Here is a 55,552-nt window from a genome sequence, read left to right on the forward strand (position 1 = left end):
CCCCACGCCCCCGCCCCGCCCCTGACCGTCGTGTCCCGGGCGCTCTACGTCTGCGACTTGTCCTTCTCGCCCTGTTCCCCGGCCGCCCGCGCGAGCGCGGCCTTCCCCGCTTCCTTCTCCGCCTTCGCGGCGTCCGCGATCTGCCGCTTGGCCGCGGTGGCGTAGATGTCCACGTACTCCTGGCCGGACAGCCGCATGATCTCGTACATGACCTCGTCGGTCACGGCGCGCAGCACGAAACGGTCGTGCTCCATGCCGTGGTAGCGGCTGAAGTCCAGCGGCTTGCCGATCCGGATGCCGGGCCGCACCATCTGCGGCATGACCTGCCCCGGCGGCTGGACCTTCTCCGTGTCGATCATGGCGACCGGGATCACGGGCGCTCCGGTGGCGAGCGCCACGCGCGCGAGGCCGCCGGGCTTGCCGCGGTAGAGGCGGCCGTCGGGCGAACGTGTGCCCTCCGGGTAGATGCCGAACAGCTCACCGTTCCTCAGCACCTCTATGCCGCTCTTGATGGCGGCCTCGCCCGCGCCGCGCGCGCCGGAGCGGTCCACCGGGAGCTGGCCGACGCCCTTGAAGAAGGCGGCCGTCAGCCGTCCCTTCACCCCTGGCGTGGTGAAGTACTCGGCCTTCGCGATGAAGGTGACCTTGCGGTCGAGGACCGCGGGCAGGAAGAACGAGTCCGAGAAGGACAGGTGATTGCTCGCCAGGATCGCCGGGCCCTCGGCCGGTACGTTCTCCAGGCCTTCCACCCAGGGCCTGAAGATCATCTTCAGTGGCCCGCCGATGGAAAGCTTCATCGCGCCGTACAACAACCGAGTGCCTCCTGTATGTGTCGCACAGACCTTAACCCGGAGTGCCGCCAATGGGCCCGACGGCCCTGGTCGGTGTCAGTGCGGTCGCGTACGGTGAACCACACTCGGAAATGTTCTCGCCCCTGCTATGAACAGGAGACCGAAGGTGCCGGTCCTTCCTGGAGCCGAGCCGTACCGCCATGAGGGCGGGGAGGTAGGTGTCCTCCTCTGCCATGGTTTCACCGGTTCCCCGCAGTCGCTGCGGCCCTGGGCCCAGTTCCTCGCCCGGCGGTCGCTGACCGTGTCGCTGCCGCTGCTGCCGGGGCACGGCACCCGCTGGGAGGACCTCGCGCTCACCGGCTGGCAGGACTGGTACGCGCAGGTCGACCGGGAGCTGTGCGCCCTGCGCGACCGCTGTGCCCGGGTGTTCGTGGCCGGTCTGTCGATGGGCGGCACGCTGGCCCTGCGGCTCGCCGCCCGGCACGGGGACGGCGTCGCCGGTGTCGTCGTCGTCAACCCGGCGAACAAGGTCCACGGGCTGTCCGCGTACGCCCTCCCGGTCGCCCGCCACCTCGTGCGTACGACCCGGGGCATCGCGAGCGACATCGCGAAGGAGGGCGCGGTGGAGCTCGGCTACGACCGGGTGCCGCTGGCCGCGGCGCACTCCCTGCGCACCTTCTTCCGGCTCGTCGACGGCGAACTGCCGCAGGTCACCCAGCCGCTGCTGCTCCTGCGCAGCCCGCGGGACCATGTCGTTCCGCCGTCCGACTCCGCCCGTGTCCTGAGTCGTGTGTCGTCGACGGACGTAACGGAGGTCATGCTGGAACAGAGCTACCACGTGGCGACGTTGGACCACGATGCGAACCGTGTCTTCGAGGAGAGCTACGCCTTCATCGGCCGGCTCGCACCCAGTGTCGGCAAGGAAGGGACATCCGCAGGTGGCTGAGCACGACTCGGAGCGCGAGGACCGCGAGGAGCGGGAGGACCGCGGGGCGCCCGACGCCCGCGGCCGGCGCGACGACCACGGGGAACGTGACGGTCACGGGGAGCGCGACGGTCACCGGGAGCACGAGCCGCAGGATGCCGGGGTGGCCTTCGACGAGGACGCCGCGTGGGCGGCGATCGTCGCGGGCTACGGCGAGGAGCCGCCGGACCCGCCGGGCGCGAAGCCGTTCAAGACGGTCGAGGACCTGGCGCTGCTGGAGGCCGAGCCGAACGACGACAAGCCGGAGGAGAAGCAGCCGGTCAGACCGCTGGGCAGCTCGGTCTCCTTCGCGCCCGGCCTCGGGCCGCGCGACTACAAAGCGCCGGAGGCGTCCGAGGACGACTTCGACGAGGACGACGAGGGCCACTTCGTGCCGCCCGACCCGCCGCCGCTGCCCGACGCGGACACCACCGCCCGGTTCGCGTGGCTGGGGGTGGTCGGCGGCCCGATACTGCTCCTGGTCGCGGTCGTGGCCGGCTGGGACATGACCTGGTGGCTGACGACGCTCGGCGTCGGCGGCTTCCTGGGCGGCTTCGCCACGCTGGTGGTGCGGATGAGGACGGACGACGAGGACGACGGCGATCCTGGCCGGGGCGCGGTGGTCTGAACCCGGACCACGGGACTACGACGCGGGAACCCTGAGGGCGGCCAGCACCGGAAGGTGGTCCGTGGCCGCCCTCAGGTCGCTCTCGGTCACTCCGGGCTGCCCGAGCGGCACCCCGCAGCCCAGCACCTCCACTCCCGCCGTGGCGAAGAGCGCGTCGATGCGCTGGTGGGGGTCGCTGGAGGTGGAGGTGTACTCGCCGCCCCAGGGCGCGGTGGCCCGGCAGTCCTGGAGTCCTTCGGCGAGCCGCCGGAAGGTGCGGCCGGTGGGGTGTTCGTTGAGGTCGCCGCCCGCGACCGCGTGTTCCACGCCCAGCGCGGCGAGCCGGTCGAGGAGCATCCCGCCCTGCGCCTGGCGCTCCTCGCGCTGAAGGCTGAGGTGACAGCTCAGCACGCCGAGCCGGGCCGAGCCGAACCGGACGACGGCCGTCGCGAAGCCGCGTCGGTGCAGTCCGGGGGTCAGCGGGAGCAGCACGTCCTCGGTGCGTTCCACGGTGGCGCGCAGTGAGGCGAGGAGCGCGGGCCCCGCGGCGGTGGCGCCGCCGGAGAGGATCACCTGTCCGGACGCGGCGGCCAGCCGGGCCAGTTTCTTGCGCCAGCGGAAGAACCGGGGCGCCTCCTGGATCAGGACCAGGTCCGGGGCGCAGGCGCCGATGACCCGGGCGAGCGCGGTGGTGTCGTCGCGCATCGAGCGGATGTTGTAGGAGAGGACGCGGATGACGGCCGAGCCGTCGGGCTCGGTACGGGAGGCCGGAAGCAGCGGGAGCGACGTCGCCATGCACGCAAGATACGCCGTGACCGTCCCCGGCGAACGCGGGTTGCGCACGGATTCCGGCCACCCGCACCGCACCGACCGCAACCGGCCCGCACCGGCTGTCACCGCGCCGGGCACCGACCGCCGCGGGGCCCGCACCGGCTCCCTCCGGCCACCGCTCACGCCGCGCGCCCCGCGCCCCGGTCGGGGCACGGGGCGCGCGGCGTCAGCGTGTCGCGGGCGGGGCCGTCACATGATCGGGTCGGGCTCCCGGGCCAGGTCGGCCGCGCCGACCAGGCCGGCCTTGTTGCCGAGCTGGGCCGCGATCACATCGGCGACCGGACGCCAGTTGCCGCCGACCAGCCAGCGCTTGTACGACTTGCGGATCGGGTCGAGGACCAGCTCGCCCTCGTCCGAGAGGCCGCCGCCGACGATGAACGCCGAGGGGTCGAAGAGCGAGGCGAGGTCGGCGAGGCCGGCTCCGGCCCAGCGGGCCAGCTCGCGGTAGGAGTCGACGGCGACCGGGTCGCCCTGCCGGGCGGCCATGGAGATGTGCTTGCCCTCGATGCCGTCGGGAGTGCCGTCACCCAGGGCGAGCAGCACCTCGGCGTGCTCGGGGGTGGCGTTGGCGCGCTGCTTGGCGTACCTGACGAGGGCGCGGCCGGAGGCGTACTGCTCCCAGCAGCCCTGCGAGCCGCAGCCGCACAGCAGACCGTCCGGCACCATCCGGATGTGGCCGAACTCCGCGGCCACGCCGAAGTGGCCGCGGCGCAGCTTGTTGCCGATGATGATGCCGCCGCCGAGGCCGGTGCCGAGCGTGATGCAGATGACGTTGCGGTGGCCCTTGCCGGCGCCGAACTTGTACTCGCCCCAGGCCGCCGCGTTGGCGTCGTTCTCGACCACCACGGGGAGACCCACGCGGGCCTCGACCTCGTCCTTCAGCGGTTCCTGACGCCAGTCGATGTTGGGCGCGAAGTACACGGTGGAACGCTGCCGGTTGACGTAACCGGCCGCCCCGATACCCACGCCGACGATGTCGTGCCCGGCGCGCGCGCCCTCCACCGCCGAGGCGATGGCGTCCACGATGGCCTCGGACGTGGTGGGGGTCGGCACCTTGAAGGTCGAGAGGATGTTGCCTTCCTCGTCGACCACGCCGGCCGCGATCTTCGTGCCGCCGATGTCGACGCCGATGGTGAGTCCCATGAATCCCTCAGTTTCGGTCGAGCCCCGCTACGGCCAACCGTACCCGAGGGGACCGTCAGTCCAAGTCGATGCGCTCACCCGGACCGCCGTCGTCACCCCGGTCGCGGCGCCCGTCGTCGTCCTTCGGCCCGCCGCGGAGGTCGTCGGCGCGGGCCGTCCAGCGGCTTTCCTGGCCCTGGACGGCGGAGCGGTAGGCGGCGAGCAGTTCGTCCCCGGCCGCGGCGAGATGATCGAAGACGTCCGGATTGCGCTCCAGGACGGGTTCCACGGCGGCCTTCGCCTGCTGCACGACCTGGCGCACCACCTGCTGCGCCGCGGGTCCGGCGACCGCCCCGAACAGCGGCGACCGCACGGCGGACAGCTTGTCGGCGACGGCGTCGACGAGCTTGCGCAGCTCCTCGGCGGCGGAGCCGGGAGGCCGGCCGTAGTCGGTGCGGCGGCGGGCCCGCTCGGCTTCGAGGTCCTCGGCACAGGCCTTGGCCCAGGCGTCGTCGTCGGTCGCCCGGGGCCCCGGGTTCTCGGCTTCGCTCATGACGGACTCCTGACTACGGTTCGCCTCTACGACGTTACCCGAACGGCGGTACGTGGCTCACCTGGCCCGCGGCCACAGATCGGGGTCGGGGGCGAACCGGACGCGCAGCTCGCCGTCGCGCAGGGCGGCGCCGTCGACGGTGCAGCGGCGCAGTGCCGAGGGAAGGGCGACGATCCGGCGGAACTGCCCGGCGGTGACGACGAGTTCGTCGCCGCGCCGGACGAGGTCGAGGGACTCGCGTATCGCGCCGGGCAGCGGGATGTGCCAGACCAGCACCCCGTCCTCGGCGAGCCGGTCGGCGACCGGCCACTCGACCGGGGCGGGTGCCGTATTGACGTCGGGCGTGGTGAGGCCGCCGAGGTCGTCGGCGCCCTGGGGGTCCCGGCCCAGATGGGTGACGGGGTGGACGGTGTACGACTCGCGCCAGTCGGCGAGCGTTTTGCGCTGCTGGGCGGCCAGACCGGCCAGCCAGGGGTCCTCGACGGTGTCGGGCAGGACCCGGTTGGCGACGAGGCACTCGACGGGCAGGCCGCGCAGGGCGAGGCCGAGTCCGGCGGTGCGCACGGCGTCCGCGCCGGCCGGTCCCGGCTCGGCGACCAGGCGTACGGCGGTGCCCCGGTCGGCGAGGACCGCCTCCACCGCGGCGAGTTCCAGGTCCCACCGGGCGGTGGTCTCGTAGAGCGCGTCCGTGGGCATCGGGACGCCGGCGAGCCGGCCCAGGACCGGGCGCAGGGCGCGGGCGGCCTGTCGCTCCGGCGGGAGCAGCCGGCGCAGATAGCGGCGCAGCTCCTCGGGCAGGGCGAGCAGCGCGAGGGCCTGCGGAACGGGGGGCAGGTCGACCACGAGCAGGTCGTGCGCGTCCGAGAGCGCGGCGTCCCGCAGCGCGCGCAGCAGGCCGAGCTCCTCGGCGCCGGGCAGCGGGGTGAGTTCCTCGGGCTCCAGCCGGGAGGCGCCGAGGAGGTCCAGGACGGAGGCGGCGCGGTCCTGGAAGGAGACGAGGTCCTCGTGGAAGCGGGTGACCGCGTCGGGGCGCCAGGCGGTCAGGCCGGGGGCGACCCGCGTCGGGGCCGTGCCGGTCGCCGTGCCCAGGGCGGCACCGAGGGTGTCGGTGCGGTCGGCACCCAGCAGCAGGGTCCGGATGCCGGCGCGCGCCGCACGCAGGGCGGTGGCGGCGGCGACGGTCGTACGACCGCTGCCGCCCGGACCCGTGATCAGGATGGTGCGCATGGGGGTGAACGCTACCGCCGCGCGCCGCCCGTCCGTCTCCCGCTACTTCTCGCCCGACTCGACGCGCTTCTTCAGCCCCGCCAGCGCCCGGTCGATGATGACCTTCTCCGCCTTGCGCTTGATCATGCCGAGCATCGGGATCTTGACGTCGACGGTGAGCAGGTAGGTCACCTCGGTCGCGCCGCCGGCGGCCGGCTTCAGGACGTAGGAGCCGTCCAGGGAGCGCAGCATCTGCGACTTGACCAGGGTCCAGGAGACCTCGTGGGCTCCGGTCCAGGTGTACGCCAGGGTCTGGTCGTCCTTGATCGCTCCGGCGTCCATGACGAGTCGGACCTGCTCGGCGCGGCCCTGGTCGTCGGTCTTGAGGACCTCCGCCTCCTTCACCTCGCCGGTCCAGTCCGGGTAGCGGGCGAAGTCGGCGATCACCCCCATCACGTCGGCCGGTGCCGCCTCGATCGTGATGCTCGAACTGGTGTGTTCCGCCATCGCCGTGGCTCCTCCAGATGCGGGCCGGTAAGGGCGTCGTGCCGCGCCCTGCTGCGCAAGTGTGTGCAGCGTGAAGGCTACCGCGCACGGGTCGGGCCGCCGTCACCCCACCTGCGGCCGCTCACCATTCCAGCGCCCAGGGCCGTCCGGACCCGGCGAAGTGCCCGACGTTCACGCACTCCGTCGCCCCGATCCGCATCCGTCGCACCAGCGGCTGGTGGACGTGTCCGAACAGCGCGTAGCGGGGGCGCGTGCGCCGGATCGCGGCCAGCAGGGCGCGGCTGCCGCGCTCGAAGCGGCGCGCGACCGTGTCGTAGACCAGCTCGGGCACCTCCGGCGGGATGTGGGTGCACAGCACGTCGACCTCGCCCACGGCCTCGATCTTCGCGGCGTACTCCTCCTCGCTGATCTCGTAGGGGGTCCGCATCGGGGTGCGCAGTCCGCCGCCCACGAAGCCGAAGACCCGGCCGCCGATCTCCACCCGCTCGCCGTCGAGGACCGTGGTGCCCGGTCCGGCGTACTCCCGCCACAGGGGTGGCATGTCGACATTGCCGTAGGTCGCGTACGTCGGGGTGGGGAACGCGGCGAACAGCTCGGCGTACTGCTTGCGCACCGCCGCCTCGATCACGGACGCCCGGTCGGCGCCGACGCCCGCCCACAGCTGCGCGCCGAGCTCGCGCGCCTCCGTGAAGCGCCGGGCGGTGCGCAGCGCGACGATCCGGTCGGCGTTCTCGACGCCGAACAGGTCGGGGAAGATCCCGCGCGAGTGGTCCGCGTAGTCCAGGAACAGCACCAGGTCGCCGAGGCAGATCAGCGCGTCGGCGCCGTCGCCGGCCCTGGCCAGGTCGCGGGCGTTGCCGTGCACGTCGCTGACCACATGGACGCGTGTCCTGCGGCGGCCGACTGGTGTGGGTGCCATGTCGATCAAGAGTAGGCGTGCGGGGCATACGTGAACAGTGGCGGTCGGACCTGCCCTTACTGGCTCGTCAGTTCAGGCGTGGACTACTGTGCGTCAAGGAACACCAATCTGTGTGACGCAGCGAACATCTCGCCGGACCCCCCTGTCGAAGACGGCATACCGGCGGGTAACGTCCGGGCAGTCCAGTCGTACTCAGAATTTCAACCAGCGGGTCGCGAGCCCGTGGGTGAACCTCCTGGGTACTGCCCGAGCCGTGGACCGCACCGTCGCATCGCACAACGTCGTGGCGCCGGCGCCCTATGAGGAGCAGCAGTCTTGCGCGAGTTCAGCCTTCCGGCTTTGTACGAGGTCCCTGCGGACGGCAATCTCACCGACATCGTCCGGAGAAACGCCGCGCAGCACCCCGACGTCGCCGTCATCGCCCGCAAGGTGGGCGGCGTCTGGCAGGACGTGACGGCCACCGCCTTCCAGGCCGAGGTGCGCGCCGCGGCCAAGGGCCTGATCGCCTCCGGCGTCCGGCCGGGCGACCGGGTAGCCCTGATGTCCCGCACCCGCTACGAGTGGACGCTGCTGGACTTCGCAATCTGGAGCGCCGGCGCGGTCACCGTGCCGGTGTACGAGACCAGCTCGCCGGAGCAGGTGCAGTGGATCCTCTCCGACTCGGGCGCCACCGCCTGTGTGGTGGAGCTCCCCGCCCACGCGGAGGCCGTCGAGTCGGTGCGGGCGACGCTGCCCGCGCTGAAGCACGTCTGGCAGATCGAGGACGGCGGCATCGCCGAGCTGGAGCGGGCCGGGCAGGACGTCCCGGACTCGGCCGTCGAGGAGCGCAGCTCGATCGCCGGCGCCGACGACCCGGCGACCATCGTCTACACCTCCGGCACCACGGGCCGCCCCAAGGGCTGTGTGCTGACCCACCGCAGCTTCTTCGCCGAGTGCGGGAACATCGTGGAGCGGCTGCGCCCGCTGTTCCGCACCGGCGAGTGCTCGGTGCTGCTGTTCCTGCCGCTGGCGCACGTCTTCGGCCGGCTCGTGCAGATCGCGCCGATGATGGCGCCGATCAAGCTGGGCTGCGTCCCGGACATCAAGAACCTCACCGACGAGCTGGCCGCCTTCCGCCCGACGCTGATCCTCGGCGTCCCGCGGGTCTTCGAGAAGGTCTACAACTCGGCGCGCGCCAAGGCCCAGGCGGACGGCAAGGGCAAGATCTTCGACAAGGCCACGGACACCGCCATCGCCTTCAGCAAGGCGCAGGACACCCCCTCGGGCCCGTCGCTCGGCCTGCGGATCAAGCACACGGTGTTCGACAAGCTCGTCTACAGCAAGCTGCGCGCGGTCCTCGGCGGCCGCGGCGAGTACGCGATCTCCGGTGGCGCCCCGCTGGGCGAGCGCCTCGGCCACTTCTTCCGCGGCATCGGCTTCACGGTCCTGGAGGGCTACGGCCTGACCGAGTCCTGTGCCGCCACCGCGTTCAACCCCTGGGACCGGCAGAAGATCGGCACGGTCGGCCAGCCGCTGCCCGGCTCGGTGGTGCGCATCGCCGACGACGGCGAGGTGCTGCTGCACGGCGAGCACCTGTTCAAGGGCTACTGGAACAACGAGGCGGCGACCGCGGAGGCGCTGGCCGACGGCTGGTTCCACACCGGTGACGTCGGCACCCTCGACGAGGACGGCTACCTCAGGATCACCGGCCGCAAGAAGGAGATCATCGTCACCGCCGGCGGCAAGAACGTCGCCCCGGCCGTGATAGAGGACCGCATCCGCGCGCACGCGCTGGTCGCGGAGTGCATGGTGGTGGGCGACGGGCGGCCGTTCGTCGGCGCGCTGGTCACCCTCGACAACGAGTTCCTGGACCGCTGGGCGGCCGACCACGGCAAGCCGGCGGGTTCCACCGCGACGTCGCTGCGCGACGACCCGGATCTGCTCGCGGCGATCCAGGCGGCGGTCGACGACGGCAACGCCGCGGTGTCGAAGGCGGAATCGGTGCGGAAGTTCCGCATTCTGTCCTCCCAGTTCTCGGAGGAGTCGGGCCACCTGACGCCGTCGCTGAAGCTCAAGCGCAACGTGGTGGCGAAGGACTACGCGGACGAGATCGAGGCCATCTACGCGAAGTAGTACGGCCGTCGGCTCACATGTCCTCGGCGAGGACCCGTTCCATCGTGCGCTCGGCGAGCGCGGTGATGGTCACGAACGGGTTCACGCCGATGTTCCCCGGCACCAGTGAGCCGTCCGTGACGTACAGCTTCGAATACCCCTTCACCCGGCCGTAGTCGTCGGTCGCCCTGCCCAGCACGCAGCCGCCGAGCGGGTGGTAGCAGAAGTCGTCCGCGAACACCTTGCCGCTCGACCCGAACAGGTCGTACCGGTAGATCGTCGCGTTGGCCGCGTTGATCCGGTCGAACAGCTTCTTCGCCATGGCGACCGAGACCGCGCTCTGGGCCGCGGTCCAGCCGAGCTTCACCGCGTCGCTCGCCGAGTCGTAGGTGAAGGACGCCCGTTGCGGGTTCTTGGTGATCGCCAGGTACAGGCTCACCCAGGTCTCGAACCCGATGGGCAGCGGGGCGATCTCCGCGAAGACCGGGTTGGCGGTGTTGGCCCAGTCGTCGATGCCCATCACCGGCATGGTCGACTGGTTGGCGCCGGTGGTGTCCCAGATGTGGTTGGCGCGCCCGAGCATGGTGTTGCCGTTAGTGCTCCAGCCCGCGCCCACACTGGAGTTGAGGGCGGGCAGCGCGCCGGTGTCCCTGGCCCGGACGAGCAACTCCGTGGTCCCGAGGCTGCCACCGCCCAGGAACAGCGAGGTGCAGCTGTACTGCTTGCTCTCGACCACGGCCCCGGTCGTGTCGATCCGGTCCACGCTCAGCACGTACGAGCCGTCGCTCGCCCGCGTGATCGCCTTGACCTTCTCCATGGTGTGGATGGTGAGGTTGCCGGTGCCGAGCGCTGCGGCCAGATAGGTCTTGTCGAGGCTCTTCTTGCCGTAGTTGTTGCCGTAGATGACCTCCTGGGCGAGCGCGGACTTCGTGGCGGTCCCCGCGGCCTCCCGCTGCATGTACCCGAAGTCGTAGACGTTCGGCACGAAGGTGGTCCTGAGCCCGGTGTTGGCGGCGGCCTTCCTGGAGGTCCGGGTGAACTGGTACCACTCGGTCGACTCGAACCAGGTGGGGTCGACGGTGTTGACGCCGAGCATGGCGCGGGCCCGCGGGTAGTAGGTGTCGTACATCGCGCTCGTGTCCACGGTCGGGAACTGCTCGGCGAAGTACGACTGGAGGGGCGTGACCGCCATCCCCCCGTTGACCAGCGAACCGCCGCCCACGCCGCGCCCGACGTACACGGACATGTTGTCGTAGTGCACCCGGTCCAGGACGCCGGGATAGGCGGTGATGTCCTTGTTGACGACGTCCAGCCAGAGGAAGGTGGCGAGCGGCGCCTCGGTCCGGGTCTTGAACCACATGGACCGCTTGTCCGGGGCTGCGGTGGAACAGAAGACCTTGCCGTCGGAGCCGGCCGTGTTCCACAGCTGCCCCATCTCGATCATGAGGGTCCGCACCCCGGCCTGCCCGAGCCGGAGCGCGGCCACGGCCCCGCCGTACCCGGAACCGACCACGATGGCGGGTGCGTTGTCGACGGCGGCGGCCTCCTCGGCGGCCTGCGCCGACCGGAGTCCGATCCGGGTGAGACCGGCCGCGGCGGCGGTCTGGAGGGCGATCATGCCCAGGATGTGACGTCTCGTCAGTTGACGCTGCATCAGTTTTGCTGTCATGGACGCAGCATCGGCGGATTATTTCCCTCCGCCTAGTGCTCCCACCCGAGGAGGCACCGCAGGTTCTCCGCCCGCGCCGCGGCGCAGGGCCTTCGCCGCGGTGCGCGCAGGCACTCCGTCGCGGCGCGCTGCTGCTCCGCCGCGGCGGCGCGCGCCGTCCCTCGACTACAGCAGCGCGCGCAGCTTCTCCGCCAGCAGGTCCCAGCGCCACTTCTCCTCGACCCACTGCCGGCCCCGCTCGCCCATCCGGCGGCGCAGCTCCGCGTCGCCCAGGAGCGTCACGATCCGTTCGGCGGCCTCCTCGGCGACGCCGCCGCGCACCACCCAGCCGGTCTCGCCGTCGAGCACGGCGTCGGGCGCCCCGCCGGAGTCGCCGGCCACGACGGGCAGCCCGGTCGCGGACGCCTCCAGGTAGACGATCCCCAGTCCCTCGACGTCGAGCCCGCCCCGGCGGGTCCGGCACGGCATCGCGAAGACGTCCCCGGCGCCGAAGTGGGCGGGCAGTTCGCCCCAGGGCACGGCCCCCGTGAAACGCACCGAGCCGGCCACCCCGGTCTCGTGGGCGAGCCTGCGCAGGTCCTTCTCGTAAGGGCCGCCGCCGACGACCAGCAGCACCGCGTCCGGCTCGGCCGCCAGGATCCGGGGCATGGCCAGGATCAGCGTGTCCTGTCCCTTGCGCGGCACCAGCCGGGACACGCACACCACGACCGGGCGGTCGGTGAGCCCGAGCCGGGCCCGTACCGCGTCGCCGCCCGATCCTGGGTGGAAGGTCTTCTCGTCGACGCCCGGCGGCAACTGGACCATCCGCCCGGCCGCGCCCGGGGTGAGCGCGGGCGCTATCCGGGAGCGGGTGTACTCGCCGAGGTAGGTGACGGTGTCCGTGGACTCCCCGATCCGGCGCAGCAGCTGCCGTGCGGCGGGCAGCTGGGCCCAGCCGGCCTCGTGACCGTGGGTGGTGGCCACCAGCCGCTCGGCGCCGGCCCTGCGCAGTGCCGGAGCCATCAGCCCGAGCGGCGCCGCCGCGCCGAACCACACCGAGGTGCAGCCGTGCTCGCGCAGCAGCCCGACCGCCCGCCGGGTCGCCCCCGGCGTCGGCAGCAGCATCGTCGTACGGTCGCGTACGACCGTGAAGGGCTGCTCGGCGTCGAAGGCGGCCGTCGCCTCGGCACCCTCCCGGCCGTGCTTCCAGGTGGAGGCGTAGACGACCAGCCGTTCGGGGTCGAGCCGCAGCGCCATGTTGTGCAGGAACGCCTGGATGCCACCGGGGCGGGGCGGGAAGTCGTTCGTCACGATGAGGGTCTTGTCCATCGCCGCCGACCTTACCCAACGTGTCCGAACGGCCGACCGCGGCCGTGCTTCATGGCCCTCGCACAGCCCGGCAGGTCATCATGTGCTCGTCGGCAGGGCAGGCGGACGGGACAGGGGCACAGGTGGACACTGGCGCGGGGCGGTCCCCGGTCTGGCTGCTGGGCGTCTGGGCGGCGACCAGGCTGCCGCTGCTGCTGTTCGTGCTCAAGGTGTTCGTCTTCCCGGGGCCGGACGTCACCAGCGACGTGTCCGTGATCTACCAGGGCTGGTACGAGGTGCTGCGGCACGGCACCTTCCCGCTCTCCGACGTCACCTGGCAGTACCCGCCCGCCGCCGCGCTGGCCGTCCTCTCCCCCGGGCTGCTGCCGTTCCTGTCCTACCCGAACGCCTTCTTCGCCCTCGCCGTCCTGGCCGACCTGCTGGTCCTGCTGCTGTTGCGCTACGCCGGCCCGCGCGCCCGCCGCTCGCCGCTCGGCGCCTGGGCGTGGGTGGCGGGCGCGGCGCTGCTCGGGCCGACGCTCTACGCCCGCTACGACGTGATGGTGACCGCCGTGGCGGTGGCCTCGCTGCTCGCGGGCACCCGGCACCCCCGGCTGATGGGCGCGCTGGCGGGCTTCGGGGCGCTGGTGAAGGTGTGGCCGGCGCTGCTGCTGGTGGGTGCCGTACGGCGCCGGGCGTGGGTGGCGGCGGCGGTGACGGCGGCCGGGGTGTCCCTGGTGGCCGCCCTGGCCATGCCCGGCGCGTTCGCGTTCCTGGCCTTCCAGCGCAACCGCGGGACCGAGGTGGAGTCGCTGGGCTCGCTGGTCTTCCATGTGGCCCGGCACTTCGGCTGGAGCGGCCAGGTGCTGCTCAACTACGGCTCGGTGGAGTTCCTCGGCCCGTACGTGGACCTCGTCAGCACGGCGGCGCTGGCCCTGACCGGGGCGGCCTTCGGCTGGCTGCTGCTGTGGCGTCTGATGGCCACCCGCTTCCGGCCGCACACGCTCCCGGACGCGGCGCTGGTGGCGGTGCTGCTGTTCGTCGTCACCAGCCGGGTGATCAGCCCGCAGTACCTGGTGTGGCTGGTCGGGGTCGCGGCGGTCTGCCTGTGCCACCGCGACACCCGGATGCGGCCGCCGGCCGCCCTGGTCCTGGCGGCGACGCCCGTGACGGTGCTGGAGTTCCCCCTCGGCTTCGACCATGTCGTGTCGAGCGACGCGACGGGCCTCACCCTGCTGTTCGTGCGCAACGGGCTGCTGGTGGCCGCGACGGTCGTCGCGGCCGTACGGCTGTGGCGCTCGACGGTGCCCCGCAGGGGCGGGGCGTCCTTCCCGGCTCAGGCGGCCCGCACCAACGGGACCCCGGTCTCCTCCTGACGGCGGGCCGCGCGGGCGGCCGTCAGGGCCAGCGCCGCGCACTGCACGGTCATGGACAGCGCCAGCGCCAGGCAGACGCCGGGCAGTCCGAGGCCGGACAGGGCGAGGGCGAGCGGCAGTTGGACCGCGGTGCCGAGCACGGTCACCCGCAGCAGGGTCGGTGCTCCCCCGCTGCCCTCGAAGACCCCGCCGAGCGCGATGAAGCAGCCCGTCAGCAGCAGGTAGGGCCCGACGCAGCGCAGGAACAGCACCCCGGCACGGGCGACCTCGGGCCCGGCGCCGAAGGCGGCCATGACCCAGGGGGCGGCCAGGCCCAGCAGGACGGCCGCGGCCAGGGCCGCCGTCCCGGAGACCAGCACGGCCTGCCGGCCGATGGCCCGCCGGGCGTCCCGGCCCGCGCCGCGGGTGTGCGCGGTGTGGATCGAGGCGGCCTGGCGTACCGCGTAGAAGGCCATGGTCGCGACGTACATGACCTTGTAGGCGATCGCGTACGCGGCCACGGCGGTCACGCCGAGCCGGGCCACGATCGCGACCAGCACCAGCGCGCCGCCCTGGCGCACGGTGAAGTCCGCCGACATCGGCAGCCCGGTGGTCAGGGTCCGGCGCAGCGCGGCGACGGTCGGCTCGGCGGGACGCACCCGTGCCGCGCCGCGCAGCAGCGCGTTGCGGCGCAGCGCCCGCAGTCCCGCCGCGAGGGCCACGCCTCGGCACAGCACGGTGGAGACGGCGGCGCCCCGGACGCCGTAGAGGTGGATGAGCGGCGGGTCGCAGAGCAGGATCAGGCCGTTGGCGAGCAGGGCGAGCCGCATCGGGGTCCTGGTGTCGCCGGTGCCCTTGAGGATGCCGTCGACGAGGTTCTGGGCGAAGAAGACGGCCATGCCCGGCAGCGAGACGGCGAAGTAGGCGACGGCGAGGGGGACCGCGGCGCTGTCGGCGCCGCCCAGGACCAGCCGGGCCAGCGGTGCGCGCAGCAGGAAGCAGCAGGTCAGGACGGTGGGCGTGACCAGTGCGCACACGGCCCAGCCACCGCGTACCGCGGCCCGCAGCGCGGCCGGGTCGCGGGCTCCCCTGGCGTGGGCGACCAGCACGGTCGTACCGGAGCCGAAGACCAGGGCCACGCCGAGGAGCACGTTCTCGGTGTTGGTGGCCACGGCGACGGCGGCCACGGCCGGGCCGCCGAGCCGGGAGACCCAGACGGTGTTGATGATCCCGGCGGCGACGGAGGCCAGCAGCGAGAGGTAGACGGGACGGGCGAGCCGGACGAGCTGTGCGCGGTGTTCGTTCACGATGCGATTCCCCCTGGTACCTCTTATCGAGTTACCTCGAAACGAGGTAACTCGATAAGAGGTACCATGACGATCCGAGGCCCACAAGACGGAAAGCGCGCGGGACGAGACCGGAGAAGGGACCGCACCTGATGCTGGAGCTGTCGATCCTCGGGTTCCTGGCCGAGGAGCCCCTGCACGGCTATGAACTCAAGGAGCGCATCACCGCCCTCAGCGGCCATGTCCGCCCGGTCAGCGACGGCGCGCTCTACCCCGCGATCACCCGCCTGGTGACCGCGGGCAAGCTCGACCAGCACACGGCCGAGGGCGCGGGCGCGGCCCCGCGCCGGATGCTGTCCCTCACCGAGCGCGGCCGCGAGGACCTGCTGGAACGGCTGCGGCACCCCCGGCAGGCGGAGATCACCGACCAGGTGCGCTTCAACACGGTCCTGGCGTTCCTGCGGCACCTGCCCGACCCCGCGGAGCAGGCCGCGGTGCTGCGCCGCCGACTGGAGTTCCTGAACACGCCCGCGAGCTTCTTCTACCGCGACGGGCAGCCGGTGCGGGCGGAGCAGACGGACGACCTGTTCCGGCAGGGCATGCTGCGGGTGGCCCGGGCCACGGGCGAGGCGGAGCGCGGGTGGCTCGCCGAGGCCGTCGCCCACCTCGACACGCTCAGCCCAGGCGCGTGCGCAGAGCCTCCCGCCACAGCGCGGTGAACTGCTGCGGGGTCGTCCCGAGCACCTTCGCCAGCGCGTCCTCGACCGCCCCCGCCCGCTGCCGGTGCGCGCCCACGGCCCGGTAGAACGCGCCGAGCCGGGCCTCGCCCCAGTGGTCGGCGATCAGCCGGCAGGCCAGCCAGCCGCCCTCGTACGCCCGCGCGAGCCCGTCCGGGTCCCCGGTGAAGCCGAAGTCCTTGTCCGTGGGCAGCGCCGCCGGGATCCGCCCGTCGGCCACCGCGCGGGCCAGCTCCGGCGCGATCTGGGCCGCGGTGCGCCCGGTGCCGCGGTAGCCGACCCAGTCGGCGTACCCCTCGGACAGCCACAGCGGGGTGGCGGCGCCCGTGTGGGCGCGGGTGGCGACATGGGTGGTCTCGTGGGTGAGCACGACCTGCCTGCCGAGCGAGCCGAGCATCCCGTACGCCTCGGGGTTGACGATGATCCGGTCCGCGGGCGCCCGGCCCGACCCGCCGGTCTCTCCCGTGGTGACCGCCGCGATCCCGCGGTAGGCGGAGGCGGGCGAGGCGAGCAGCCCCGCCATGCCCGCCAGCGACTTCGGTACGAGCACCACGACGTGCCCGCTCCAGTCGGCGCCCCACGCCCGTGACGCGGCCGGCACCGCGCGGTCGGCGAGCGCGGCGAAGGAGCGCAGCGTGCCCTCGGACTGCCCGGCGCCCAGCACCAGGCTGTGCGCACCGCGCACCACGCTCACCGCGCCCTGGTCCCACAGCTGCTGCGCGGTCCGCTGCGCGGGCCGGTCCGAGGTCACCCGCCACCGCCCCCGGGCGTCGCGCGTCAGCCCGAGCACGCGGGAGGTGGTGACCGGCACCGTGTCGTACCCGCGGACGCGATAGCCGAGCGCGGCGTCCACCACGGCCGTGTTCCCGTCGCGGTGCACGGCGGTGACCCGGTAGGACCAGGCCGCGAGCGGCACCGCCCGCACCGCGGCGAATCCGGCCCGGGTCCCGGTGGCGCGGTAGGCGGGCTCGTCGTGGCGCAGGACCGCGGCCGCCCGTGCGTCCAGCAGCCGCTGCGCGTCGGCGCGCACCCCGTCGGCCGCGGGCCGCCCGCCGCACCCCACCAGGGAGACGAGCAGCAGACACAGCCCCGCGGCCGCGGATCCCATCGCCCGCCTTCGACCAGCCATTCCCCCGATCGTACGGGGCCCGCCCGGCGTCAGACCCGGGTGACCGACGAGATCGGCATCATGCCCACCGGGTCGTAGCGCACCGGGGCCCCGGGGTAGGGGGCGTGGATCACCTGGCCGTGGCCCACGTACATCCCGACATGACTGGCGTCGGACCGGTAGACGACCAGGTCCCCGGGCCGGGCCTGGGAGAGCGGGATCTGCTGCCCGGCGAACCGCTGGGCCTGCGAGGTGCGCGGCAGCTGCACCCCCGCCCGCGCGTACGCCCACTGCATCAGGCCCGAGCAGTCGAAGCCGCCGGGTCCGTTGGCGCCCCAGACATAGGGGCGGCCCAGCGCGGAGCGGGCGGCGGCGACGGCGAACGCCGCACGGCCGGTGGCCGCCTCGGCCGAGCCGAACCCGGCCAGGTCCGTCAGGCCGGAGCGGGAGGCCTGACCGAAGGCCAGACGCTCCTGGAGCGGCAGGGAGTTGAGCAGCCGCCGGGCCCGGGCGAGCTTCTTCTCGACGGTCCGCTTGTGCGTCGCCACCGCCCGGCGGCTGCGCTCCAGCTCGGCCAGCTGCGAGGTCGCGTCCGCGCGCTCCTGGGAGAGCTCGCGCAGGGCCGAGCGCAGTTCGGTCAGCTCGTCGGCCTGACGGGTGGAGATGCGGTCCAGTACGGAGGCCCGGTCGAGGTAGTCCGACGGGTCGTCGGAGAGCAGCAGGGCCAGGGACGGATCGAGCCCGCCGGAACGGTACTGCGCCCCGGCCAGCGAACCGAGCGTCTGGCGCAGGGAGTTGACCCGGTCCTGCTGCCGCGCGATCCGGTCCCGGGCGTGACCCACCTCGGTACGCAGGAGACCGGCGCGCTCGTCGGCCCTGTCGAAGGCCTCGGTCGCCCGCTCGGCCTCCTCGTAGAGGCGGTCCACCTCGGCCCGGGTGCCTTCGCGCGGTGCGGCCGTCGCCGGTACGGCGCCGATGGCCGCCGTGGCGGCCGTGGCGGCAGACAGGACACTGAGGGCTGCGCAGGCACCCCGGTCGAACCCGGACGGTGCAAGGCGGCGATGGGACCCCACGGGAAACCGCACTCCTTCCGCTGGCGGACGAGGACCGCTTCCCCGACCCGGGGGCGGACGTGCCACGGCGGTGTGGGGAAACGCGCCAGACAGTAGCCCCGTCGCGGGGCGGCGGCCAAAGGCGTCGACGGGCGCACAACGCGACGCCCCGCCGCTGACGCAGGTCATCGGCGGGGCGTGGGTTCACTTGGCGGTGTCGCAATTCGCTCGTTCGGGCGGTCCCGATCAGCGCTGCGCCGCCCGTTCCCGACGGGGCTCGGGGCTCGGGGTCAGATGCGGACGCCGAACTGGAACGGCATGTTGCCGATCGCCTCGTAGCGCACGACGGTGCCGGTGCGGGGGGCGTGCAGCACCTGGCCGTTGCCCGCGTACAGGCCGACGTGGTGCTGGTCGCCGTAGAAGATGACGAGGTCGCCGACCTGGAGGTCGCTCTGCGAGTAGATGCGCGTACCGGCGTTGGCCTGGGCCTGCGAGGTGCGCGGGATGGAGACGCCGGCCTGGGCGTAGGCCCAGGAGGTCAGACCCGAGCAGTCGAAGGAGGACGGGCCGGTGGCGCCGTAGACGTAGGGCGAGCCGATCCTGCTCTGCGCGGCGGAGAACGCGGCGGCGGCCCGGCCGGAGGCGCTGGTCTCGTTGCCCAGGTCGACCCGGGCGCTGGCGGAGCGGCTGGCGCGCGCGTCGGCCGCGGCGAGGGCGGCCTTCTCCTTGGCCGTCAGCGTGTTGAGGAGCTTCTGCGCCTCGGCCAGCTTGGCCTGGACTTCCTGCTTCTTCTTGCCCAGCTCCGTACGGGTGGAGGCCAGGTCCTTGAGCTTGTCGGAGGCCTCGGCGCGCTCCTGGGCGAGCTCGCGCTGCTTCTCCTGGATCTTCTTCAGCGCCTCGACCTGCTGGCCGCTCAACTGGTCGAGCGTGGAGGCCTTGTCGAGGTAGTCGTCCGGGTCGGCCGACAGGAAGAGCTGGAGCGAGGAGTCTATGGACCCGGTGCGGTACTGGGCCGCGGCCGCCAGGCCCATGCTGTCGCGCAGCTCGTTCAGGTCGCCCTGACCGCGCGCGACGTTGTCCTGGATGGTGGAGATCTCCTTCTGGAGCTTCTCCTGCTTCTCCTTGGCCCCGTTGTACTTCTCGGTGGCCTGCTCCGCCTCTTCGTAGAGCTTGTCGACCTTGGACTTGACCTCGTCCTTGGTGGGCTTCTCGCTCGGCGCGGCGTTGGCGCCCTGGGCGCTCAGCACCACGGCGGCTGCGGCTGCGGTGGTCAGCACGGTCACGCGTGCACGACTCGGCTGCTTCGGTCGACGGTGGGACGCCACGGAGACGAGCTCCTTCTTCTGAGTGAGAAGACGTACGGAGATTCGAAACCTGACCTTAGTGATGTTCCTGTGATCAGTTCAAATCCTCCGGCGAAAAATCCCGGTTACGCACCGCATCCTTTACCGGCAACTCACGTGCAGTGATTTCCGCTTGACGCTACGTTGCGTGACGACTCCGTCAATTCGGGCATTGGTTCCGGAACTTGACGTTCAGGACAGGCGCTTGAGAAGGACCGCCGAAGCCACCGGCCGCGCCCCCGCCCGGGCCACCCCGTCGGCGACCTCGCGGTCGGTCGAGGCGACGATGACCGGCCGGCCCGGAGGCTCGGCCCGCACCAGCTGACGGATCAGCTCGTCGGCGGTGACACCCGGCTTGGAGAACAGCACCCGCACCCCGCGCGGCGGCGCGAGCAGCACCGGCGCGACCAGTTCGGCGCCGTCGAAGACACAGGTGACCTCGGCGCCGGTCTGCGCGGCGAGCTGCGAGAGCTGCCCGAGCAGCCGCAGCCGCTGCTTCTCCAGCGGCATCTGGGGATAGCCGGTCTTGGTGACGTTGTAGCCGTCGACGACCAGATGCGCCTGGGGCAGCGCGAGCAACTGGTCGAGGATCGCCGGATCGTGCTCGGACAGCGCGCGATTGGCGATGTCCTTCGGGGTCATCCGGCCGGGCTCGACCGCGTCCACGGTCTCCGCGGGCCGCACCGACACCGGCGGCAGCGCCAGCTCCCGGCGCAGCCCCTGGGCCGCGTCGAGCACGGTGTCCAGCAGCAGCCGCACCCGCATGTCCTCGACGCTGCGCCCCTCGCGGGCCGCCTTGCGGGTGGCCTCCAGGGCCGCCTCCGCCTCGCCCAGGCGCGCCTTCAACCGCCGGGACTCGCTCTCGACGGCGGACACCTGCGCCTGCGCCTCGGCCCGCGCGGCCTCGGTCTCGCCGTGCACCTTGCGCAGCGCCGCCTCGCCGCGCTTGACGTCACTGAGGGCCGAACGCAGCTTGCGGTGCAGCGACTCGGCCTCGCGCCTGGAGGCGTCCAGTTCGGTCCGCAGCCGCTCGGTCTCGGTCCGGCCGTGCTCACGGGCCCGGTCGAGCTCCTCGCGCAGCCGTTCCAGCTCGGCCCGGCTCTCCTCGTCGGCCCGCTCGGCGTCGGCGCGCAGCGCCTCCTCGCCGGCCGCGGCCACCAGCTTCACCCAGCCGACCGGCCGCAGCACATAGGCCGCGGCCGCCACGTCCAAGGGGTCCGCGGCCGGGGGCGGCGAACCGGAGTCGAGGGCGCCGGCCAGTTCGGGCTGCGCCTCTCGGAACTTCTCGGCGATGCGCTGCCGGAAGACCGCGTCCGTCTCCAGCGCCGCGGCCATCGCGTTGCCCGCGAACTTGGCCCGGCGATTCGGGGCGAACCGGGCGTACTGCCGCAACTGGGCGGGCAGTTCGGTCAGGATCAGCCCGCCGAATCCGTCCGAGACGATCTGCACGACCCGGCGCCGCACCCCGTCGGGCAGCGGACGGTCGAGCACCTCGGCGGCGCCGTCGCCCGGCCCCCCGCCTGCGGTCTCCACCATCCGTCACACCTCAATATCTGCGGCCGCTCCCGTCAGGAGCCGGCGCCCGGCCTGTCCACGAGTTCCACCTGGTCGACGGCGTTGCACCAGCGGCAGCGCACCGACTCGATGGTCTCACTGACCACCTCGCGCTCCTCGACGTTCGGCTGACCGGCGAGATCGAGATGGACGTACTCCACCACCTTCGACGAGCGGGTCACGTCGAAACGCGTCAGATTGCCGCAGAGGGTGCAGCGCCACCGTGTCGAGGCGGTCGGCAGGGGAACCGTCATCAGGGCTGTTCGCCTTCCTTCTGTCCATTGTCCGTGATGCACCGGGCTCTCCCCGGAACATGTGGCTCGTAACCCTACGGCCTGGCGGGTCCTCGCCGCCCACCCATCCACGGCGGCGAGGCGGTCTGTCCCGATGCGTCCCCGTACGTCATGCTCTGTGTTCATGATCAGCGACTGGAACGGAACCACGGGCAGCGCGATCCGGAAGCCGTCGGCGCCCGTGACGCACGGGCTGATCGCCCTGTGCTGCCTGGTCTTCCTGATCGGCCCGGCCTCCGGCTTCAATCCCGGGTACGGCACCGGCGCCGCGCTGGCGGCCGCCCAGCGGGCCTACTTCCGCCACTGGGGCGTGGTCCCGGCCGAGTTGTTCCAGGACGCCCCCGGGCAGGCCCTGACGCCCGCCAGCGCCCTGTTCGTCCACGGCAGCTGGGTCCACCTCCTCGGCAACATGCTGTTCCTCTACGTCTTCGGGGCGATGACCGAGGAACGGATGGGCCGCGTGGAGTTCTCCCTCTTCTACGTCGGCTGCGGCTACCTGGCGCTGCTCGGCTACGCGGCCGCCAACGCCGGCTCCGAACAGTCGCTGGTCGGCGCCTCCGGGGCGATCTCGGCGGTCCTCGGGGCGTTCCTGTACCTGTTCCCCAGGGCGCGGGTGACCAGCCTGCTGCCGTTCCTGTTCTTCCTGCCGGTGCGCTTCCCCGCGTGGATCGTGCTGCCCTTCTGGGCGACCTTGCAGTGGGTGGCGGCGGGCCGGGCCACCCAGGGCCCGGGGGTGGCCTATCTGGCCCACCTGGTGGGCTTCGGCGCGGGCTTCGGGTACGCGTGGTTGCGGTTCGGCCGCAGCCGCGGCCCGGCCCGGCGGGTCAGGCCCGCGCCGAGCGACGGCGGCTGACCGGCCCGACCGGCCGCCACGGCCTTGGTGGGTCCGGGATCACGTCATAGAGTGAGGGCCCCGGCCGAGAGAGAGAACCAACCGTGATCACCGCGATCGTCCTTATCAAGACCAGCGTGGACCGGATCCCCGAGATCGCGGAATCGATCGCCGCGCTGGACTCCGTCAGCGAGGTCTTCTCCGTCACCGGCACCTACGACCTGATCGCGATGGTGCGGGTGACCCGGCACGAGGACCTGGCGGAGGTCATCCCGGGCCGGATCAGCAAGATCCCCGGCGTCGAGGGCACGGACACGCACGTCGCGTTCCGCACCTACTCCCAGCACGACCTGGAAGCGGCGTTCGCGATCGGGCTGGACAGCTGAGCCCTTCCCCGCGGGTCGGCGGGGGCCGAGCTCACGGTTCCCCGCGCCTCTCGGCCACGACGGCGCCGCGCACGGGCCCGGTCAGACCGCGGGCACGCACCGGCCGTCCTCGGTCCGGTAGCGCCACTTCGCGCCGTCCCTGACCAGTTCCCGCACCGCGGTCACGAAGCGCTCCACGTGCTCGTCCGGCGTTCCCGCGCCGAAGCTCACCCGGATGGCGTTGAGGGACTTCTCGCCCGGCGCGGCCTCGGGGGCGCCGCACTCGCCCTGGCTGCCCGGGTCGCTGCCCAGCAGGGTGCGCACCAGCGGGTGGGCGCAGAAGAGGCCGTCGCGCACGCCGATGCCGTACTCGGCGGAGAGGGCGGCGGCGAAGTGGGAGCTGTTCCAGCCCTCCACCACGAAGGAGATCACCCCGACGCGCGGGGCGTCGTCGCCGAAGAGGGAGAGGATCCGCACCTCGGGCACCTCGGCGAGGCCCGCCCGGACGGTGTCGATCAGGTGCAGCTCACGGGCGACGAGCGCGTCGAAGCCCGCCTCGGTGAGGGCCTTGCAGGCGGAGGCGATGGAGTAGGCGCCGATCACGTTCGGCGATCCTGCCTCGTGGCGGGCGGCGCTGTCGTGCCACTCCACGTCCACTCCGCCGTCCGCGCGCCGGGTGACCCGGCGGCTCGCGCCGCCGCCGGCGAGGTACGGCTCGGCCTCGCGCAGCCAGTCGGCCCGGCCGGCCAGGACCCCGGACCCGAACGGCGCGTACAGCTTGTGGCCGGAGAAGGCGACCCAGTCGACGTCGAGGTCACGGACCGAGACCGGGTGGTGCGGGGCCAGCTGGGCGGCGTCCAGGACGATCCGGGCACCGTGCGCGTGGGCCGCCGCCGCCAGCTCGCGGACCGGCCACAGCTCGCCGGTGACGTTCGAGGCGCCGGTGACGCAGACCAGGGCCGGGCCGTACGGGTCGCGGTCGGCCAGGGCGCGCTCCAGGGTCTCGACGGCCTGCCGCGGGGTGCGCGGGGCGTCGAGGTAGGTGACCCGGGCGTCCTTCCAGGGCAGCAGCGAGGCGTGGTGCTCGGTCTCGAACACGAAGACCTCGCAGCCGGCCGGGAGCGCGCCCGCCAGCAGGTTGAGGGAGTCGGTGGTGGACCGGGTGAAGACCACCTGGTCGCCGGTACGGCAGTCGAGGAACTCCGCGACCGTGCGGCGGGCGTTCTCGAAGAGGTCCGTGGACAGCTGCGAGAGGTAGCCGGCGCCGCGGTGGACGCTGCCGTAGTACGGGGCGTACGCCGCCACGTCGTCCCAGACGCGCTGGAGGGCGGGGGCGCTGGCCGCGTAGTCGAGCGCGGCATAGGTGACTTCGCCGCCCGTGACGAGCGGAACGGTGACATCCCGCCCCAGAACGGCCAGCGGGGCACAAACGGTCTGGGTGGAGGCAGCGGTGGAGACGGACATGGGGAACTCCCGTGAGCGGCAAGGCGGAATCACCACGCGAGCGCATGGGCTCGAGCGCGGAGACAAGAAAAAGGGGTGTGCGGAGGCGGGGCTCGACGCCCTAGCGCATTCGCTTGCTCACGGAAGGCTCCCTCGATGACCAGGACCCCTGGTGCTGGGCTCGTTCACGAGCCGTCGAGGGGTCCGCGCTTGCCGTAGACCTCGCTGCCTACGACCTGGTCCTCACCCGGGGCACCCCGCCACGGACGGAGGGTTGCCGGACAGTCGGCCGGGGCCTCATGACTGTCACTCATGACCTGTTCGTCATCCTGCCACACGGGCTTCGAAGCGCAAGGCGCGGTCCGCATCCTGGACCGGGCCCAGGGCCTGTCTCGTCGGACGGGCCCCGCATCGCCCCGCATCGCCCCGCATCGCCCCGCCCGGCCGCGCCGTGCGCGGCCGGGGAGGGCGGATCAGGCGTTGCTGACGGCCACCCAGCGCTCCAGCGTCCGCCGGGCCGCGCCGGAGTCGATCGACTCCGCCGCCCGGTCCATGCCGGCGCGCAGCTGCTCGGCCAGCGTCCCGGAGCCCGGCCGCAGCGCCACCAGCGCAGCCGCGGAGTTCAGCAGCACGGCGTCCCGCACCGGGCCGCCCTCGCCGTTCAGCAGCCGGCGCGCGACATCCGCGTTGTACGACGCGTCGGCGCCGCGCAGCGCCTCCACCGGCACCGGTTCGATGCCGACGTCCCGCGGGTCGAAGGCCTCCTCGGTCACCTTGCCGTCGCGCACGACCCACACCCGGGAGGTGGCGGTCGTGGTCAGCTCGTCCAGGCCGTCGTCGCCGCGGAACACCAGCGAGGAGTTGCCGCGCTCGGCGAAGACACCCGCGATGATCGGCGCCACCCGGGGATCGGCGACGCCGACCGCCTGGGCGCGCACCTTCGCCGGGTTGGTCAGCGGGCCCAGGAAGTTGAACACCGTCCGGATGCCCAACTGGCCGCGGGCGGCCGCCACATGGCGCAGCGCCGGGTGGAACTTCACCGCGAAGCAGAAGGTGATCCCGGCCTCCTCGGCGACCTCCGCCACCCGCTTCGGGGTCAGTTCGAGGTTGACCCCGAGCTTCTCCAGGACGTCCGAGGCGCCCGAAGCCGACGAGGCGGCCCGGTTGCCGTGCTTGACGACCTTGGCACCGGTGCCCGCGATGACGATCGAGGACATCGTGGAGATGTTCACCGTCTTCGCGCCGTCGCCGCCGGTGCCCACGATGTCGACGGTGTCGCCCGGCACCTGGATCACGTTGGCGTGCGCGTACATCGCCTCGACCAGTCCCGTGATCTCCTGGACGGTCTCGCCCTTGGCCCGCAGCGCCACCGCGAACCCGGCGATCTGCGCGTCGGTGGCCTCGCCGCGCATGATCCGGTCCATCGCCCAGGCGGTGCTCTCGGCGCTCTGGTCGCGGCCCTCCAGCAGACCGTTCAGTACCGCGGGCCAGGAACGGCCCGCCGCGGTGTCGCCTCCAGCGGGGGTCACAGCGCTCATCAGCCGCTCCTGGTTCGTAGACACGTACAGACTGCCTACAGCCTATCCAGCACCGGACACGGCGAAGGACCCCGTCCGAAGACCGGACGGGGTCCTTGTGTGCGCGTGGCGAGCGCAGCGATCAGTGGTGGCCGTGGCCGCTCGTGATCTCCTTGTACTCGTCGACAGTCGGCTTCTCGATCTGGCTGTCCTCGTCGAAGTACGCCTTGCTGATCTTGGCGCGCAGCTTCTGCGAGCCCTTCAGCTTGCGCTCGACACCGTTCTCGTCGACCGTCGGGCCGAGTTCGAGCGGCTGGTACTGCTCGTGCGCGGTGAGGGTGTGCAGCTGCTCCTGGCTGAGCGGCTCGTGGATCTCGACGAACTCACCGTGCGGCAGGCGCTTGATGGTGCCGGTCTCGCGACCGTGCAGCACCTTGTCCCGGTCCCGGCGCTGGAGGCCGAGGCAGATCCGCTTGGTGACGATGTACGCGATGACCGGTCCGACGAAGAAGAAGATCCGGACGAACCAGGTGATCGAGTTGATCGACAGGTGGAAGTGGGTGGCCCACAGGTCGTTGCCACCGCCGACCAGCGTGATCATGTACATCGTGACCCAGGCGACACCCAGAGCCGTACGGGTGGGCGCGTTGCGCGGGCGGTCCAGGATGTGGTGCTCGCGCTTGTCGCCGGTGATCCAGGACTCGATGAACGGGTAGAGCGCGAGCGCGGCGAGCACGACACCGAACAGGACCAGCGGGATGAACACGCCCAGGACCAGCGTGTGGCCCCAGAGGTTGATCTCCCAGCCCGGCATGTAGCGGATCAGGCCCTCGGCGAAGCCCATGTACCAGTCGGGCTGGGCGCCGGTCGACACCTGGTCCGGACGGTAGGGGCCGATGGCCCAGATCGGGTTGATCTGCGCGATCGCCGCGATGGCCGCGATGGCACCGAAGACCAGGAAGAAGAAGCCTCCGGCCTTGGCCATGTAGACCGGCAGCAGCGGCATGCCGACGACGTTCTTGTTGCTCTTGCCGGGGCCCGCGAACTGCGTGTGCTTGTGGTAGAAGACCAGGATCAGGTGGCCCACGACCAGGCCGAGCATGATGCCCGGCAGCAGCAGGATGTGGATCGAGTAGAACCGCGCCACGAAGTCGTGGCCCGGGAACTCCCCGCCGAAGAGGAAGAACGAGATGTACGTGCCGACGATCGGCATGGACAGGATCGCGCCCTCGGTGAAGCGGACACCGGTGCCGGAGAGCAGGTCGTCCGGGAGCGAGTAACCGGTGAAGCCGGTGAACATGCCCAGGACGAACAGCAGGAAGCCGAACAGCCAGTTGATCTCACGCGGCTTGCGGAACGCGCCGGTGAAGAACACGCGCATCATGTGCACGAACATGCCGGCGAGGAAGATCAGCGCCGCCCAGTGGTGGATCTGCCGGATGAGCAGACCACCGCGCACCTCGAAGGAGATGTGCAGGGTCGAGCTGAACGCCTCGGACATCAGCTGTCCCTGGAGCGGGACGTAGCTGCCGTGGTACACCACCTCGTTCATCGAGGGGTGGAAGAACAGCGTCAGATACACACCCGTGAGGATGATGATCAGGAAGCTGTAGAGGCAGACCTCACCCAGCATGAACGACCAGTGGTCGGGGAAGATCTTGCGCATGTTGGCCTTGGCCAGGGAGTAGATCCCCAGCCGGCCGTCGGCCCAGTCGGCGATCCGCTCGCCGGCCGGCGCCTTCCCGCGAGAGCGGGACTCGGTGGTGGTCGTAGTGCTCATCCGCGCTCCCAGAAGGCAGGACCGACGGGCTCTGCGAAGTCGCCGAGCGCCTCGAGGTAGCCCTCGGGGTTCACGCCGATGCGCAGCTGCGGCAGGGCGTGACCGGCGGGACCGAAGATCACCCGGGCGCCGTCGGACAGGTCGAAGGTGGACTGGTGGCAGGGGCAGAGCACGTGGTGCGTCTGCTGCTCGTACAGGGAGATCGGGCAACCGACGTGGGTGCAGATCTTCGAGTACGCGACGATGCCGTCGTGCGACCACTCGAGCTCTTGCTTGTCCTTGATGTCGTCCGGCTGGAGCCGCACGATCATCACGGCCGCCTTGGCGATCTCGTTCTGGAACTCCTCGTCCGTCTCCTCCAGGCCCTCGGGCTTGACGAAGGTGAGCGAACCGACGGCCACGTCCGAAGCGCGCAGCGGCTGGTTCGTGTTCATGTTGACGAGGAGCTTGCCCTTGGACCACGCCGTGTGGCGCATCTTGTCCTCGGGCAGCGGACCGAGGTCGCGCAGGAGCACGACGCCGGAGAGCGGGAACAGCGCCAGCGCACCGAACATCGTGTTGCGGATCAGCTTGCGACGGCCGAGCGCGGACTCCGTGGCGCCTTCCTTGAAGTCCGCGAAGACCTTCGCGCGGACCTCGGGGGACGCCTGGATCGGGTGACGCTCGTCGGCGACCTCCACGTCGGACATCAGGGTGCGGGCCCAGTGGACCGCGCCCGCGCCGATGCAGAACAGCGCCGCGCCCAGGGTCAGACCCAGCGCGAAGTTCAGCGCGCTGATGTGACCGATCGGGAACACGAAGATCGACCTGTCCGGCGGGATCGTCACGTACGACGCGATGAAGCCGACGGTGGCCAGCATCGACAGCGTGAACAGGAAGGCGACCGTACGCTCGGACCGCTTGGCGGCCCGCTCGTCGATGTCCTGGATCCGGTGCTCGTGGGGCGGCAGCCCCGGGTCGGCGAACGGGTTCTGCTCGTCCGCGACGTCCACGGCGCCGTGCGCGTGGCCCTGCTCAGCGGGCAGGTTCTCTTCTGGAATGTCTTGGCTACTCATGACTTCTTGGCCTTTGCGGTCCGAGCGGCGACCCAGACGGCGACCGCGACCAGCGCGCCGAGACCGAAGATCCACGCGAACAGACCCTCGCTGACCGGCCCGAGGCCGCCCAGTTCGAGACCGCCGGGGTTCACCGTCTCATCGCTGTTGACCGCGTTCAGGTACGCGATGATGTCCTTCTTGTTCTGCTCCGACAGAGTGGTGTCGGGGAACGAAGGCATGTTCTGCGGGCCGGTCTGCATGGCCTCGTAGATGTGCTTCGGGTCCACACCCTCCAGGTCCGGCGCGAACTTGCCCTCCGTGAGGGCACCGCCCTTGCCGGTGAAGTTGTGGCACTGCGCGCAGTTGGTGCGGAAGAGCTCGCCGCCCTTGGCGATGTCCGCGCCCTCGGGGCCGTACTGGGCCGAGGTCGGGACGTTCGGGCCGGCGCCCAGCGACGCGATGTAGGTCGCGAGCTGGTCGATCTGGGCCTGGCTGTAGATGTTCTTCTTCTTCACCACCTGCGGACCCTGGGAGGTCGCAGCAGGCATACGGCCGGTGCCGACCTGGAAGTCGACGGCCGCGGCGCCCACGCCGACCAGGCTCGGACCGTCGGAGCTGCCCTGACCGCCGGTGCCGTGGCAGCTGGCGCAGCCTACGGCGTAGAGCTTCTTGCCCTCGTCGATGGCGAGGGACTGGGAGGTTTCATCGGCCTGCGCCTTGCTCGCGGGCGCGAACGCGGCGTACAGCCCCCCAGTGGCCGCCAGCGCGAGGAGTAGGACGACGACCGCCGCCAGCGGATGGCGTCGTCGTGCGGAGAGCTTTTTCACGGATTACCCCGGTGTCAGGATCTTCTGCGTCGATGCTTCTGGAAGGTGCGCGGGATCGGGCCCGGCTACTTGATCATGTAGATCGTGGCGAAGAGGCCGATCCAGACGACATCGACGAAGTGCCAGTAGTAGGACACGACGATGGCCGCGGTCGCCTGTTCATGGGTGAACCTCTTGGCCGCGTACGTCCTGCCGAGGACGAACAGGAAAGCGATCAGGCCGCCCGTCACGTGCATGCCGTGGAAGCCGGTGGTCAGGTAGAACACCGAGCCGTACGGGTCGGAGGAGAGCGAGAGCCCGTCCTTCTTCACCAGCTCGGTGTACTCGTAGATCTGACCGCCGATGAAGATCGCACCCATGATGAAGGTGATGATGAACCAGCCCCGGAGCTTCTTCACGTCACCCCGCTCGGCGGCGAAGACGCCGAGCTGGCAGGTGAGGGAGGAGAGCACCAGGATCGTGGTGTTCGTCGCCGAGAACGGGAAGTTCAGGGCGGACGCCATTTCCTTCCAGTGGTCGGGACCCGTCACCGATCGCAGGGTGAAGTACATCGCGAAGAGGGCCGCGAAGAACATCAGCTCGGAACTCAACCAGATGATGGTTCCGACGCTGACGAGGTTCGGCCGGTTGACCGACGGGTGCGCGTGCCCGGTTTCTACTGTCGTTGCTGTCGCCACGACCGACATTATGTCGGTCCCTTATCCCGCCCTCACTCCGGGGGGTGCCGTTCGGAGTGTTCCCAGCGTGTGTAGTGCCCGTATGGCCCATCGAAGCGGTGTTCCAACAGGTGTTGACAGCCTGTTCAAGGGAGTAGCATCCGCCGCACCGGTTCTGTCCGTACGACGCTGACGTCTCGGAGGAAACATGCAGCCGACCGCCACGGTGCTGGTCTACAGCGACGATTCCAACACCCGCGAACAGGTGCGGCTCGCGGCCGGACGCCGGCCCGCTCCGGACGTGCCCGCGGTCGAGTTCGTGGAGTGCGCCACGCCTGCCGCGGTGCTGACCGAGATGGACCGGGGCGGCATCGACGTCTGCGTGTTCGACGGCGAGGCCGTGCCGATGGGCGGCATGGGCCTGTGCCGGCAGATCAAGGACGAGGTCTTCGAGTGCCCGCCGGTGCTGCTGCTCATCGCGCGGCCGCAGGACGCCTGGCTGGCCACCTGGAGCCGCGCCGACGCCGCTGTGACGCTCCCGGTGGACCCGGTGGAGTTCGCGGGGTCGCTGGCCGCTCTGCTGCGCCGCAAGAGGCTGCTGAGCGCGTAGCCGGACGGGGCGTGGGGTTCCCTACGGGGCGAGATCCGGTCGGCCGGTGACGGCCGGTCCCTGACGGCCCCTCACGCCCCCTCCGTTCCCCGGCCGGGTGACGGCCGGTCCCGGTGCCCCCGGCGGGTCACACCGGCGTCGGACGCAGCCGCGCCGTGTCCTGGGGCCGGGGGCTCTTCGGGGCGGTGCCGCCCGACAGCGCGCTGCCGGAGCGCCACTTGTCCCAGGTGACGTTCCAGTCGCCGAAACCGTTCCCGAACGGCTCCATCTGGTGGCCGTTGGAGTTGACGACCTGGACGATGTCACCCACGTGGACGGTGTTGAAGAACCACTGAGCGTTGCTGTTGCTCATGCCGACGCAGCCGTGGCTGACGTTCTCGGAGCCCTGGGAGTCCACCGACCAGGGGGCGGCGTGCACGTACTCGCCGCTCCAGGTGACGCGCGAGGCGTAGTAGACGGGCAGGTCGAAGGAGTCCGAGGTGCCCTCCTCGATGCCGATCGTGATCCCGCGCATACGTACGACGTGCTGCTTCTCCAGGATGACCTTGACACCGTTGCGGGTCTCGAAGCCGGGCCGGCCGGCGGTCACCGGGATCCGGTTGATCGGCCGGTCGTTCTTGTAGACCGTCAACTGGTGCGCCGCGACGTCCGTGACGGCCACGATCCGGTCGCCCGTGGTGAGCTTCAGGGGGGCGACCGCCCGGCCGCCCCGCAGCTTGTCGTTGATGCGCATGCCCGCCAGGTTGCTGTGCACCTGGATGGTCGCGTGGGCGGGCCAGTAGTCCTTGGGGCGGTAGTGCAGTTCCTTGTCGTTCACCCAGAACCAGGAGCCCTCCACCGCGGGCGTGGAGTCCACCTTCAGGGCGCTTTCCACGACGGCCCGTTGACTCTTGTCCTTGACGGGCATGCTGAGTTGGGCGACGACCGGCTGGCCGACCCCGTACAGGCCCGACGTGGGGGTGAAGAGGACCTCCAGGTTCTTACCGGCCTTGGCGGAAGGCCGGCCGGTCTCGAAGCTGAGGACCTTGCGGCCGGGCGCCCCGTCGTCGTCCTCGGTGCTCACCCGCACCGTGTAGCGGGTGTCGGCGGCGAGCGGCGCCGTGCTGTGCCAGCGGCTGCCGTCCGCGGCCAGTTCGCCCGCCACGTAGCGGCCCGTCGCGTCGATGGCCGTGACGTCCGTCAGGCGCCCGTCGGAGTCCTCGGCGGTGACCTCCAGGGGCTTGTCCGGGTCGGCCTTCTTCCCGGTCTCCGTCGGGGCGTTGAAGGCGATCTCCGGGTCCGCGTCGTAGGGCCGGCCGGAGAGCGGGTTTCCGTCCGCGCCGCAGGCGGTGACGCCCGCGCAGAGGGCGATCACCAGCAGCGCGCAGCCGACGGTGGTGCGAGGGCGGGGTGAAAGGCTCATGGCATCACGCTAGGAAGCTTCGTCGGCACCGGCGCGTTGAGTAGGCCTTAAGAGCGATGCGGCATCCGGCAAACGCAGGAGCCCGGAGCCTCCTGGCGGAGGATCCGGGCTCCCGGGTGGTACAGCGGCTGACCTGGGGTCAGCACGGCTCACTGGGTGCGGTTCTCACCGCGGTAGTACTCGAAGACCCAGCCCCACAGGCCCAGCAGGATCAGCGGAGCCGAGAAGTACAGCAGCCACCAGCCCATCGCGACGCCCAGGAAGGCCAGGGCACCGCCGACGGCCAGGGACAGCGGCTGCCAGCTGTGCGGGCTGAAGAAGCCCAGCTCGCCGGCGTCGTCCGCGACGTCCGCCTCCTTGTTGTCCTGCGCACCCGCGTCGACCCGCCGGGCGGTGAAGCCCAGGTAGAAGCCGATCATGATGCACAGGCCGAAGGCCAGGAAGAGCGCCGTGGTACCGGCCGGCTCCTTCGACCACACGCCATAGACGACCGCCATGGCGAGGACGAAGACGCTCAGCCACATGAACATCTTGCCCTGGATCTTCACTTGCCGGCCTCCTTGCCGCCCGTGATGGCGCCACCGTGCGCGGCGTGCTCCAGCTCGAGCGCGGCGATCTCAGGGTGGTGCAGGTCGAACGCCGGGGATTCGCTGCGGATCCGCGGCAGGGTGAGGAAGTTGTGGCGCGGCGGCGGGCAGGACGTCGCCCACTCCAGCGAGCGGCCGTAGCCCCACGGGTCGTCCACGCCGACCGGCTTGCCGTACTTGGCGGTCTTCCACACGTTGTAGAAGAACGGAAGGATCGACAGGCCGAGGACGAACGAGCTGATCGTGGACACCGTGTTCAGGGCGGTGAAGCCGTCGGCCGCCAGGTAGTCGGCGTAACGACGGGGCATGCCCTCGGCACCCAGCCAGTGCTGGACCAGGAAGGTGCCGTGGAAGCCGACGAACAGCGTCCAGAAGGTGATCTTGCCGAGGCGCTCGTCGAGCATCTTGCCGGTGAACTTCGGCCACCAGAAGTGGAAGCCGGCGAACATCGCGAAGACGACCGTGCCGAACACGACGTAGTGGAAGTGCGCCACCACGAAGTACGAGTCCGAGACGTGGAAGTCCATCGGCGGCGACGCCAGGATGACACCGGTCAGACCACCGAAGGTGAAGGTGATCAGGAAGCCGACCGCCCACAGCATCGGGGTCTCGAAGCTCAGCGACCCCTTCCACATCGTGCCGATCCAGTTGAAGAACTTCACGCCGGTCGGAACGGCGATGAGGAACGTCATGAAGGAGAAGAACGGCAGCAGCACTCCGCCGGTGACGTACATGTGGTGGGCCCACACCGTCACGGACAGACCGGCGATCGCGATCGTCGCGGCGATCAGGCCCATGTAGCCGAACATCGGCTTGCGGGAGAAGACCGGGATGATCTCACTGATGATGCCGAAGAACGGCAGCGCGATGATGTACACCTCTGGATGGCCGAAGAACCAGAAGAGGTGTTGCCAGAGCAAGGCTCCGCCGTTGGCCGCGTCGAAGACGTGTGCCCCGAATTTCCGATCCGCCTCCAGCGCGAACAGCGCGGCGGCGAGGACGGGGAAGGCCAGCAGGACCAGGACGGCCGTCAGCAGCACGTTCCACACGAAGATCGGCATGCGGAACATGGTCATGCCGGGCGCACGCATGCAGATGATCGTGGTGATGAAGTTGACCGCGCCGAGGATGGTGCCGAAGCCGGAGAAGGCCAGACCCATGATCCACATGTCGGCGCCGACACCCGGGCTGCGGACCGCGTCCGACAGCGGGGAGTAGGCGAACCAGCCGAAGTCGGCCGCGCCCTGCGGGGTGAGGAAGCCACCCACCGCGATCAGCGAGCCGAACAGGTAGAGCCAGTAGGCGAACATGTTCAGTCGCGGGAACGCGACGTCCGGAGCACCGATCTGGAGCGGCATGATCCAGTTCGTGAAGCCGGCGAACAGCGGCGTCGCGAACATCAGCAGCATGATCGTGCCGTGCATCGTGAACGCCTGGTTGAACTGCTCGTTCGACATGATCTGCAGACCAGGCCGGGCCAGCTCCGCACGCATGAGCAGCGCCATGACGCCACCGATGCAGAAGAACGCGAAGGACGTGGCCAGATAGAGCGTGCCGATCGTCTTGTGGTCAGTGGTGGTGAGCCACTTGATCACGACGTTTCCGGGCTGCTTGCGCCGTACGGGCAGTTCGTCCTCGTAGTACGAGGCTCCGGCCGCCGCGGCGCCCTGAGGTTCGTTGACGATGCTCACAGGTTGTTCGTCTCCCGGTTCTTCTCGTGGCTCGTCTGCGCGATGCCGGCGGGAACGTAACCGGTCTGCCCCTTCTTGGCGAGGTCCTTGAGGTGCTGCTGGTAACGCTCGGGGGAGACGACCTTCACGTTGAACAGCATCCGGGAGTGGTCGACGCCGCAGAGCTCGGCACACTTGCCCATGAAGGTGCCCTCTTGGTTGGGCGTCACCTGGAAGGAGTTCGTGTGACCGGGGATGACGTCCATCTTCATCAGGAACGGCACCACCCAGAAGGAGTGGATGACGTCACGCGAGGTCAGGACGAAGCGGACGGTCTCGCCCTTCGGCAGCCACAGCGTGGGACCGGGGTTGCCCGTCTGCGGGTTGCGCGTGCCGGGCGTGCCGACGTCGTAGACGCCGCCGGCGTTCGCCGGGAACTCCGCCTTGAACCGGTCCGGGATGGCGGCCAGGTTCTTGTCGGTCTTCGCGTCACCGGTGGAACCGTCGACGTTCTCGATGTAGTTGAAGCCCCAGCTCCACTGGAAGCCGACGACGTTCACAGTGACGTCGGGCTTCTTGTCGAGGCTGAGGAGCTTCGACTCGTCACGGGCGGTGAAGTAGAACAGCACCGAGACGATGATGATCGGGACCACTGTGTACAGGGCCTCGATCGGCATGTTGTACCGGGTCTGCGGAGGAACCTCGACCTTGGTCCGGCTGCGCCGGTGGAACATGGTCGCCCACAGGATCAGGCCCCAGACCAGCACGCCGGTGGCGAGCGCGGCCGCCCACGAGCCCTGCCAGAGGGAGAGGATCCGCGGAGCCTCGTCTGTGACCGGGGTGGGCATACCAAGGCGGGGGAAGTCTTCCCAGTTGTACGAGCAACCAGTGGCTGTCGCCAGGACCAGGCCCGCAGTCATTGCCTGCAGCAGCTTCCGCCGCATCGGGCGCCGCGGCGAGCGGTCGGAGCCGTTGGGACTCACGTAGCGCCTTCCCGAGAGTCTCGCCCGCGCTGTTCGGCTGCGGCCTTCTCGCTGGTCGGTCGCCGCCCTGCGTCGGGCAGGGGTTTGGATGTTTATGCGGACCAAACCCTACTGGACGCGTTTTGGGGTCGCGCGGGGAGGGTGGCCAACGCGCCGCCGGTCCCCCTGAAGGGGGTTGGCAACTGCTCACCAGATGGTGCACACGAGGTCGAATTAGCTCGTTCGCGTGACAGTCGGCTCGCGGACCAACGGTCTCCTGGGCCGACCGGGCTAGCGTGATTGCACGATCCGGGACGTCAGGTGCGGCGTCGGCGTGCGGGGCCCCCGCTCCACCGGAGAGATGGTTCGGGGCCTCCCCGTCGCCTCTGGCCGCACCCGTCCGGCCAGGTCGTGCGGGGAACCGGCCGCCCGGGACCGGACCACGCACATGACGCGTGTCGCCGCCCCGGGGTTGAGTACGCCGGGGACCAGTCCGCCCAAGACCGTTCGGGGCGTGCGGCTGAATGGGCTCACCTCCGCTCAGTCCTGAGGAACGGTGGGTTGTCCTGCTGCGACTGTCTCCTGACGGAGATTCGGGACGCCGCCCGGTCGGGTGCGCCCGAGGGGTGAGGACGGCCGAGGGCGTGACCCGGCTACGCGGGCGGTTCGGCGCGCGCGGCCGGGGCGCTTAGCGTTGCGGTGTGTCCTACTTCGATGCCGCATCGGCCGCTCCCCTGCACCCCGTTGCCCGCCAGGCCCTGGCGGCCTCCCTCGACGAGGGGTGGGCCGACCCCGCTCGGCTGTACCGGGAGGGGCGGCGGGCGCGGTTGTTGCTGGACGCGGCGCGGGAGGCGGCGGCCGACGCCGTCGGCTGCCGCCCGGACGAGTTGACGTTCACCCCCTCCGGCACCCGGGCGGTGCACGCGGGGATCGCGGGGGTGCTGACGGGCCGACGCCGCGTGGGAAACCACCTGATCGTGTCGGAGGTCGAACATTCTTCGGTACTCCATTCGGCCGAGGCGCACGAGGCGGCGGGCGGCTCGGTGACCCGGGTGCCGGTGCTGCGGACCGGCGAGGCGACCGCCGGGTCGTACGGCGAGGCCCTGCGGCCGGACACCGCGCTGGCCTGTCTTCAGTCGGCCAACCACGAGGTGGGCACCGAGCAGCCGGTGTCGGCGGTGGCCGAGCTGTGCCGGGAAGCCGGGGTCCCGCTGCTGGTGGACGGCGCGCAGTCGCTGGGCTGGGGCCGGGTGCCGGGCGGCTGGTCGGTGCTGACGGGCAGTGCGCACAAGTGGGGCGGCCCGTCCGGGGTCGGACTGCTGGTGGTCCGCAAGGGGGTGCGGTTCGCCGCCCAAGGCCCGGTCGACGAGCGCGAGTCGGGGCGGGCGGCCGGCTTCGAGAACATTCCCGCGATCGTGGCGGCCGCGGCCTCGCTGCGGGCGGTGCGCGCCGAGGCGGAGCAGGAGGCGGTGCGGCTGCGGGAGCTGACGGAACGGATCCGCACGCGGGTGCCGTCGCTCGTCCCCGATGTGGAGGTGGTCGGCGATCCGGTGCGGCGGCTGCCCGGGATCGTCACGTTCTCGTGTCTCTATGTCGATGGGGAGACCCTGCTGCACGCCTTGGACCGGGAGGGCTTCTCCGTGTCGTCCGGGTCGTCCTGCACGAGCAGCACGCTGACGCCGAGCCATGTGCTCAGGGCGATGGGGGTGCTGAGCGAGGGCAACGTCCGGGTGTCGCTGCCGTACGGCGCGTCGGCCGAGGACGTCGAGCGGTTCCTGTCGGTGCTGCCTGGCACGGTGGCGGCGGTGCGCGAGAAGCTCGGCGCGCCTGCCGCGCCTGCCGCGTCCGTCGCACCCGCCGCGCCGGCGGTCGTGGACGCGGCGGCGCCGCAGGGCGACGCTCGGGTGGTCGGCACACCGCAGGGCGACGCGCTGGTGGTCGACGCGCTGGGCAAGCGGTGCCCGATCCCCGTGATCGAGCTGGCGAAGGTCTTCGGCGACGTGCCGGTGGGCGGCACGGTCCGGGTGCTCTCCGACGACGAGGCGGCCCGACTCGACATCCCGGCGTGGTGCGAGATGCGGGGGCAGGAGTACGTCGGCGAGGAACCGGCGGACCACGGCTCGGCCTATGTGGTCCGCCGGGTGTCCTGACCGGGACGGGTCAGGACAGGTGCTCGCGGACCTCGGCGGCGGCCTCCTCGCCGTAGGCCTTGGTGAAGCGCTCCATGAAGTGGCCGCGGCGCAGCTGGTACTCCTGCGTGCCGACCGTCTCGATGACCAGCGTGGCCAGCATGCAGCCGACCTGGGCGGCGCGCTCCAGGCCGACGCCCCAGGCCAGGCCCGAGAGGAAGCCGGCCCGGAAGGCGTCGCCGACGCCGGTGGGGTCGGCCTTGCGGTCCTCGTCGGGGCAGCCGACCTCGATCGGGTCCTGGCCGACCCGCTCGACGCGCACACCGCGCGAGCCGAGGGTGGTGACGCGGTGGCCGACCCTGGCGAGGATCTCCTCGTCGCTCCAGCCGGTCTTGGACTCGATGAGCCCCTTCTCGTACTCGTTGGAGAAGAGGTACGTGGCGCCCTCCAGCAGGGTCCGGATCTCGTCGCCGTTCATCCGGGCGATCTGCTGGGAGAAGTCTGCGGCGAACGCGATGGACCGGGTGCGGCACTCCTCGGTGTGCCGGAGCATCGCCTCCGGGTCGTCGGCGCCGATCAGGACCAGGTCGAGACCGCCCACACGGTCGGCGACGGTCTTCAGCTCGATGAGGCGGGCCTCGCTCATCGCGCCGGTGTAGAAGGAGCCGATCTGGTTGTGGTCGGCATCGGTGGTGCACACGAAGCGGGCGGTGTGCAGCGTCTCGGAGATGCGCACCGAGTCGGTGTCGACGCCGTGCCGGTCGAGCCAGGCGCGGTAGTCGTCGAAGTCCGAACCGGCGGCGCCGACCAGGATCGGTTCCGTGCCGAGCTGGCCCATGCCGAAGGCGATGTTCGCGCCGACGCCGCCCCGGCGTACGTCGAGGTTGTCGACCAGGAAGGAGAGCGAGACCGTGTGCAGCTGGTCCGCGACGAGCTGGTCGGCGAAGCGGCCGGGGAAGGTCATGAGGTGGTCGGTGGCGATGGAGCCGGTGACTGCGATGCGCACGGCGTGGACTCTCCTGGGGGGAGGGGCATTGACAGTTCACGCTACCCGGTCGGCGGGCCGACCTTGAAGCGTACGAAACTACCCGATAGTAGATCTTTCTTCGCGGCCCGAGCCATGCATACGGTGCCGTTATGACGAACCTCAAGCGCTGTGCCCCTGCCCCGGCGGATCTGGAGGGCGGCCTTGCGTCGCTGCGCGTCGACTGTGCCCGGATGGTGCCGCACTGGGCGGCCCCCGACCGGTTCACCCCTCTCCCGGTGTCCCCGTCCCTCATCCACGGGGTGACCGTGCCGTCGGCGTCCGCGCGGCTGCTGGACGCCATGTCGGACTACGGGGACTGAGCGGCGCCCGAATTCCGCGTCGGCGCGTTTCGGGGAACCGTGCGCTCCCCCGCTGCGTCCCATCGCCGTCCCCTGTAGAGGGGATGCGGGATACGACCCCTTCCGCCGCCCATCTTGACAGGGCCGGGTCAGGGTCGGCCATGAGGACAGCAGCCGAAGGAGCGATGCGGTGAACACCGAGCGACCCGACAACGACGACGCCGCACGCGAGCCGGGCGTCGCCGAGACCGCCGGTGAGGAGGAAGGGCTCCGGGCCGGGACCGCCCTCGGGGCCGGGGCCGACGCGAAGACCCCGACCGGGACCGATGCCGACGCCGGGACCGGCGCCGATGTCGAGGCCGGTGCCGGCCCCCGAGCGGGGGCCGGTGCCGACACGGACGACGTCGTACCCGGCGCCGAGGACCGTCCCGAGGCCGGAGCCACGGCCGTCCCGTCCCCGGCGGCCCCCGTCGGGGACGACCCCGCCGGGGACGGGACGGCCCCCGTCGGGAACGGCTCTGCCGAGGACGCCCCCCTCGGAAACGCTTCCGCCGAGGACGGCCCCCTCGGGGACGCCGCCGCCGAGGACAGCCCCGCCGAGGACACCGAGGGCGGGACGATCCCCGTCGGGGACAGCTCTGCCGAGGACGCTTCCGCCGAGGACGGCCCCCTCGGAAACGCTTCCGCCGAGGACACCGAGGGCGGGACGACCCCCGTCGGAGACAGCTCTGCCGAGGACGGCCCCCTCGCAAGCGCCTCCGCCGAGGACAAGCCCGTCGGGGACGCCTCCGTCGAGGCCGGCCTCGCCGGGGACGCCCCCCTCGGGGACGCCTCCGTCGGGGACGCCTCCGTCGGTGCAGGCGGCGCGAGCGGCTCGGGGCGGGACGCCGAGGTGGGCCGGGTCTCGGAGGAGGGTTCCGGGGGCGGCGACGGTCTCGGGGACCATGACGGGCGTCCGGCGTCCCGGCGGCGCTCGCCCGTGGTCGTGGCCTCGGTCGCGGCCGCCGTGCTGCTCGTCGGGGGCGGTGGCGCGTACCTCGCCGCGAGCGCGTCCGGCGGCCGTACGGGTGCCGGCGCGTCCGCCGGAGACGGCACACCCGCCCCGCTGGCCCTCGACGGCTACTCCGCCCCGGGTACGTCGGGCAACGGGGGGACGGCCAACGGCATCGCGCCGGGCGAGCCCAATCCGTACGGCGTGACGTACCGGGCCGCCGGAACGCTGCCCGACGGCCCCGGCTCGGCGCCGGTGTACTGGGCCACGGGCGACGTCACCCGGGACGAGGTGGCCCGCCTGGCCGAGGCGTTCGGGATCGACGGGACACCCGTGGCGCAGGGCACGGTCTGGAAGGTCGGCACGGACAAGGACGGCGCGGGCCCGGTCCTCCGGGTGAACAAGGCGGCGCCGGGCGCCTGGACCTTCAGCCGTTACGCGCCCGGCACCGACGACTGCAAGAACCGGACCCTGTGCATACGCGACCCCGCCGGCCCGATCGCCGACCCGGTGAGCGAGGCGGCGGCGAAGAAGGCGGCCGCGCCGGTGCTGAAGGCGCTGGGCCAGGACGACGCCAAGGTGGACGCGAGCCAGGTCATGGGCGCCCAGCGGGTGGTGAACGCCGATCCGACGGTGGGCGGGCTGCCCACGTACGGCCTGACGACCGGGCTGACCGTCGGCGCGCAGGGCGAGCTGGTCGGCGGCAACGGGCAGCTCACGACCCCGCTGAAGGGGGACGTGTACCCCGCGCTCAGCGCGCGGGAGGCGCTGGACCTGCTGAACAAGGCACCCGGCACGGATCACCGGATGGGTATCGGCGGCTGCGCGAGCCCCGTACCGCTGAAGGACCGGCTGGAGGAGCCGTGCGGCTCGTCGACCGCCCCGGACGCCGGGACGCGCACCACCGTCACGGTCGAGGACGCGGTGTTCGGGCTGGCGGTGCACCGGGCGGACGAGCGGCTGGCGCTGGTTCCGTCCTGGCTGTTCACGGCCCGTGGGACGGGCGCGCAGGACGACTTCACGGTGACCTATCCGGCGGTGGAGCCGGACTACCTCACTCCGTCCGTGTCGGCCGGTCCGACCACCGCGCCCTCGACGCACGACGTGCGGGTGGAGGGTTATCGGGCCGACGACTCGGAGCTCGTCGTGCGCTACACCGGCGGGGTGTGCGCCGACTACAGGGCGACGGCGGTCGAGAGCGCGGACCGGGTGACGGTGAAGGTGACCGAGACGCCGTGGCCGAACAAGATCTGCATCAAGATCGCCAAGACCTTCGACCAGAGCGTGCGGCTGGACCGGCCGCTGGGCGACCGGAAGGTCGTCGGCTCGGACGGTCGGGAGGTCCCGGCGGTGACGGCCGGGACGAAGCTCCAGCGGTAGCAGGGCGCACGGCCGGACAGCGAGAAGGCGGCCGGACGACGAGAAGGCGGCGGCCCCGTCGTAGGGGGTCGCCGCCTTCTCGTGCCGTCCAGGGCCGCCCGAGGGCGGCCCGGGCGGGTCAGCTGAAGGAGTCGCCGCAGGCGCAGGAGCCGGTCGCGTTCGGGTTGTCGATCGTGAAGCCCTGCTTCTCGATGGTGTCCACGAAGTCGATCGAGGCGCCGCCCAGGTACGGGGCGCTCATGCGGTCGGTGACGACCTTGACGCCGTCGAAGTCCTTGACGACGTCACCGTCGAGCGAACGCTCGTCGAAGAAGAGCTGGTAGCGCAGGCCGGAGCAGCCACCGGGCTGAACGGCGACACGCAGGGCGAGGTCCTCGCGGCCTTCCTGGTCGAGCAGGGCCTTGACCTTGGACGCGGCGGCGTCGGTCAGGATGATGCCGTCGGTGACGGTGCTGGTCTCGTCCGATACGGACATCTACATCTCTCCCGGGTTGTACGGAGACTGCTTGCCGACGGTTGCAACCGGCGGGGCCGCGGATTCATTCCGGGCCGGGCGCGTGTCTTTTCGGTTCCGCTGGTTCCTTCGACCCTCGGATCCCTCTTCATGCTCGCACATGACACGGGGAGCGGAAAACGGCCCATCGGGATTCATGTCACACCGACACTATGGCCGTCGTCAAAGTGACGTGAAGCAGTTATGATAGATAGCGTCATTTAGACGAAAACTAGCGTCGGCCGATGAACGGACCGATGAGCCGCAGAACAGAAAGGGTGCGTGTCGTGACCACCGCCCAGACCCCGGAGCTCGACGTACAGCCGACGCCCCTCGCTCTCCTGCTCCTCGGCCGCGAGGCCGACCCGAAGAGCGAGCGTGGCGTCGAGTGCCCGGGCGACCTCCCCTCGCCGTCCGACCCGGACCTGGTCGAGCGCGCCCGCGCGGCCAAGGAGAAGCTCGGCGACAAGGTCTTCGTGCTCGGCCACCACTACCAGCGCGACGAGGTCATCCAGTTCGCGGACGTCACGGGCGACTCCTTCAAGCTGGCCCGGGACGCGGCCGCGCGCCCGGAGGCCGAGTACATCGTGTTCTGCGGTGTGCACTTCATGGCGGAGTCCGCGGACATCCTGACCGGCGACGAGCAGAAGGTCGTCCTCCCGGACCTCGCCGCCGGCTGCTCGATGGCCGACATGGCCACCGCCGAGCAGGTCGCGGAGTGCTGGGACGTGCTGACCGAGGCCGGCATAGCCGAGCAGGTCGTGCCCGTCTCGTACATGAACTCGTCCGCCGACATCAAGGCGTTCACGGGCAAGCACGGGGGCACCATCTGCACCTCGTCCAACGCCAAGAAGGCGCTGGACTGGGCGTTCGAGCAGGGCGAGAAGGTCCTCTTCCTGCCCGACCAGCACCTCGGCCGCAACACCGCGGTGCGGGACATGGGCATGTCCCTCGACGACTGTGTGGTCTACAACCCGCACAAGCCGAACGGCGGCCTGACCGCCGAGCAGCTGCGCGACGCGAAGATGATCCTGTGGCGCGGCCACTGCTCGGTCCACGGCCGTTTCTCGCTGGACTCGGTGAACGACGTGCGCGAGCGCATCCCGGGCGTGAACGTCCTGGTCCACCCCGAGTGCAAGCACGAGGTCGTGGCCGCGGCGGACTACGTCGGCTCGACGGAGTACATCATCAAGGCCCTGGAGGCCGCCCCGGCCGGCTCCAAGTGGGCCATCGGCACGGAGCTGAACCTGGTCCGTCGGCTGGCGAATCGTTTCGCGCCCGAGGGCAAGGAGATCGTCTTCCTCGACAAGACGGTCTGCTTCTGCTCGACCATGAACCGCATCGACCTCCCCCACCTGGTGTGGACGCTGGAGTCGCTGGCCGAGGGCAACCTCGTCAACCGCATCGAGGTCGACAAGGAGACCGAGGCGTTCGCGAAGCTGGCGCTGGAGCGGATGCTGGCGCTGCCGTAACCGATCCTTCGTGGACCCGGATCACCCCGACAGCGGCTCCCGGTCGGGGTGGGCCGGGTCCAGCGCGAAGACGGTCCCGTCGGGACTGAGCACCACCAGGGAACCCCCGTCGGGATACACCTGCGCCGGGTGGAAACTCGTCCGGATGACCTGCGCGGCCCGGGCCGAGGACTCCCACAGCAGGCGGCCCGTCGCCTTGTCCAGCGCGGCCACCCGCCCGGAGGCGCTGGCCGCGAAGAGGGTGCGGCCCCGCTCGTCGGCTACGGGCGTGCCGGGCTGCTCCAGCGAGGTCGTGGTCGCCCACAGCCTCTTGCCCGTCCCGGGCTCGTGCGCGGTGACCCGGCCGTTGGAGGAGGCGAAGCAGAGCACGCCGCCCACCAGCGCGGCCGCGCCGTGCGGGCTGCCCGGCAGACTCTTGCTGCGTACGGTCCCGGTCTTCGGGTCGATCAGCAGGACCTCGGTGTACGCCGAGTCCTCGGTGGGCACCGAGTCCTCGAACGCCGATCCGTCCTGGCCGTCGGACGCCAGGAAGACCAGATCGCCGTCGACGTCGCCGACGTACGCGAGGTCGCGGTCCGGCACGCTCACCTTCCGGGTCGTGCCGTCGGCCGGGTCCACGGCGTAGAACTCGGTGCGCGACGGCGAGCTGCCCGGGTCGAAGCAGCCGGCGTACGGACGGCCGCCGATCTCGTGGAACCCGCAGTAATAGGCCGGGGCGGCGGGCAGGTCCGTGGTCCAGCGCGCGGTGCCCTGCCGCGGATCGCGGGCCGTCACGCGCTTGCCGTCCGGCACCAGCAGCAGATCGCCGACGAGGGCGGGCTGGACGGTGTCGTCGTCCATCTTGCGCGACCAGAGCAGTTCACCGGTGCCGGAGTCGAGGGCCAGGACCTTGGCCGCCCGGTCGGCGCCCGTGCTGCTCACGACCGACTGGCGGACCAGCAGCACACCGTCGTGCTCCCCGAGGACCGTGCTGTCGTAGTTCTCCCGTGCCACTCCCGAGGGCACGGAGTCCGCCCGCCAGGCGAGCCGCCCCGTCGCGCCGTCGACCCGGACGGGCAGGACGCCGGAGCCCCCGCAGTACAGGGCGTCCTCGCCCATCGCGCAGGACAGGGTGTTGCCGGAGAAGGCCCCGTCGTCGTTCATCGTCCCGGTCACGCCGGAGAGCGCGGCCCCGTAGACCGAGGTCCGCCACGGCTTCCAGCCGGCGGGCAGCGGGTCCCAGCGGGAGGTTCCGCGGGAGGCGCTGTGCGACGGGGTGCTCCCCGCCGACGCCGTGCTCCTGCTCCCGTCCGGCCGCTGGAACGGGTCGAACAGGACGTAGCCGGTGACCGCCACGGCCAGGACACCCGCCGTGCCCGCCAGGACCGGCCACCGGCGCAGCCGGGAACGGCGGTCCCGGGGAGGTGCGGCGGCGGCCCGGGCGGGCTCGTCGGGTGCCGGGCCGGAGGGCGGCAGACGCAGGGTCACCGTCTCCTGGTCGCCGGCCGCCGGTTCGGGCAGCGCCTCGGCGAACTCCCGTCCTAGTTCCTCCAGTCCGGGCCGCTCGTCGGCCTTCTTGGCCAGGCAGCGGATCAGCACCGAGCGCAGCGGCTCCGCGACCGCGTCCACCGACGGTTCCTCGTGCATGACGCGGTACGCCGTCAGATACGGGCTGTCGGCGTCGAAGGGACCGCTGCCGGTCGCGGCGAACACCAGCAGCGCGCCGAGGGAGAAGACGTCCGAGGCCGGCCCGACCGAGCGGGCGTCCTCGAACTGCTCCGGCGCCATGAACGGCGGGGTGCCGATCATGTTTCCGGTCTCGGTGAGGGTCTGGTTCCCGGCCGCGCGGGAGATGCCGAAGTCGATGACCCGTGGGCCGTCCTCGGCCATCAGGACGTTGGCGGGCTTGAGGTCGCGATGGACCACGCCGGCCCGGTGGATGTCCCGCAGGGCCTCCACCAGCCCCAGCGCCAGCAGGCGCAGCCGCGCCCCCTTCAGCGGGCCGGTCCCGCGGATCAGGTCGGAGAGCGCCGGGCCCGGCACGTACTGGGTGGCCATCCAGGGTCGGGAGGCCTCCGGGTCGGCGTCCAGGACCGGGGCGGTGAAGGCGCCGCTCACCTTGCGGACGGCCGCGATCTCCTGACGGAAGCGGGTCCGGAAGACGTCGTCCTGCGCGTACTGGGCGTGGACCACCTTGACGGCGACCTCACGCCCGGACCGGGAGCGGCCCAGATAGACCACGCCCATGCCCCCGGACCCGAGGCGGTCGACGATCCGGTATCCGCCGAGCGTCCTCGGATCGTCCCTGTGCAGCGGCAACGCCCCGATTCCCTTCCCCCGCAAAGCAGTTCGAGTTCACAGGATATGAAACCCGTGCGGGGGAAGGGGCATCGGAGCGGTGAGCGGTCAGACTCCGGCGGGTTCCGGGGTCTTCTCGGGCTCCGCGGCCTGCCGCTTCGCCGCGCGCTTGTCCGCGCGGCGCTCCTTGCGCAGCTCCAGCATCGCGTAGAGCGTCGGGACCAGCAGCAGCGTCAGCAGCGTGGACGTGATCAGACCGCCGATCACCACGACCGCCAGCGGCTGGGCGATGAACCCGCCCTCGCCGGTGACACCCAGCGCCATCGGCAGCAGCGCGAAGATCGTCGCCAGGGCGGTCATCAGGATCGGCCGCAGCCGGTGCCGGCCGCCCTCGACGACCGCCTCGACCACGCCGTGGCCCTGGGCGCGGTACTGGTTGATCAGGTCGATCAGCACGATCGCGTTCGTCACCACGATGCCGATCAGCATCAGCATGCCGATCATCGCGGGAACACCCATCGGGGTGCCGGTGACCAGCAGCAGACCGATCGCGCCGGTCGCCGCGAAGGGGATGGAGACCAGCAGGATCAGCGGCTGGGCCAGCGAGCGGAACGTCGCCACCAGCAGCATGAAGACGATCGCGATGGCCGCCAGCATCGCCAGGGCGAGGTTCTTGAACGCGTCGTCCTGGTTCTGCGAGACACCGCCGATCTCCGCCGTCGCGCCCGCCGGGAGCTTCAGGGAGTTCAGCTTCGCGGTGAGGTCGGCGCTGACCGCGCCGGTGTTGTCACCGGTCGGCCGCGCGGTGACGGTCGCCGACCGGCGGCCGTCGATGCGGGTCATCGACACCGGGCCGTCGACCAGTTCCACCGTGGCGATGTCGCCCAGCTTCACCGCGCCCAGCCGCAGGTCGCGCAGCTGCGCCAGCGTCGTGGCCGGCTCGGCCGACTTGATGACGACGTCGCGCTCGGTGTCGTCGACGATCGCCTTCCCGGCCGTCGTACCGCGGACCGCCTGGGTGACCGCCAGACCCAGCGTCTGGTCGTCGAAGCCCGCGGCGGCGGCCTTGGCGTTCGCCTTGACCGAGATACGAGGCACGCTCTGGGACAGGTCGCTGGTGACGTCCGTGACGTTGTCGAGGCCGGCCACCGCGTCGCGGACCTCGTCGGCCGCCTTGCGCAGCACATCCGCGTCGGCCGCCTTGACGACCACGCTGAGGTCCTGGCTGCCGAAGCCGTCACCGGCGGCGACCGTGATCGTGCCCGCGCCCTTCAGCCCGGCCACACCCTTCTCGATGCGGCTCTGCACGTCGTCGGCCGACGCCGAGTCCTCCAGCATGACCTGGTACGACGCCTGGTTGGTGTCGGTGCCGCCGCCGAAGGCCGCCATGAAGCCGGAGGAGCCGATGGTGACCTGGTAGTCCTTGACGCCCTTCACCCCGGCGAGCAGCTTCTCGACCTGCTGCGCCTGCTCGTCGGTGGCCGACAGGCTGGTGCCCGGCGCCAGCTCCTGCTTGACGGTGAGGACCTCCTGCTCGCCCTGGTCGAAGAAGTTGGTCTTCAGCAGCGGCGCCATCCCGAAGGTCCCGAGCAGGACCACCACCGCGATGACGACGCTGGTCAGCCGGCGGCGGGTCGCGAAGCGCAGGACCGGCACGTAGAAGCGCTGGAGGCGGCTGGCCGCCTCCTTCGCCTCGGCCTCGCGGCGGGCCTGGGCCGCGTCGGCCGGGGTGCCCTTGGGGGCACGCAGGAACCAGTACGACAGCACCGGGACGACCGTCAGGGAGACCAGCAGGGAGGCCAGCAGGGCCGCGGTCACCGTGATGCTGAAGGAGCCGAACAGCGCGCCCACCATGCCGCCGACCAGGCCGATCGGCAGGAAGACGGCGACCGTGGTCAGGGTGGAGGAGGTGACCGCGCCGGCCACCTCGCGGACCGCGCCGAGGATCGCCGCCTGGCGCTCCTCTCCGTAGCCGAGGTGGCGCTTGATGTTCTCCAGGACGACGATCGAGTCGTCCACGACCCGGCCGATCGCGATGGTCAGCGCGCCCAGCGTCAGCATGTTCAGGGAGAGGTCACGCGTCCACAGCACGATCAGCGCCAGGACCACGGACAGCGGGATGGAGACCGCCGTCACCAGCGTCGAGCGGACCGACGCGAGGAAGACGAGGATCACCAGGACCGCGAAGAGCAGGCCGAGGCCGCCCTCGGTGGTCAGGCCCTCGATGGCCTTCGACACGGCGGGGCCCTGGTCGCTGACGACCGTGATCGTCGTGCCGGAGCCGAGGTCCTTGCGCAGGTCCGGCAGCTTGTCCTCGACGGCCTTGGAGATCGCGACCGCGCTGCCGTCGTGGTCCATGGTGACCATCACGGCGAGGCTCGGCCTGCCGTTCGTGCGGGTGATGGAGTCGGCCGGGGCCTCCTGCTGGCGCACCTCGGCCACGTCACCGAGGCGCACCGGCTTGCCGCCGGGCTGCCCGGTCACCCTCAGGTCCTGGATCTGGGCCACCGAGGTGAAGCCGCCGCCGACCCGGACGGTGCGGTTCTTGCCGTCCTCGTCGAAGGAGCCGGCCGGCATGGTCGCGCCGCCCGCCTGGAGTGCCTGGGCCAGGCCGGCCGTGGTCAGGCCCGCCTTCCTCAGCTTCGCGTCGTCGGGCGTGACGGTGATCTGGAGGTCGCGTACGCCGTTGACCATGACCCGGCCGACGCCGTCGACGTTCTTCAGGACCGGCACCACCGAGCGGTCGATCCGGTCGGCCAGCGCCTGCTGGTCCATCCCCGAGGTGACGGCGAGGACGACGGTCGGCATGTCGTCCGTCGAACCGGCGATGACCTGCGGGTCCACGGCGTCGGGCAGCTGGGCACGGGCCCGGTTGACGGCGAGCTGGACGTCGGCGACGAGCTGCTTGGTGTCGTTGCCGTAGTCGAAGGACGCCATGATCACGGCGTTGCCCTCGCTGGCCGTCGAGGTGACGCCGGTGATGCCGTCGACCCCGTCGAGGGAGTTCTCGATCGGCTCGACGACCTGCTTCTCGACGACGTCCGGGGACGCGCCCTGGTACGGCGCGAGCACGGACACCATGGGCAGTTCGATGGTGGGCAGGAGCTGCTGCTTGAGCTGCGGGATCGCGATCGCGCCGAACGCGATCGCGATGATGGACATCAGGCCTATCAGGGCCCGTTGCGCGAGGCTGATTCTGGACAGCCAGGACATGGGTCGGGGTCTCTTTTCCGGGAGCGGCAGAAGTCACGGAGCGTACACACGGACAGGTGAGCGCCCACAACTACACCCTGGGCCACCACCGGACCCTGATCCGTAGGCTCCAGGTCCAATTCCTCGTCGGACGTATACTCCCGCCGCAGTACGGCCGGGGTGGGGTCACTCCACCCTCGGGCGTACCAGGCCCGACTCGTAGGCGATCACCACGAGCTGGGCCCGGTCGCGGGCGCCCAGCTTGGACATGGACCGGTTGACGTGCGTCTTCACCGTCAGCGGGCTGACCTCCAGCCGCTCGGCGATCTCGTCGTTGGAGTGGCCGCCGGCGACCTGGACGAGCACCTCGCGCTCACGCACGGTGAGGGTGGCCAGCCGCTCGCTGCGGGCCGGGTCCGCCGCGTCCTCGGAGGCGTCGCCCTGGGCCAGGAAGCGGGCGATCAGCCCCTTGGTGGCGGCCGGGGACAGCAGGGCCTCCCCCGCGGCGGCGATCCGGATGGCGGCGAGGAGTTCCTCCGGTTCGCTGCCCTTGCCGAGGAAGCCGGAGGCGCCCGCGCGCAGCGACTGGACGACGTAGTCGTCGACCTCGAAGGTGGTGAGAATGACCACGCGGACCCGGGCCAGGTCCGGGTCGGCGCTGATCATCCGGGTGGCGGTGAGACCGTCCGTGCCGGGCATGCGGATGTCCATGAGGACGACGTCGGCGCGTTCCTGTCCGGCCAGCCGGACCGCCTCGGCGCCGTCGGCCGCTTCCCCCACCACCTGCATGTCGGGCTCGGAGTCGACGAGGACGCGGAAGGCACTGCGCAGCAGCGCCTGGTCGTCGGCGAGCAGCACGCGGATGGTCATACGGGCTCCCCCCGCTCCCCCGCGGCGACGGTGCGGGTCTTGACCGGCAGGATCGCATGGACGCGGAAGCCGCCCCCGTAGCGGGGGCCGGTGGTGAGGGTGCCGCGCAGCGCGGTCACGCGTTCGCGCATGCCGAGCAGTCCGTGGCCGCCGCCGGTCCCCGGGACGCCGTCCTGGGCCGGGCGGCCGTCGTCGAGCACGGTGACCTCGATATGGGGTCCCACGCGTACGACGCTGACCTCGGCCTTCGCCGCGGAGCCCGCGTGTTTCTGCACGTTGGTGAGGGCCTCCTGGATGACGCGGTAGGCGGCGAGGTCCACGGCGGCGGGCAGGGCGGTGTCCTGGTCGGCGCGGGCCACCTCGACCTGGAGACCGGCGCTGCGGAAGGTCCCGGCGAGTTCGTCCAGGCGGTCGAGGCCGGGGGCCGGCTCGGTGGGGGCCTCGGGGTCGCCGGACTGGCGCAGCAGCCCGACGGTGGCCCGCAGTTCGTTGAGCGCCGAGCGGCTGGCCTCGCGGACGTGGGCGAGGGCTTCCTTGGCCTGGTCGGGGCGCTTGTCCATGACGTGGGCGGCGACTCCGGCCTGCACGTTGACCAGGGCGATGTGGTGGGCGACGACGTCGTGCAGGTCACGGGCGATGCGCAGGCGTTCCTCGGCGACCCGGCGGCGGGCCTCCTCCTCGCGGGTGCGTTCGGCGCGGTCGGCGCGGTCGCGGATGGCCTGGACGACGGCGCGACGGCTGCGCACGGCGTCCCCGGCGGTGGCGCCGATGCCGGTCCAGGCGAGGATCGCGAGGTTCTCCTGGGCGTACCAGGGCAGCGGGCCGGCGAGCATGGACGCGCCGGTCAGGACGGTCATGGTGAGCAGTCCCACCCGCCAGGTGGTGGGGCGGTCGGTGGTGGCGGCGACGGTGAAGAGGGCTATCACGGCGCACATCGCGACCGGGGCGCGCGGGTCGCCGGTGATGCTCTCGACGAGGGCGAGGCCGCCGGTGACCGCGAGGACGGCCATGGGGGCGCTGCGGCGGAAGACCAAGGCCATGGCGCCGAGGACGATCAGCAGGAGGCTGAAGGGGTCCGGCGCGCGCAGGATCCAGTTGACGTCGCGCTCCCCGTGCGGCTGCACGAAGGAACCGGCCACCATGCACACCAGCGCTCCCGCCGCGAGCGCCGCGTCGAGCGCGAGGGGATGGGCCTGGAGACGGCATCGGGCGCGTTCGAGGGTGCTCACGGTCGGGACGGTTCCAGGGGGTTCACGGTGGAAACAGTACGGGCAGTCGCCGGTGCCGGAACAGGTCCGGTCCTGGGCGCGTGGAGGGCGGGGCACGGCGCACGGCACCGCATCACGGCGCACACCGAGATCCCGCCGGAACCCGGCCGCGCGGCGTACCGACCCGGGTCGCGGCGCACGGACGCGAGTCGACGTACGGGCTGGCGTCACGACGTACGGACGCGCGTCGGCGTCCGGACACACGTGAAGGCGCACGGACGCGTGTCGGCGTACGGGCAGGCGCGTCACGACGTACGGACGCGCGTCGGCGTCCGGACACACGTGAAGGCGCACGGACGCGCGTCGGTGCACGGAGACGCGTCGCGGCGACGGGGACACGGCCCTGCGACGGACACGCGTCGGCGTACGGACACGCCTCACGGGGACGGACACACCGTCCCCGCGTGGAACGCGCGGCCCTCCGTACGGATGCGCGCCCTGCGTACGGACGCGCGTCACGGCGTACGCGGCGGCCGGCCCGGGGCGACGGGAGTCGGCCCCGGGGCGGCCGGGTGGGTCAGCCCGGGATCAGGCCCTCGTCGCTGAGCAGGTCCCGGACCTCCTCCAGGGTCGCGTCCGCGGCGGGGAGGATGAGCTGCGACGGCTCCAGGGCGTCGTCCGGGAGCGGTTCGCCCAGGTCGTGGACCTTGTCGAGCAGCGCCTCGAGCGTGCGGCGGAAGCCGGGGCCGTCGCCCTTCTCCACCTCGGCCAGAAGCTCGTCGTCGAGCTTGTCGAGCTCGGCGAGGTGGCCGTCGGCCAGCCTCACCTGTCCCTCCCCCATGATCCGTACGATCATGTCGCCCTCCTCGGCGTGGGCCTGGGTCACGGTCCGATGATCACTGCTTGTCGAAGCGCGGGGTGTCCTGCGGCTGCTGGGGCTGCGACTGGCCGGTGCCGCCCTCGATGGCCTGCTGGCCCGAGGAGCTGCCCCCGGCCAGTTCCGCCTTCATGCGCTGGAGCTCCAGCTCCACGTCCGTGCCGCCGGAGATCCGGTCCAGCTCGGCCTGGAGGTCGTCCTTGGCCATGCCGGTGGGGTCGTCCAGCGCGCCCGAGGCGAGGAGTTCGTCGAGGGCGCCGGCGCGGGCCTGGAGCTGGGCCGTCTTGTCCTCGGCACGCTGGATGGCCAGGCCGACGTCGCCCATCTCCTCCGAGATGCCGGAGAAGGCCTCCCCGATCCGGGTCTGGGCCTGGGCCGCCGTGTACGTCGCCTTGATCGTCTCCTTCTTGGTGCGGAAGGCGTCGACCTTGGCCTGGAGGCGCTGCGCGGCCAGCGTGAGCTTCTCCTCCTCGCCCTGGAGCGTCGCGTGCTGCGTCTCAAGGTCCGTCACCTGCTGCTGGAGCGCGGCGCGACGCGAGAGCGCCTCGCGGGCCAGGTCCTCACGGCCCAGCGCGAGCGCCTTGCGGCCCTGGTCCTCCAGCTTGGAGGACTGCTGCTGGAGCTGGTTGAGCTGGAGCTCCAGGCGCTTGCGCGAGGTCGCCACGTCGGCGACGCCCCGGCGCACCTTCTGGAGCAGCTCCAGCTGCTTCTGGTACGAGTAGTCGAGGGTCTCGCGCGGGTCCTCGGCCCGGTCAAGGGCCTTGTTCGCCTTCGCGCGGAAGATCATCCCCATACGCTTCATGACACCGCTCATGGGCTTCGCGCGCCCCCTTCTGACGGACTCCGGCTCCAGCCACTGCAACAGAACCCACAGTACGGGCCCTGCATCCATTACCGCACTGTTCGGGGACGGATGCGCTCATCCCCAAGGACGACTGCCGACGCACCCGCTCCGGCGTGAGGAGTAGGTGTTCCCCGGGGATTGCCCGCGGTAGCCCTCCAGGTGTTCGCCCGGTGAACCGTCCACGACGTCCTCCCCGCCCCCGTACAGACGCCCGGTGTTGCCGGATCGTTCCCGGCCGGGCTGGGGTCCATGCCGCCGCACCCCGTACCCTTGGGTTTTGTGTTCCGTAGCCGTGCCAAGGAAGAGAAGGCCCCCGCCGACAAGGCGCAGGTGACCGACTCCAAGCAGACCCGCCACCCGCAGGCCCCGAAGGGCCGGCCCACGCCCAAGCGCAGTGAGGCCCAGTCCCAGCGCCGCAGCGTCGCCAACACGTCGCTGTCGCGCAAGGACGCCGCCAAGCGTCAGCGCGAGGAGCGGCGTCAGGCCATGGACCGCCAGCGCCAGGCGCTGGCCAGTGGGGACGAGCGATACCTACCGGTCCGTGACAAGGGACCGGTGCGCAGGTACGCCCGCGACTTCGTCGACTCGCGCTTCAACATCGCCGAGTTCTTCCTGCCGATGGCCGTGGTCATCCTCGTGCTGAGCGTGGTGCGGGTGCCGTCGGTGCAGAGCATCGCGCTGCTGCTGTGGATGGTCGTGATCGTGCTGATCGTGCTGGACTCGGCCGTGTCCGGCTTCCGGCTGCGCAAGCAGCTCAACGAGCGCTTCCCCGACCAGCGACGCAAGGGCGCGGTCGCCTACGGGCTGATGCGCTCGCTCCAGATGCGCCGGCTCCGGCTGCCCAAGCCGCAGGTCAAGCGCGGAGAGCGGCCCTGAGTACGACGTCGTTCACCGGGGGCGCGGCCGATGCCTGGCTGAGCAAGCTGGGCGGGTTGCGGAATGTCGTACGACAGGAGTTGGTGGCTCGCCAGCTCGACGAGCAGATAGCCGGGCGGTTCGCCGTCGGGCAGCGGCTGCGGGTGCTGGACGTCGGGATGGGCCAGGGCACGCAGGCGCTGCGGCTGGCCCGGGCCGGTCACCAGGTGACCGGGCTCGAACGGGACGCGACGATGGTCGCGACGGCGCGGGAGGCACTTGCGTCGGAGCCGGAGGGGATCCGCGACCGGATGCGGATCATCGAGGGCGACGGCCGGGACACCGGGGTGCACTTCCTGCCGGGCAGCTTCGATCTCGTGCTGTGTCACGGCGTACTCATGTACGTCGAGGAGCCCGACCCGATGGTGGCCGGGCTCGCGCGGATGCTCGCGCCGGGCGGGCTGCTCTCGCTGCTGGTGCGCAACGCGGACGCACTGGCGATGCGGCCGGGGCTGTCCGGGGACTGGGCCCAGGCGCTGGAGGCCTTCGACAGCACGGTCTACCGCAACCGGCTGGGCCTCGACGTGCGCGCGGACCGGCTCGCCACCCTGACCGCCACCCTGGCCGGGATCGGGGCCCCGCTGCACACCTGGTACGGGGTGCGGGTCTTCACGGACACGGCGGTGGACGGCGCGCAGCCGCCCGACGACGTCGACACCCTGCTGGCGGCCGAGGAACGGGCCGGACGGACGGACCCCTACCGGGCGACGGCGGCGCTGCTGCATCTGTGCGGCGTGCGCGGCTGACTTCCCGCTCCCGCGAACCGGCCTGGTGAACGGACGACGGTGACGTTCACGCGCGCCGGGGCCGGCCGGACGGTGGAGTTGGCGCCGGACGCGCGGTGAGGGGCGAGGGCCGGGGCGACGGCCCTCGCCCGGGGCTCAGGACTCCTCGGCGTGCAGGCTCATCGGCCCGTAGATCTCGGTGGAGTCCTCGAACAGCCGCACCTGGTCGGCGCCCCCTGCGAGCAGGTCCTTCCAGACCTCTCCGATCCAGGACTCGGCGTCCCCCTGCGTCGTGAACTCCTCGGGCTGCACCGCGGGCTGGACTTCCGTCCCGTCGGCCTTCTCGAACCGCCACAGCCATGTCGCCATGTACGCCTCCCAGATGTGAGCACATGCGGAGCAGAAGCCGGATCACCGTCCGGCCCCTGCTCGCAGCCTATGTGCTCGGCCGGGTCGGCCGTGAGCAGGCTGCGGAGGAAGATCGGCCGACGCGCCCGCCCGGACCGGCCGCGCGGCTGCGGCGTGATCCGCCGGACAGGCCCTGGGGGCGGGACACGGGCTCCGAGGGGGTCTTGATCACGCGGGACCGGCCGGGACAGGCGAAAATCGTCGGTGTGGATCTGACTCTGCTCGGCACCGGTGCCCCCGCGGGCCTGCCCCGCCCCGACTGTCCCTGCGCGGCCTGCGCGTGTGCGCTGGCCGCGGAGGCGCGGGCGGCCACCTCACTGCTCGTGGACGGCACCCTGCTGCTGGACCTCACCCCCGGCGCCGCCTTCGCGGCGGCGCGGGCCGGGACTTCGCTGGCCGGCGTACGTCAGGTGCTGCTGTCGCATCCGCACGACGGGCCCGCGCTGGAGGTGCCGGCCGGACTGCCGCAGCCCGGCCGGGTGCCGGACGGACGGGAGTTGGCGCTGCTGACGGGGCATCGGGTGCGGGCGGTGGCGATGGACGCGCCGGGCACGGGGTACGCGGTGACCGGGCCGGACGGTCAGCGGCTGCTGTATCTGCCCCCGGGGTGCGCGCCGGCCGGACTGGAGGAGGGCAACGACGCGGCGGCGCCGTACGACATGGTGCTCGCCGATGTCGTGGGGCGGCCGGACGCGCTCGCGAAGCTGCGGGCGGTGGGGGCGGTGGGGCCGACGACGGACGTCGTCGCCGTCCACCTCGATCACGACGTGCCGCCGGGACTCGAGCTGCGGCGGCGGCTCGCGGCGGCCGGAGCGCGGACGGTGCCGGACGGGACGACGCTGGCGGTGGGGGTGTACGAGGAGGTGCCCGACGTGCCCCGGCGGACGCTGGTGCTCGGCGGTGCCCGCTCGGGCAAGTCGGTGGAGGCCGAACGGCGACTGGAGTCGTTCCCCGACGTGCTCTACGTCGCCACGGGGGGTGCGCGCCGCGGCGACCAGGAGTGGGCCGGGCGGGTCGCGGCGCACCGGGAGCGGCGCCCGGGGTCGTGGCGGACCGTGGAAACGTGCGACCTGGTGCCGCTGCTGGCGGAGGACGGGCCGCCGCTGCTGATCGACTGTCTGTCGCTGTGGCTCACCGACGCGATGGACTCCGTCGGCGCGTGGGACGACGCGGTGTGGGCGGACGCGGGCGAGAAGGCGCTGCGCAAGCGGGTGCGGGAACTGACCGCGGCGGTGCGCGCCGCCCGGCGGACCGTCGTCGCCGTGTCGAACGAGGTGGGGTCGGGGATCGTCCCGGCCACCGCCTCGGGGCGGCGCTACCGGGACGAACTCGGGCGGCTCAACGCCGCGTTCGCCGGGGAGTGCGAGCAGGTACTGCTGGTGGTGGCGGGTCAGGTACTGACACTGCGCGGCTGACACTCCGAACCGTCGGCTCGGCGCCGGTCCGGCGTGGCCCCCGGCGCCCGCGAAAGCGGTTGGCACC

General features: G+C 71.6%; 49 protein-coding genes and 1 riboswitch. Of the genes, 15 read left to right on the plus strand and 34 right to left on the minus strand.

Annotated features, from left to right (window positions below):
• Positions 1–44 precede the first annotated feature (44 nt).
• Positions 45–797 (minus strand): lysophospholipid acyltransferase family protein, encoded by a 753-nt coding sequence (locus FNH09_RS10550; RefSeq protein WP_152886498.1) that lies wholly within the window; start codon positions 795–797, stop codon positions 45–47.
• A 160-nt stretch (positions 798–957) separates the two neighbouring features.
• Here FNH09_RS10550 and FNH09_RS10555 point away from each other — a divergent pair, with 160 nt between their 5' ends.
• Positions 958–1,737, plus strand: a complete 780-nt coding sequence (locus FNH09_RS10555) for an alpha/beta fold hydrolase (RefSeq protein WP_162468376.1) — start codon at positions 958–960, stop codon at positions 1,735–1,737.
• Complete coding sequence (locus tag FNH09_RS10560) at positions 1,730–2,383, plus strand: hypothetical protein (RefSeq protein WP_162468377.1); 654 nt, start codon at positions 1,730–1,732, stop codon at positions 2,381–2,383. The genes FNH09_RS10555 and FNH09_RS10560 overlap by 8 nt, the downstream gene beginning before the upstream one ends.
• A 15-nt stretch (positions 2,384–2,398) precedes the next feature.
• Here FNH09_RS10560 and FNH09_RS10565 read toward each other — a convergent pair whose 3' ends face one another.
• From FNH09_RS10565 to FNH09_RS10590, 6 genes are all read right to left on the minus strand, one after another.
• Complete coding sequence (locus FNH09_RS10565) at positions 2,399–3,157, minus strand: endonuclease/exonuclease/phosphatase family protein (RefSeq protein ID WP_152886500.1); 759 nt, start codon at positions 3,155–3,157, stop codon at positions 2,399–2,401.
• Between the two features lie 225 nt (positions 3,158–3,382).
• Positions 3,383–4,336, minus strand: a complete 954-nt coding sequence (locus tag FNH09_RS10570) for an ROK family glucokinase (RefSeq protein ID WP_152886501.1) — start codon at positions 4,334–4,336, stop codon at positions 3,383–3,385.
• A gap of 55 nt (positions 4,337–4,391) precedes the next feature.
• Entirely contained in the window at positions 4,392–4,868 is a 477-nt protein-coding gene (locus tag FNH09_RS10575; RefSeq protein WP_152886502.1) for a DUF5304 domain-containing protein, read from the minus strand.
• A gap of 57 nt (positions 4,869–4,925) precedes the next feature.
• The gene (locus FNH09_RS10580) at positions 4,926–6,095 is read right to left on the minus strand and encodes an ArsA family ATPase (RefSeq protein ID WP_152886503.1); all 1,170 of its coding nucleotides are present in this window, start codon (positions 6,093–6,095) and stop codon (positions 4,926–4,928) included.
• Positions 6,096–6,137: 42 nt separating this feature from the next.
• Positions 6,138–6,581 (minus strand): SRPBCC family protein, encoded by a 444-nt coding sequence (locus FNH09_RS10585; RefSeq protein ID WP_152886504.1) that lies wholly within the window; start codon positions 6,579–6,581, stop codon positions 6,138–6,140.
• A gap of 121 nt (positions 6,582–6,702) precedes the next feature.
• Positions 6,703–7,500 carry a metallophosphoesterase family protein gene (locus FNH09_RS10590; RefSeq protein WP_152886505.1) on the minus strand — a complete coding sequence of 266 codons (798 nt, stop codon included), beginning with the start codon at positions 7,498–7,500 and terminating at the stop codon, positions 6,703–6,705.
• Positions 7,501–7,815: 315 nt separating this feature from the next.
• Between FNH09_RS10590 and FNH09_RS10595 the strand changes: the two genes are divergently transcribed.
• Positions 7,816–9,612, plus strand: coding sequence for an AMP-dependent synthetase/ligase (locus FNH09_RS10595; protein ID WP_152886506.1), 1,797 nt, complete (start codon positions 7,816–7,818; stop codon positions 9,610–9,612).
• 13 nt (positions 9,613–9,625) lie between these two features.
• On the opposite strand, the gene FNH09_RS10600 is transcribed toward FNH09_RS10595, so the two are convergent.
• Both FNH09_RS10600 and FNH09_RS10605 read right to left on the minus strand, forming a co-directional pair.
• Complete coding sequence (locus FNH09_RS10600) at positions 9,626–11,260, minus strand: GMC oxidoreductase (RefSeq protein WP_476691266.1); 1,635 nt, start codon at positions 11,258–11,260, stop codon at positions 9,626–9,628.
• 165 nt (positions 11,261–11,425) lie between these two features.
• The gene (locus FNH09_RS10605; protein WP_152886507.1) at positions 11,426–12,568 is read right to left on the minus strand and encodes a glycosyltransferase family 4 protein; all 1,143 of its coding nucleotides are present in this window, start codon (positions 12,566–12,568) and stop codon (positions 11,426–11,428) included.
• A gap of 80 nt (positions 12,569–12,648) precedes the next feature.
• On the opposite strand from FNH09_RS10605, the gene FNH09_RS10610 reads away from it, so the two are divergent.
• Positions 12,649–13,923: a glycosyltransferase 87 family protein gene (locus FNH09_RS10610; RefSeq protein ID WP_152886508.1), complete on the plus strand. Its 1,275-nt coding sequence runs from the start codon at positions 12,649–12,651 to the stop codon at positions 13,921–13,923.
• Here the strand turns inward: FNH09_RS10610 and FNH09_RS10615 are convergent.
• On the minus strand, positions 13,884–15,209 hold the full coding sequence (locus FNH09_RS10615) for an MATE family efflux transporter (RefSeq protein ID WP_162468379.1): 1,326 nt from the start codon (positions 15,207–15,209) through the stop codon (positions 13,884–13,886). The two genes, FNH09_RS10610 and FNH09_RS10615, sit on opposite strands and share 40 nt — an antisense overlap.
• Before the next feature lie 131 nt (positions 15,210–15,340).
• Between FNH09_RS10615 and FNH09_RS10620 the strand changes: the two genes are divergently transcribed.
• Positions 15,341–15,907: a PadR family transcriptional regulator gene (locus FNH09_RS10620; protein ID WP_152886510.1), complete on the plus strand. Its 567-nt coding sequence runs from the start codon at positions 15,341–15,343 to the stop codon at positions 15,905–15,907.
• Here the strand turns inward: FNH09_RS10620 and FNH09_RS10625 are convergent.
• From FNH09_RS10625 to FNH09_RS10645, 5 genes are all read right to left on the minus strand, one after another.
• Complete coding sequence (locus tag FNH09_RS10625; RefSeq protein ID WP_152886511.1) at positions 15,864–17,054, minus strand: hypothetical protein; 1,191 nt, start codon at positions 17,052–17,054, stop codon at positions 15,864–15,866. The two genes, FNH09_RS10620 and FNH09_RS10625, sit on opposite strands and share 44 nt — an antisense overlap.
• 29 nt (positions 17,055–17,083) lie before the next feature.
• The gene (locus FNH09_RS10630) at positions 17,084–18,106 is read right to left on the minus strand and encodes an NlpC/P60 family protein (RefSeq protein ID WP_162468380.1); all 1,023 of its coding nucleotides are present in this window, start codon (positions 18,104–18,106) and stop codon (positions 17,084–17,086) included.
• A gap of 269 nt (positions 18,107–18,375) precedes the next feature.
• The gene (locus FNH09_RS10635; protein WP_162468381.1) at positions 18,376–19,410 is read right to left on the minus strand and encodes an NlpC/P60 family protein; all 1,035 of its coding nucleotides are present in this window, start codon (positions 19,408–19,410) and stop codon (positions 18,376–18,378) included.
• A 210-nt stretch (positions 19,411–19,620) separates the two neighbouring features.
• Entirely contained in the window at positions 19,621–20,964 is a 1,344-nt protein-coding gene (locus FNH09_RS10640; RefSeq protein WP_152886513.1) for an NYN domain-containing protein, read from the minus strand.
• Positions 20,965–20,996: 32 nt separating this feature from the next.
• Complete coding sequence (locus FNH09_RS10645; RefSeq protein ID WP_152886514.1) at positions 20,997–21,236, minus strand: hypothetical protein; 240 nt, start codon at positions 21,234–21,236, stop codon at positions 20,997–20,999.
• 163 nt (positions 21,237–21,399) lie between these two features.
• Between FNH09_RS10645 and FNH09_RS10650 the strand changes: the two genes are divergently transcribed.
• Both FNH09_RS10650 and FNH09_RS10655 read left to right on the plus strand, forming a co-directional pair.
• Positions 21,400–22,128, plus strand: coding sequence for a rhomboid family intramembrane serine protease (locus tag FNH09_RS10650; protein ID WP_152886515.1), 729 nt, complete (start codon positions 21,400–21,402; stop codon positions 22,126–22,128).
• A gap of 83 nt (positions 22,129–22,211) precedes the next feature.
• The gene (locus FNH09_RS10655; protein WP_162468382.1) at positions 22,212–22,493 is read left to right on the plus strand and encodes an Lrp/AsnC ligand binding domain-containing protein; all 282 of its coding nucleotides are present in this window, start codon (positions 22,212–22,214) and stop codon (positions 22,491–22,493) included.
• An 81-nt stretch (positions 22,494–22,574) separates the two neighbouring features.
• Here the strand turns inward: FNH09_RS10655 and FNH09_RS10660 are convergent, their stop codons facing one another.
• From FNH09_RS10660 to ctaE, 6 genes are all read right to left on the minus strand, one after another.
• On the minus strand, positions 22,575–23,936 hold the full coding sequence (locus FNH09_RS10660; RefSeq protein WP_152886516.1) for an aminotransferase class V-fold PLP-dependent enzyme: 1,362 nt from the start codon (positions 23,934–23,936) through the stop codon (positions 22,575–22,577).
• A 180-nt stretch (positions 23,937–24,116) separates the two neighbouring features.
• A riboswitch (SAM riboswitch) is annotated at positions 24,117–24,233 on the minus strand.
• Positions 24,234–24,388: 155 nt separating this feature from the next.
• Positions 24,389–25,453, minus strand: coding sequence for an anthranilate phosphoribosyltransferase (gene trpD / locus FNH09_RS10665; RefSeq protein ID WP_152886517.1), 1,065 nt, complete (start codon positions 25,451–25,453; stop codon positions 24,389–24,391).
• A gap of 121 nt (positions 25,454–25,574) precedes the next feature.
• Positions 25,575–27,212, minus strand: a complete 1,638-nt coding sequence (qcrB, locus tag FNH09_RS10670) for a cytochrome bc1 complex cytochrome b subunit (RefSeq protein ID WP_152886518.1) — start codon at positions 27,210–27,212, stop codon at positions 25,575–25,577.
• Entirely contained in the window at positions 27,209–28,267 is a 1,059-nt protein-coding gene (gene qcrA, locus FNH09_RS10675; protein WP_152886519.1) for a cytochrome bc1 complex Rieske iron-sulfur subunit, read from the minus strand. The genes qcrB and qcrA overlap by 4 nt, the downstream gene beginning before the upstream one ends.
• A complete protein-coding gene (gene qcrC, locus FNH09_RS10680; protein WP_162468383.1) occupies positions 28,264–29,076 on the minus strand; it encodes a cytochrome bc1 complex diheme cytochrome c subunit in 813 nt (270 codons plus the stop codon). The genes qcrA and qcrC overlap by 4 nt, the downstream gene beginning before the upstream one ends.
• 65 nt (positions 29,077–29,141) lie before the next feature.
• A complete protein-coding gene (ctaE, locus tag FNH09_RS10685) occupies positions 29,142–29,762 on the minus strand; it encodes an aa3-type cytochrome oxidase subunit III (RefSeq protein ID WP_152886520.1) in 621 nt (206 codons plus the stop codon).
• A gap of 178 nt (positions 29,763–29,940) precedes the next feature.
• Between ctaE and FNH09_RS10690 the strand changes: the two genes are divergently transcribed.
• On the plus strand, positions 29,941–30,342 hold the full coding sequence (locus FNH09_RS10690; protein ID WP_152886521.1) for a response regulator: 402 nt from the start codon (positions 29,941–29,943) through the stop codon (positions 30,340–30,342).
• Between the two features lie 127 nt (positions 30,343–30,469).
• On the opposite strand, the gene FNH09_RS10695 is transcribed toward FNH09_RS10690, so the two are convergent.
• From FNH09_RS10695 to ctaC, 4 genes are all read right to left on the minus strand, one after another.
• A complete protein-coding gene (locus FNH09_RS10695) occupies positions 30,470–31,744 on the minus strand; it encodes a L,D-transpeptidase (protein ID WP_152886522.1) in 1,275 nt (424 codons plus the stop codon).
• 149 nt (positions 31,745–31,893) lie between these two features.
• The gene (locus FNH09_RS10700; protein WP_162468384.1) at positions 31,894–32,292 is read right to left on the minus strand and encodes an aa3-type cytochrome oxidase subunit IV; all 399 of its coding nucleotides are present in this window, start codon (positions 32,290–32,292) and stop codon (positions 31,894–31,896) included.
• Positions 32,289–34,022: an aa3-type cytochrome oxidase subunit I gene (gene ctaD / locus FNH09_RS10705; protein WP_162468385.1), complete on the minus strand. Its 1,734-nt coding sequence runs from the start codon at positions 34,020–34,022 to the stop codon at positions 32,289–32,291. The genes FNH09_RS10700 and ctaD overlap by 4 nt, the downstream gene beginning before the upstream one ends.
• Positions 34,019–34,984, minus strand: coding sequence for an aa3-type cytochrome oxidase subunit II (gene ctaC, locus FNH09_RS10710; RefSeq protein WP_162468386.1), 966 nt, complete (start codon positions 34,982–34,984; stop codon positions 34,019–34,021). The genes ctaD and ctaC overlap by 4 nt, the downstream gene beginning before the upstream one ends.
• Positions 34,985–35,664: 680 nt before the next feature.
• On the opposite strand from ctaC, the gene FNH09_RS10720 reads away from it, so the two are divergent.
• Positions 35,665–37,113, plus strand: a complete 1,449-nt coding sequence (locus tag FNH09_RS10720; RefSeq protein WP_162468387.1) for an aminotransferase class V-fold PLP-dependent enzyme — start codon at positions 35,665–35,667, stop codon at positions 37,111–37,113.
• Positions 37,114–37,123: 10 nt separating this feature from the next.
• On the opposite strand, the gene FNH09_RS10725 is transcribed toward FNH09_RS10720, so the two are convergent.
• Positions 37,124–38,098 (minus strand): PfkB family carbohydrate kinase, encoded by a 975-nt coding sequence (locus tag FNH09_RS10725; protein WP_162468388.1) that lies wholly within the window; start codon positions 38,096–38,098, stop codon positions 37,124–37,126.
• Positions 38,099–38,229: 131 nt separating this feature from the next.
• Here FNH09_RS10725 and FNH09_RS10730 point away from each other — a divergent pair, with 131 nt between their 5' ends.
• Entirely contained in the window at positions 38,230–38,439 is a 210-nt protein-coding gene (locus FNH09_RS10730; RefSeq protein WP_152886523.1) for a hypothetical protein, read from the plus strand.
• Between the two features lie 169 nt (positions 38,440–38,608).
• Complete coding sequence (locus tag FNH09_RS49765) at positions 38,609–40,789, plus strand: hypothetical protein (RefSeq protein WP_338017531.1); 2,181 nt, start codon at positions 38,609–38,611, stop codon at positions 40,787–40,789.
• A gap of 118 nt (positions 40,790–40,907) precedes the next feature.
• Here the strand turns inward: FNH09_RS49765 and erpA are convergent, their stop codons facing one another.
• Positions 40,908–41,264, minus strand: a complete 357-nt coding sequence (gene erpA, locus FNH09_RS10740; protein ID WP_152886524.1) for an iron-sulfur cluster insertion protein ErpA — start codon at positions 41,262–41,264, stop codon at positions 40,908–40,910.
• 305 nt (positions 41,265–41,569) lie between these two features.
• On the opposite strand from erpA, the gene nadA reads away from it, so the two are divergent.
• Positions 41,570–42,754 (plus strand): quinolinate synthase NadA, encoded by a 1,185-nt coding sequence (gene nadA / locus FNH09_RS10750; protein ID WP_162468389.1) that lies wholly within the window; start codon positions 41,570–41,572, stop codon positions 42,752–42,754.
• 21 nt (positions 42,755–42,775) lie between these two features.
• Here nadA and FNH09_RS10755 read toward each other — a convergent pair whose 3' ends face one another.
• The 6 genes from FNH09_RS10755 to FNH09_RS10780 form a co-directional block, all read right to left on the minus strand.
• Positions 42,776–45,052: a protein kinase domain-containing protein gene (locus FNH09_RS10755; protein ID WP_152886526.1), complete on the minus strand. Its 2,277-nt coding sequence runs from the start codon at positions 45,050–45,052 to the stop codon at positions 42,776–42,778.
• Between the two features lie 87 nt (positions 45,053–45,139).
• The gene (locus tag FNH09_RS10760) at positions 45,140–48,244 is read right to left on the minus strand and encodes an efflux RND transporter permease subunit (protein ID WP_152886527.1); all 3,105 of its coding nucleotides are present in this window, start codon (positions 48,242–48,244) and stop codon (positions 45,140–45,142) included.
• A 165-nt stretch (positions 48,245–48,409) separates the two neighbouring features.
• Positions 48,410–49,093 carry a response regulator gene (locus tag FNH09_RS10765; protein ID WP_152886528.1) on the minus strand — a complete coding sequence of 228 codons (684 nt, stop codon included), beginning with the start codon at positions 49,091–49,093 and terminating at the stop codon, positions 48,410–48,412.
• Entirely contained in the window at positions 49,090–50,322 is a 1,233-nt protein-coding gene (locus FNH09_RS10770) for a histidine kinase (RefSeq protein ID WP_162468390.1), read from the minus strand. The genes FNH09_RS10765 and FNH09_RS10770 overlap by 4 nt, the downstream gene beginning before the upstream one ends.
• A gap of 556 nt (positions 50,323–50,878) precedes the next feature.
• Entirely contained in the window at positions 50,879–51,157 is a 279-nt protein-coding gene (gene pspAA / locus FNH09_RS10775; protein ID WP_152886541.1) for a PspA-associated protein PspAA, read from the minus strand.
• Between the two features lie 40 nt (positions 51,158–51,197).
• Entirely contained in the window at positions 51,198–51,980 is a 783-nt protein-coding gene (locus FNH09_RS10780) for a PspA/IM30 family protein (RefSeq protein WP_238426602.1), read from the minus strand.
• 291 nt (positions 51,981–52,271) lie between these two features.
• Between FNH09_RS10780 and FNH09_RS10785 the strand changes: the two genes are divergently transcribed.
• Complete coding sequence (locus tag FNH09_RS10785) at positions 52,272–52,898, plus strand: DUF3043 domain-containing protein (protein WP_152886530.1); 627 nt, start codon at positions 52,272–52,274, stop codon at positions 52,896–52,898.
• Positions 52,899–52,981: 83 nt separating this feature from the next.
• Entirely contained in the window at positions 52,982–53,683 is a 702-nt protein-coding gene (locus FNH09_RS10790; RefSeq protein WP_162468391.1) for a methyltransferase domain-containing protein, read from the plus strand.
• A gap of 135 nt (positions 53,684–53,818) precedes the next feature.
• Here the strand turns inward: FNH09_RS10790 and FNH09_RS10795 are convergent, their stop codons facing one another.
• Positions 53,819–54,031, minus strand: a complete 213-nt coding sequence (locus FNH09_RS10795; RefSeq protein WP_152886531.1) for a hypothetical protein — start codon at positions 54,029–54,031, stop codon at positions 53,819–53,821.
• A 245-nt stretch (positions 54,032–54,276) separates the two neighbouring features.
• On the opposite strand from FNH09_RS10795, the gene FNH09_RS10800 reads away from it, so the two are divergent.
• A complete protein-coding gene (locus tag FNH09_RS10800) occupies positions 54,277–55,485 on the plus strand; it encodes a bifunctional adenosylcobinamide kinase/adenosylcobinamide-phosphate guanylyltransferase (protein ID WP_162468392.1) in 1,209 nt (402 codons plus the stop codon).
• The last annotated feature ends 67 nt before the right edge of the window (positions 55,486–55,552 follow it).

Source organism: Streptomyces adustus (assembly GCF_009377175.1).
In the GTDB taxonomy this organism is placed as follows: domain Bacteria; phylum Actinomycetota; class Actinomycetes; order Streptomycetales; family Streptomycetaceae; genus Streptomyces; species Streptomyces adustus.

Excerpts from the sequence above, each read along its gene's own strand:
- qcrA (WP_152886519.1), bottom strand. The coding sequence starts at position 28,267 with ATGAGTAGCCAAGACATTCCAGAAGAGAACCTGCCCGCTGAGCAGGGC.
- pspAA (WP_152886541.1), bottom strand. The coding sequence starts at position 51,157 with ATGATCGTACGGATCATGGGGGAGGGACAGGTGAGGCTGGCCGACGGC.
- FNH09_RS10760 (WP_152886527.1), bottom strand. The coding sequence starts at position 48,244 with ATGTCCTGGCTGTCCAGAATCAGCCTCGCGCAACGGGCCCTGATAGGC.
- erpA (WP_152886524.1), bottom strand. The coding sequence starts at position 41,264 with ATGTCCGTATCGGACGAGACCAGCACCGTCACCGACGGCATCATCCTG.
- FNH09_RS10660 (WP_152886516.1), bottom strand. The coding sequence starts at position 23,936 with ATGTCCGTCTCCACCGCTGCCTCCACCCAGACCGTTTGTGCCCCGCTG.
- FNH09_RS10645 (WP_152886514.1), bottom strand. The coding sequence starts at position 21,236 with ATGACGGTTCCCCTGCCGACCGCCTCGACACGGTGGCGCTGCACCCTC.
- FNH09_RS10600 (WP_476691266.1), bottom strand. The coding sequence starts at position 11,260 with ATGACAGCAAAACTGATGCAGCGTCAACTGACGAGACGTCACATCCTG.
- FNH09_RS10625 (WP_152886511.1), bottom strand. The coding sequence starts at position 17,054 with ATGGCTGGTCGAAGGCGGGCGATGGGATCCGCGGCCGCGGGGCTGTGT.
- FNH09_RS10780 (WP_238426602.1), bottom strand. The coding sequence starts at position 51,980 with ATGAAGCGTATGGGGATGATCTTCCGCGCGAAGGCGAACAAGGCCCTT.
- FNH09_RS10620 (WP_152886510.1), top strand. The coding sequence starts at position 15,341 with ATGCTGGAGCTGTCGATCCTCGGGTTCCTGGCCGAGGAGCCCCTGCAC.
- FNH09_RS10640 (WP_152886513.1), bottom strand. The coding sequence starts at position 20,964 with ATGGTGGAGACCGCAGGCGGGGGGCCGGGCGACGGCGCCGCCGAGGTG.
- FNH09_RS10575 (WP_152886502.1), bottom strand. The coding sequence starts at position 4,868 with ATGAGCGAAGCCGAGAACCCGGGGCCCCGGGCGACCGACGACGACGCC.
- FNH09_RS10695 (WP_152886522.1), bottom strand. The coding sequence starts at position 31,744 with ATGAGCCTTTCACCCCGCCCTCGCACCACCGTCGGCTGCGCGCTGCTG.
- FNH09_RS10585 (WP_152886504.1), bottom strand. The coding sequence starts at position 6,581 with ATGGCGGAACACACCAGTTCGAGCATCACGATCGAGGCGGCACCGGCC.
- FNH09_RS10550 (WP_152886498.1), bottom strand. The coding sequence starts at position 797 with ATGAAGCTTTCCATCGGCGGGCCACTGAAGATGATCTTCAGGCCCTGG.
- ctaE (WP_152886520.1), bottom strand. The coding sequence starts at position 29,762 with ATGTCGGTCGTGGCGACAGCAACGACAGTAGAAACCGGGCACGCGCAC.
- FNH09_RS10765 (WP_152886528.1), bottom strand. The coding sequence starts at position 49,093 with ATGACCATCCGCGTGCTGCTCGCCGACGACCAGGCGCTGCTGCGCAGT.
- FNH09_RS10580 (WP_152886503.1), bottom strand. The coding sequence starts at position 6,095 with ATGCGCACCATCCTGATCACGGGTCCGGGCGGCAGCGGTCGTACGACC.
- FNH09_RS10795 (WP_152886531.1), bottom strand. The coding sequence starts at position 54,031 with ATGGCGACATGGCTGTGGCGGTTCGAGAAGGCCGACGGGACGGAAGTC.
- FNH09_RS10785 (WP_152886530.1), top strand. The coding sequence starts at position 52,272 with ATGCCGCCGCACCCCGTACCCTTGGGTTTTGTGTTCCGTAGCCGTGCC.
- FNH09_RS10650 (WP_152886515.1), top strand. The coding sequence starts at position 21,400 with ATGATCAGCGACTGGAACGGAACCACGGGCAGCGCGATCCGGAAGCCG.
- FNH09_RS10565 (WP_152886500.1), bottom strand. The coding sequence starts at position 3,157 with ATGGCGACGTCGCTCCCGCTGCTTCCGGCCTCCCGTACCGAGCCCGAC.
- FNH09_RS10605 (WP_152886507.1), bottom strand. The coding sequence starts at position 12,568 with ATGGACAAGACCCTCATCGTGACGAACGACTTCCCGCCCCGCCCCGGT.
- FNH09_RS10690 (WP_152886521.1), top strand. The coding sequence starts at position 29,941 with ATGCAGCCGACCGCCACGGTGCTGGTCTACAGCGACGATTCCAACACC.
- FNH09_RS10610 (WP_152886508.1), top strand. The coding sequence starts at position 12,649 with ATGTGCTCGTCGGCAGGGCAGGCGGACGGGACAGGGGCACAGGTGGAC.
- qcrB (WP_152886518.1), bottom strand. The coding sequence starts at position 27,212 with ATGAGCACTACGACCACCACCGAGTCCCGCTCTCGCGGGAAGGCGCCG.
- FNH09_RS10730 (WP_152886523.1), top strand. The coding sequence starts at position 38,230 with ATGACGAACCTCAAGCGCTGTGCCCCTGCCCCGGCGGATCTGGAGGGC.
- FNH09_RS10570 (WP_152886501.1), bottom strand. The coding sequence starts at position 4,336 with ATGGGACTCACCATCGGCGTCGACATCGGCGGCACGAAGATCGCGGCC.
- FNH09_RS10590 (WP_152886505.1), bottom strand. The coding sequence starts at position 7,500 with ATGGCACCCACACCAGTCGGCCGCCGCAGGACACGCGTCCATGTGGTC.
- trpD (WP_152886517.1), bottom strand. The coding sequence starts at position 25,453 with ATGAGCGCTGTGACCCCCGCTGGAGGCGACACCGCGGCGGGCCGTTCC.